Annotated in this window: 51 protein-coding genes (1 of these 51 running past the window's edge); 26 read left to right on the top strand and 25 right to left on the bottom strand. The window is 36.2% G+C overall.

Features of this window, described 5'->3' with window-relative positions:
• The 4 genes from paaA to ACODR7_RS15150 form a co-directional block, all read right to left on the bottom strand.
• On the bottom strand, positions 1-611 hold the 5' portion of the coding sequence (gene paaA / locus ACODR7_RS15165; RefSeq protein ID WP_034695794.1) for a 1,2-phenylacetyl-CoA epoxidase subunit PaaA. Its footprint begins 328 nt before the window's first position; the window shows 611 of its 939 coding nt (coding positions 1-611); its start codon is at positions 609-611; its stop codon lies off the left edge, out of view.
• Positions 612-724: 113 nt separating this feature from the next.
• Complete coding sequence (locus tag ACODR7_RS15160) at positions 725-1810, bottom strand: 2Fe-2S iron-sulfur cluster-binding protein (protein WP_488840286.1); 1086 nt, start codon at positions 1808-1810, stop codon at positions 725-727.
• On the bottom strand, positions 1810-3126 hold the full coding sequence (locus tag ACODR7_RS15155; RefSeq protein WP_488840284.1) for a phenylacetate--CoA ligase family protein: 1317 nt from the start codon (positions 3124-3126) through the stop codon (positions 1810-1812). Before ACODR7_RS15155 ends, ACODR7_RS15160 begins: the two co-directional genes overlap by 1 nt.
• Before the next feature lie 218 nt (positions 3127-3344).
• On the bottom strand, positions 3345-3923 hold the full coding sequence (locus ACODR7_RS15150) for a TetR/AcrR family transcriptional regulator (protein WP_076596881.1): 579 nt from the start codon (positions 3921-3923) through the stop codon (positions 3345-3347).
• A 369-nt stretch (positions 3924-4292) separates the two neighbouring features.
• Between ACODR7_RS15150 and clpB the strand changes: the two genes are divergently transcribed.
• The 9 genes from clpB (at position 4293) to ACODR7_RS15105 (ending at position 14193) form a co-directional block, all read left to right on the top strand.
• Positions 4293-6887, top strand: coding sequence for an ATP-dependent chaperone ClpB (gene clpB / locus ACODR7_RS15145; RefSeq protein WP_488840281.1), 2595 nt, complete (start codon positions 4293-4295; stop codon positions 6885-6887).
• A 138-nt stretch (positions 6888-7025) separates the two neighbouring features.
• Positions 7026-7178, top strand: coding sequence for a hypothetical protein (locus ACODR7_RS15140; RefSeq protein WP_168802051.1), 153 nt, complete (start codon positions 7026-7028; stop codon positions 7176-7178).
• A gap of 200 nt (positions 7179-7378) precedes the next feature.
• Positions 7379-7912, top strand: coding sequence for a hypothetical protein (locus tag ACODR7_RS15135; RefSeq protein ID WP_488840279.1), 534 nt, complete (start codon positions 7379-7381; stop codon positions 7910-7912).
• A 27-nt stretch (positions 7913-7939) separates the two neighbouring features.
• Positions 7940-8584, top strand: a complete 645-nt coding sequence (locus ACODR7_RS15130) for a hypothetical protein (RefSeq protein WP_488840277.1) — start codon at positions 7940-7942, stop codon at positions 8582-8584.
• A gap of 32 nt (positions 8585-8616) precedes the next feature.
• Positions 8617-9348, top strand: a complete 732-nt coding sequence (locus tag ACODR7_RS15125) for a sensor histidine kinase (RefSeq protein ID WP_488840275.1) — start codon at positions 8617-8619, stop codon at positions 9346-9348.
• Positions 9345-9986 (top strand): response regulator transcription factor, encoded by a 642-nt coding sequence (locus ACODR7_RS15120; protein WP_488840273.1) that lies wholly within the window; start codon positions 9345-9347, stop codon positions 9984-9986. Before ACODR7_RS15125 ends, ACODR7_RS15120 begins: the two co-directional genes overlap by 4 nt.
• Positions 9987-10234: 248 nt before the next feature.
• Complete coding sequence (locus tag ACODR7_RS15115) at positions 10235-11239, top strand: zinc metalloprotease (protein ID WP_488840271.1); 1005 nt, start codon at positions 10235-10237, stop codon at positions 11237-11239.
• Between the two features lie 446 nt (positions 11240-11685).
• Positions 11686-12699, top strand: coding sequence for a zinc metalloprotease (locus ACODR7_RS15110; RefSeq protein ID WP_488840269.1), 1014 nt, complete (start codon positions 11686-11688; stop codon positions 12697-12699).
• A gap of 108 nt (positions 12700-12807) precedes the next feature.
• Entirely contained in the window at positions 12808-14193 is a 1386-nt protein-coding gene (locus ACODR7_RS15105; RefSeq protein ID WP_488840267.1) for a phosphatase PAP2 family protein, read from the top strand.
• 36 nt (positions 14194-14229) lie between these two features.
• Here the strand turns inward: ACODR7_RS15105 and ACODR7_RS15100 are convergent, their stop codons facing one another.
• From ACODR7_RS15100 to ACODR7_RS15055, 10 genes are all read right to left on the bottom strand, one after another.
• Complete coding sequence (locus ACODR7_RS15100) at positions 14230-16095, bottom strand: M1 family metallopeptidase (RefSeq protein WP_488840265.1); 1866 nt, start codon at positions 16093-16095, stop codon at positions 14230-14232.
• Between the two features lie 276 nt (positions 16096-16371).
• Entirely contained in the window at positions 16372-17199 is an 828-nt protein-coding gene (locus ACODR7_RS15095; protein WP_488840263.1) for an endonuclease/exonuclease/phosphatase family protein, read from the bottom strand.
• Between the two features lie 66 nt (positions 17200-17265).
• Positions 17266-17469, bottom strand: coding sequence for a hypothetical protein (locus ACODR7_RS15090; protein ID WP_488840261.1), 204 nt, complete (start codon positions 17467-17469; stop codon positions 17266-17268).
• A complete protein-coding gene (locus ACODR7_RS15085; RefSeq protein WP_488840259.1) occupies positions 17466-18728 on the bottom strand; it encodes a S8 family peptidase in 1263 nt (420 codons plus the stop codon). Before ACODR7_RS15085 ends, ACODR7_RS15090 begins: the two co-directional genes overlap by 4 nt.
• An 11-nt stretch (positions 18729-18739) precedes the next feature.
• A complete protein-coding gene (locus ACODR7_RS15080; protein WP_488840257.1) occupies positions 18740-19318 on the bottom strand; it encodes a hypothetical protein in 579 nt (192 codons plus the stop codon).
• Positions 19318-20013 (bottom strand): hypothetical protein, encoded by a 696-nt coding sequence (locus ACODR7_RS15075; RefSeq protein ID WP_488840255.1) that lies wholly within the window; start codon positions 20011-20013, stop codon positions 19318-19320. Before ACODR7_RS15075 ends, ACODR7_RS15080 begins: the two co-directional genes overlap by 1 nt.
• Before the next feature lie 16 nt (positions 20014-20029).
• Entirely contained in the window at positions 20030-20917 is an 888-nt protein-coding gene (locus ACODR7_RS15070; RefSeq protein ID WP_488840253.1) for a DUF2589 domain-containing protein, read from the bottom strand.
• Positions 20918-21278: 361 nt separating this feature from the next.
• Positions 21279-23219, bottom strand: coding sequence for a M1 family metallopeptidase (locus ACODR7_RS15065; protein WP_488840251.1), 1941 nt, complete (start codon positions 23217-23219; stop codon positions 21279-21281).
• A gap of 84 nt (positions 23220-23303) precedes the next feature.
• Positions 23304-24185 (bottom strand): SDR family oxidoreductase, encoded by an 882-nt coding sequence (locus ACODR7_RS15060; protein ID WP_076596899.1) that lies wholly within the window; start codon positions 24183-24185, stop codon positions 23304-23306.
• A gap of 176 nt (positions 24186-24361) precedes the next feature.
• Positions 24362-24772, bottom strand: coding sequence for a DUF1573 domain-containing protein (locus ACODR7_RS15055; protein WP_488840248.1), 411 nt, complete (start codon positions 24770-24772; stop codon positions 24362-24364).
• A gap of 158 nt (positions 24773-24930) precedes the next feature.
• Here ACODR7_RS15055 and ACODR7_RS15050 point away from each other — a divergent pair, with 158 nt between their 5' ends.
• From ACODR7_RS15050 to ACODR7_RS15040, 3 genes are all read left to right on the top strand, one after another.
• Complete coding sequence (locus ACODR7_RS15050) at positions 24931-26184, top strand: sensor histidine kinase (RefSeq protein WP_488840246.1); 1254 nt, start codon at positions 24931-24933, stop codon at positions 26182-26184.
• 12 nt (positions 26185-26196) lie between these two features.
• Positions 26197-26880, top strand: coding sequence for a response regulator transcription factor (locus tag ACODR7_RS15045; protein ID WP_488840244.1), 684 nt, complete (start codon positions 26197-26199; stop codon positions 26878-26880).
• A gap of 76 nt (positions 26881-26956) precedes the next feature.
• Positions 26957-29254: a GH92 family glycosyl hydrolase gene (locus tag ACODR7_RS15040; RefSeq protein WP_488840242.1), complete on the top strand. Its 2298-nt coding sequence runs from the start codon at positions 26957-26959 to the stop codon at positions 29252-29254.
• A gap of 149 nt (positions 29255-29403) precedes the next feature.
• On the opposite strand, the gene ACODR7_RS15035 is transcribed toward ACODR7_RS15040, so the two are convergent.
• Positions 29404-30741 (bottom strand): dihydroorotase, encoded by a 1338-nt coding sequence (locus ACODR7_RS15035; protein ID WP_488840240.1) that lies wholly within the window; start codon positions 30739-30741, stop codon positions 29404-29406.
• A gap of 101 nt (positions 30742-30842) precedes the next feature.
• Here ACODR7_RS15035 and ACODR7_RS15030 point away from each other — a divergent pair, with 101 nt between their 5' ends.
• The 8 genes from ACODR7_RS15030 (at position 30843) to ribA (ending at position 37920) form a co-directional block, all read left to right on the top strand.
• Positions 30843-32297, top strand: coding sequence for a lipopolysaccharide biosynthesis protein (locus tag ACODR7_RS15030; protein WP_488840238.1), 1455 nt, complete (start codon positions 30843-30845; stop codon positions 32295-32297).
• Positions 32298-32450: 153 nt separating this feature from the next.
• On the top strand, positions 32451-33467 hold the full coding sequence (locus ACODR7_RS15025; protein ID WP_076596908.1) for a sugar phosphate nucleotidyltransferase: 1017 nt from the start codon (positions 32451-32453) through the stop codon (positions 33465-33467).
• 105 nt (positions 33468-33572) lie between these two features.
• Positions 33573-34418, top strand: coding sequence for a lipoprotein insertase outer membrane protein LolB1 (gene lolB1, locus ACODR7_RS15020; RefSeq protein WP_488840236.1), 846 nt, complete (start codon positions 33573-33575; stop codon positions 34416-34418).
• Positions 34415-35977 (top strand): murein hydrolase activator EnvC family protein, encoded by a 1563-nt coding sequence (locus ACODR7_RS15015; protein ID WP_488840234.1) that lies wholly within the window; start codon positions 34415-34417, stop codon positions 35975-35977. Before lolB1 ends, ACODR7_RS15015 begins: the two co-directional genes overlap by 4 nt.
• Before the next feature lie 31 nt (positions 35978-36008).
• A complete protein-coding gene (locus ACODR7_RS15010) occupies positions 36009-36221 on the top strand; it encodes a twin-arginine translocase TatA/TatE family subunit (RefSeq protein WP_076596910.1) in 213 nt (70 codons plus the stop codon).
• 15 nt (positions 36222-36236) lie between these two features.
• Positions 36237-36851, top strand: coding sequence for a DUF4254 domain-containing protein (locus ACODR7_RS15005; RefSeq protein WP_488840231.1), 615 nt, complete (start codon positions 36237-36239; stop codon positions 36849-36851).
• Positions 36848-37306: a hypothetical protein gene (locus ACODR7_RS15000; RefSeq protein WP_079240316.1), complete on the top strand. Its 459-nt coding sequence runs from the start codon at positions 36848-36850 to the stop codon at positions 37304-37306. The genes ACODR7_RS15005 and ACODR7_RS15000 overlap by 4 nt, the downstream gene beginning before the upstream one ends.
• A gap of 17 nt (positions 37307-37323) precedes the next feature.
• Positions 37324-37920, top strand: coding sequence for a GTP cyclohydrolase II (gene ribA, locus ACODR7_RS14995; RefSeq protein WP_488840229.1), 597 nt, complete (start codon positions 37324-37326; stop codon positions 37918-37920).
• Positions 37921-38160: 240 nt separating this feature from the next.
• Here the strand turns inward: ribA and ACODR7_RS14990 are convergent, their stop codons facing one another.
• Positions 38161-38709 (bottom strand): hypothetical protein, encoded by a 549-nt coding sequence (locus ACODR7_RS14990; protein WP_488840227.1) that lies wholly within the window; start codon positions 38707-38709, stop codon positions 38161-38163.
• 116 nt (positions 38710-38825) lie between these two features.
• Here ACODR7_RS14990 and ACODR7_RS14985 point away from each other — a divergent pair, with 116 nt between their 5' ends.
• The 5 genes from ACODR7_RS14985 to ACODR7_RS14965 all read left to right on the top strand — a co-directional run bounded on the left by ACODR7_RS14985 (position 38826) and on the right by ACODR7_RS14965 (position 43821).
• Positions 38826-40529 (top strand): glycoside hydrolase family 3 protein, encoded by a 1704-nt coding sequence (locus tag ACODR7_RS14985; protein ID WP_488840225.1) that lies wholly within the window; start codon positions 38826-38828, stop codon positions 40527-40529.
• A 26-nt stretch (positions 40530-40555) separates the two neighbouring features.
• Complete coding sequence (bshA, locus tag ACODR7_RS14980; protein WP_105684577.1) at positions 40556-41704, top strand: N-acetyl-alpha-D-glucosaminyl L-malate synthase BshA; 1149 nt, start codon at positions 40556-40558, stop codon at positions 41702-41704.
• Positions 41705-41731: 27 nt separating this feature from the next.
• Entirely contained in the window at positions 41732-42988 is a 1257-nt protein-coding gene (locus tag ACODR7_RS14975; protein WP_488840222.1) for a DUF2851 family protein, read from the top strand.
• Positions 42989-43082: 94 nt separating this feature from the next.
• Positions 43083-43304, top strand: coding sequence for a PspC family transcriptional regulator (locus ACODR7_RS14970; protein WP_488840350.1), 222 nt, complete (start codon positions 43083-43085; stop codon positions 43302-43304).
• A 4-nt stretch (positions 43305-43308) separates the two neighbouring features.
• Positions 43309-43821, top strand: a complete 513-nt coding sequence (locus tag ACODR7_RS14965; RefSeq protein ID WP_488840220.1) for a GNAT family N-acetyltransferase — start codon at positions 43309-43311, stop codon at positions 43819-43821.
• Positions 43822-43880: 59 nt separating this feature from the next.
• Here ACODR7_RS14965 and ACODR7_RS14960 read toward each other — a convergent pair whose 3' ends face one another.
• The 4 genes from ACODR7_RS14960 to ACODR7_RS14945 all read right to left on the bottom strand — a co-directional run bounded on the left by ACODR7_RS14960 (position 43881) and on the right by ACODR7_RS14945 (position 47078).
• Positions 43881-44615, bottom strand: a complete 735-nt coding sequence (locus ACODR7_RS14960; protein ID WP_488840218.1) for an SIMPL domain-containing protein — start codon at positions 44613-44615, stop codon at positions 43881-43883.
• A gap of 80 nt (positions 44616-44695) precedes the next feature.
• Complete coding sequence (locus ACODR7_RS14955) at positions 44696-45508, bottom strand: carboxypeptidase-like regulatory domain-containing protein (RefSeq protein WP_488840216.1); 813 nt, start codon at positions 45506-45508, stop codon at positions 44696-44698.
• A gap of 15 nt (positions 45509-45523) precedes the next feature.
• The gene (locus ACODR7_RS14950) at positions 45524-46330 is read right to left on the bottom strand and encodes a hypothetical protein (protein ID WP_488840214.1); all 807 of its coding nucleotides are present in this window, start codon (positions 46328-46330) and stop codon (positions 45524-45526) included.
• Position 46331: 1 nt separating this feature from the next.
• Positions 46332-47078 carry a hypothetical protein gene (locus ACODR7_RS14945; protein ID WP_488840212.1) on the bottom strand — a complete coding sequence of 249 codons (747 nt, stop codon included), beginning with the start codon at positions 47076-47078 and terminating at the stop codon, positions 46332-46334.
• Positions 47079-47260: 182 nt separating this feature from the next.
• Between ACODR7_RS14945 and ACODR7_RS14940 the strand changes: the two genes are divergently transcribed.
• On the top strand, positions 47261-50401 hold the full coding sequence (locus ACODR7_RS14940; RefSeq protein WP_488840210.1) for a UvrD-helicase domain-containing protein: 3141 nt from the start codon (positions 47261-47263) through the stop codon (positions 50399-50401).
• A gap of 430 nt (positions 50402-50831) precedes the next feature.
• Here ACODR7_RS14940 and ACODR7_RS14935 read toward each other — a convergent pair whose 3' ends face one another.
• From ACODR7_RS14935 to ACODR7_RS14915, 5 genes are all read right to left on the bottom strand, one after another.
• Positions 50832-51341, bottom strand: a complete 510-nt coding sequence (locus tag ACODR7_RS14935; RefSeq protein WP_202840411.1) for a ferritin — start codon at positions 51339-51341, stop codon at positions 50832-50834.
• Between the two features lie 127 nt (positions 51342-51468).
• Positions 51469-51918 carry a DUF4890 domain-containing protein gene (locus ACODR7_RS14930; RefSeq protein WP_488840208.1) on the bottom strand — a complete coding sequence of 150 codons (450 nt, stop codon included), beginning with the start codon at positions 51916-51918 and terminating at the stop codon, positions 51469-51471.
• Positions 51919-52105: 187 nt separating this feature from the next.
• Positions 52106-53101, bottom strand: a complete 996-nt coding sequence (locus ACODR7_RS14925) for a hypothetical protein (RefSeq protein WP_488840206.1) — start codon at positions 53099-53101, stop codon at positions 52106-52108.
• A 139-nt stretch (positions 53102-53240) separates the two neighbouring features.
• Positions 53241-55892, bottom strand: a complete 2652-nt coding sequence (locus tag ACODR7_RS14920; protein ID WP_488840204.1) for a 4-alpha-glucanotransferase — start codon at positions 55890-55892, stop codon at positions 53241-53243.
• A 124-nt stretch (positions 55893-56016) separates the two neighbouring features.
• Positions 56017-57183 carry a T9SS type A sorting domain-containing protein gene (locus ACODR7_RS14915; protein ID WP_488840202.1) on the bottom strand — a complete coding sequence of 389 codons (1167 nt, stop codon included), beginning with the start codon at positions 57181-57183 and terminating at the stop codon, positions 56017-56019.
• Positions 57184-57671 lie beyond the last annotated feature (488 nt).

Here is a 57671-nt window from a genome sequence, read left to right as displayed (position 1 = left end):
TCATCATTAGGTCCGAACATCATCAGAGCCGGCCACCAGAAACGGTTTAATGAAGCCTGAGCCATTTCTTTCTGTTGTTTTGTTCCACGGCATAATGCCATCAAAATTTCATACCCTTGTCTTTGGTGGAAAGATTCTTCTTTACAGATTTTCACCATCGCTCTTGAGTAAGGACCATAAGAATTCCCCATCAGCATTACCTGGTTCATAATAGCAGCACCGTCTACCAGCCAACCGATAGCACCAATATCTGCCCAGCTTAAGGTAGGATAGTTGAAAATACTTGAATATTTTGCTTTTCCTTCCAGCATATCATCATAAGTAGCATCTCTGTCTGCTCTGATGCTTCCGTCTCCTAACGTTTCAGTTGCAGAGTAAAGATACAGGCCGTGACCAGCTTCATCCTGAACTTTTGCCAGAAGAGCCATTTTTCTTCTCAATGAAGGTGCTCTGGAAATCCAGTTGGCTTCCGGCAGCATTCCTACAATCTCGGAGTGCGCGTGCTGTGAAATCTGACGAACCAATAATTTCCTGTAATCATCAGGCATTACATCTTTGGGTTCTACTTTATTTTCTTCGTGAACGTATTGAACAAATTTTTCTAAGTCCATAATCTTTTAATTTGAGAATTTGAGAATTAGTTAATTTGAAAATTATTTAGAGAAACTGAGAATAAGCTATTACCCATTTTCAAATTTCCAAATTAGCACATTTTCAAATTGAATTAAACATCATAATTTAGCATCACCACATTGGTTGTAGGGTGACACTGGCAGGTAAGAACGAAGCCTCTGGCTACTTCTTCTTCGGTAAGCGCATAGTTTTTCTCCATGAAAACCTCTCCTTCCAGAACCTGTGCCTTACACGTACAGCAAACGCCTCCTTTACATGCGAAAGGAACCGGAAGCTGATCTTTCAATGCTTTATCTAAGATACTCTCTTTTTTAGAATTAAGGTGGAACGAATATTCATCATCATCAATGATTACTGTTACCATGCTTTCAATATTGGCAATCGCCTTGAATTCATCACTCATTTCCTCCGTATTTTCTTCATCCGGAGCAGTGAAATATTCAAATAAAACCTGAATAGCAGGTACTTTTTTATCTTTTTTCAGATAGTCTGCAATTCCTTTAATCATTTCTGAAGGACCACAAATAAAATAAGTAGCTTCTTTTACATCAATATCTGTATATCTTTCAAATAGCTGCTCCAGTTTTTCAGCAGAAATTCTTCCTTCGAAAACAGGATCTTCATGCTTTTCACGGCTTACTAAATAAACAACTTTCAATCTGCCGTTAAAAGATTCTGCCAATTTATCAATTTCAGCTTTCTTCATCACGTGATTCATACTTCTGTTGCTGTAGAACAGATAAGCATTTGAATTCGGTTCCTGATAAAGGCTTTCTTTAATATTGGACAAAACAGGGGAAATTCCGCTTCCTGCAGCCAGCCCCACATAAGTTTTCACGTTTGTAGGGTGATAAGAAGTATTGAAACCACCCATAGGAGGCATTACTTCCAGCAATTCATCCATATGAAGATGTTCGTTGAAATAACCGGATACTTTTCCGCCTTCAAGCAGCTTCACCAATACTTCCAGTGTGTTGCCTTTTTCACTGGGAGCATTACAGATAGAGTAAGAACGTCTTTCTTCATTTCCGTTGATCATCATTCGGAAATTCAGATACTGTCCTTGTTTAAACCTGAACTTGTCTTTCAGTTCTTCAGGAATTTCTACCGCCACATTCACTGCTTCGGAAGTATCTTTCTGAACTTTAACTGTTTTAAGTTTATAAAATGAATTCATTATTTTTTTAGTATTCTATTAATTTTTCCACCTTCGCACTTCGGCAAACTGTCCTGGGCATGAACTTTCACTTTCGTAGTAATTCCTACCCTCTTTTTTATTTCGTTTTCTATATTTTTTCCAAAGTTCCCGACAAAATTAAAATAATCATCGGTATTGGCTTCCATTTTCTGAGACTTTACCAGGTCATCGTCTATTTCAACATCAATATCCAAAGCGATACACATCTGTTCTTTCTCTACAGGTGTAAGATAGTAGTTAGGAACTACTCCCTTTACATAAGAAAAAGCATCTTCTATCTGACTTGGATATACATTCACTCCTCTTACGATCAGCATATCATCTGCTCTTCCTACGATAGGTTTCATCTTCACCATTGTCCTTTTGCCACTTTTATCGTAATAAAGGCTGGTGATATCGTTCGTCCAGTACCTTAAAAGAGGCATTGCTTTTTTGGTTAAAGTGGTAACGACCAATACACCTTCTTCTCCAAAAGGAACCGGCTGTTGGGTAACCGGATCTAAAATCTCAGGATAAAAATGATCTTCCCAGATATAAGCGCCTCCCTTCTCTTCGAAATCCTCCATGGAAACTCCCGGGCCGATAATTTCACTTAAACCATAAATATTGGTTGCATGAACACCTAATCTTTCTTCAATGTGTCCTCTGATAATTTCCGTCCATGGTTCTGAACCCAGCACTGCATACTTTAGACTGATTTCGTCTGCAGAAATTCCTCTTTTTGTAAATTCATCTGCAATGGTTAAAGCATATGAAGGAGAACAGCAGATCACCTCCGGTTTAAAATCTACAATCAGATCTACCTGTCTTGCCGTCATCCCTCCCGAAATAGGAAGAACACTCATTCCCAGCATTTCAGCTCCGTAATGAAGACCTAAACCTCCTGTAAAAATCCCGTAACCATACGCATTATGCAGCTGCATTCCTGGTCTTGCTCCTGCGGCATGTAAAGATCTTGCCACCACTTCACTGAAAAGGTCTACATCTTCTTTCGTATATCCTACCACAGTCGGTTTTCCTGTCGTTCCGCTTGAGCAGTGAATCCGCTGAAGCTCACTTTTAGGAACGGTAAATAATCCGAACGGATAGTTATCCCTTAAATCCTGCTTGTAAGTAATAGGAAGTTTAGTGATATCTTCAATCGACCTTATATCCTGAGGAGATATTTGTAATGCATCAAATTTCTTTTTATAAAATTCCGACTTCTCCCCCAAATAGCTGATCAGGCTGATCAACCGGTCGGATTGAAGCTGTCTCAACTGATCCAGCTCCAGATATTCAACTGAAAAATCCATAAAACTAACTAACATTTGTTAGGTGTAAATTTAAAAAGATTTTGGAAGCTGGCAAAATTTTTATGACTTTTGTCATATTTTGAATGATTCTAAATAAGAAGGATCATTCAAATGATGCTCACTGTCATTCTGAGCGGAACGAAGTGGAGAGAAGAATATTTTAAAAATTCACACTCTATTAAGAGATTCTTCCTTCGCCAGAATGAAAGGCGAAGTGCTTATTTTTTTTGGTTTCCTAATAACCCGAAAAGAATTTTCTCCCTTATTTCGTCGGTAATTTCATCAGTGGAATCGCTGCTTCTTTTGAACCAGAAATAGGAGTTATTTAAAGTATGCAGAATAAATCTTGTGGTAAATGACGGAGATTTTAACTCCCAGTTTTCGGCTTTATAGATTTCGGAAATCAGTTCCTCAACTTCCTGTTGGTAGTTTTTTCTTAATTCTACAAATTCCGGAAGTCTTTCTTCAAGATGTTTCCATTCATTGGAATAGATATGGGTAACATCACGGTTTTTAAGAACAACAGAAAGGTGTTTATCCAATAGCAGGTTCAGCTTTTCCTTCGGTGCAACAGCTGTATTTTTTACTTCCTGAAGTTCATCGAAAAACTCCTGAGCAATGCCAAAGCAAATCCATTCCAGAATTTCTTCCTTTGAACGGATATGGGCGTACAGTGATGCCGCTTTGATATTGAGTTTCGTAGCAAGATCTCTTACTGAGCTTCCCATATATCCTTTCTCTTTGAAAAGTTCTACTGCTACGTTGAGTATTTTTCTTTGTTTTTCTTTTAGTTCCATCTGGTAAAATGCAAAAGTAATTATTCTGAATTAAACTGTTCATTTTTTGCTCAGAAAAAGAAAAAGACGCTTTATTTTCATTGTAATTATTAGGATAATTTACTCTACTATGACTATTTGTTCATGAATTTCAAAGAAATAATTGCAAAACCGGAAAATTTGTCAAGTTAAATTTCCGTTAAAAATACAATATTCGGAAAATTTGTCCTATTTTTTTGTAAATTTAATAATTGAACAGTTTTTGCGATACACTCATCGAATAAATGATTAAATAATTGATGGCATTAAGAAACTGAGCCTTAGAATTTGGTTTCTTGATGTTTTTAAAAAATAAACTTAATACAAACCATTACTAAAAATATAAAAGATATGAACTTAAACCAATATACTGTAAAATCGCAGGAAGCCATCCAGGCAGCACAGCAGGTTGCTATGGAATTGGGCAACCAAAGTATCGAACCTCAACATCTCCTTGAAGGAATCTTCCAGGTGGATGAAAATATATCGCCTTTCTTACTGAAAAAATCTGAAGCAGATGCCAATTTGGTAAGAGAGCGCAACCGTGAAAATTTAGAGAAACTTCCAAAAGTGCAGGGAGGAAACATTTATCTTTCTCAATCTGCCAACAAAGTACTGCTGGACGCCCCCAATATCGCAAAGAAAATGGGTGACGAATATGTAACGATTGAACACTTATGGTTATCTCTGCTGGAAACTTCTTCTGAAGTATCCAAAATGCTGAAAGATATGGGCGTAACCAAAAACCTGCTGGAAGGCGCTATCAAAGAATTAAGAAAAGGAAGCAAAGCCACTTCTGCAAGTTCAGAGGAAACGTATCAATCCTTAAATAAATATGCTAAAAACTTCAACGAGTTGGCGGCAGAAGGTAAACTGGATCCTGTCATAGGGCGTGATGAAGAGATCAGAAGGGTTTTACAGATCCTTTCCAGAAGAACTAAAAATAACCCGATCCTTATCGGAGAACCCGGTGTGGGTAAAACTGCAATTGCTGAGGGAATTGCTCATAGAATTATCAGCGGTGACGTACCGGAAAACCTGATGGATAAAACATTGTTCTCACTGGATATGGGAGCTTTAATCGCCGGAGCCAAATACAAAGGTGAATTTGAAGAGCGTCTGAAATCTGTTGTGAATGAAGTGATCAAATCAGACGGACAGATCATTCTTTTCATTGACGAGATCCACACTTTGGTAGGAGCCGGAGGCGGTGAAGGAGCAATGGATGCAGCTAATATCTTAAAACCAGCTTTGGCAAGAGGAGAATTAAGAGCCATTGGCGCTACTACGCTGAACGAATATCAAAAGTATTTTGAAAAAGATAAAGCGTTGGAAAGACGTTTCCAGAAAGTAATGGTGGAAGAACCGGATACTGAATCTGCAATTTCTATCCTTCGTGGTATTAAAGATAAATATGAGGCTCACCATAAGGTAAGAATTAAAGATGAGGCAATCATTGCTGCTGTGGAAATGTCTCAAAGATATATTTCAGACCGTTTTTTACCGGATAAAGCCATCGATCTTATTGATGAAGCTTCTGCAAAGCTTAGAATGGAAATCAATTCAAAGCCGGAAGAACTGGACGTTCTGGACAGAAAATTAATGCAGCTGGAAATTGAATTAGCCGCCATTTCAAGAGAAGGAAATCAGACCAAGATTGATCACCTTAAAGAAGATATTGCTAAAATTTCTGAACAGAGAAATGAAATCAATGCCAAATGGCTGAAAGAAAAACAGAAAAGTGAAGATCTTACCCAGATCAAAAAAGATATTGAATCTCTGAAACATGAGGCAGAAAGAGCTTCCAGAGCAGGAGATTATGCCAAAGTAGCAGAAATCCAATATGGAAAACTTCGTGAAAAAGAGGAAGAGCTTGCCAAAGTGGAACTTGAAATGCAAAATCATCAGAATGAACTGATCAAAGAAGAAGTTACGGCAGAAAATATCTCCGAGGTGATTGCTAAATGGACAGGTATTCCTGTAACCAAGCTGCTGCAGTCTGAAAGAGATAAGTTATTGAATCTTGAGGCTGAACTGCACCACAGAGTGGTTGGACAGGACGAAGCCATCCAGGCGGTGACAGATGCGATCAGAAGAAACAGAGCCGGTTTGAGCGATGATAAAAAACCTATCGGATCATTCTTATTTCTCGGAACAACAGGGGTTGGTAAAACCGAACTGGCAAAAGCACTGGCAGAATTCCTGTTTGATGATGAAAACAATATGACCAGAATTGATATGAGTGAATATCAGGAACGTCACAGTGTGTCAAGATTGGTAGGAGCGCCTCCGGGATATGTAGGATATGATGAAGGAGGACAGTTGACTGAAGCTGTAAGAAGAAGACCTTATTCCGTAGTGCTTTTAGACGAAATTGAAAAAGCGCATCCGGATGTTTTCAATACATTGCTTCAGGTTTTGGATGACGGACGTCTGACGGATAATAAAGGGCGGGTGGTGAATTTCAAAAATTCTATCATCATCATGACCTCCAATTTAGGTTCACATCTGATTCAAGAGAATTTTGAGAATCTTACGGAGGAAAATCAGGATGAAATTGTGGATAAAACAAAAGACGAGGTCTTTGATCTTTTGAAACAGACTCTGCGTCCGGAATTCCTGAACAGAATTGATGAAATTGTACTCTTCCAGCCTTTAAGAAAGAAAGAAATCGGAAAAATTGTTCAGTATCAGTTGAGAGGATTCAATGAAATGTTATCTAAACGAAACATTATTATGACTTTCACTCAGGATGCCGTAGATTATCTGATGAATAAAGGATATGATCCAGCCTTCGGAGCAAGACCACTGAAGAGAGTAATTCAGCAGGAAGTTTTAAACAAACTGTCTAAAGAAATCCTTGCAGGAAAAGTAAACGATGGAGACCGAATTACTCTGGATTACTTTGTAGAAACAGGTTTGGTTTTCCGACCTACCGAACAGTAAAATAGTTTTTTTTCATATACATTATTTTTGTGAATAAGTGTTGCAGATTTGATCTGCGGCACTTATTTTTTTACTTTTTATCCTAATTAAGTGAAATAAACTTACCTTTACGATACTAATAACTAAAACAGAATCAATATGAAAAAACTTAAAAGAAACGATTTAAGGAAAATTGACGGCGGCCTTATCGCTCCTGTCATTATGTGTGACGAAAATATGAACTGCCCTGCCAATCTGTGCTGCACTTCAGGATACATTTGCAGGGACTGGAGAAAATATCCATGTATTTAAAGAAAAACGGGGAAATATACTTTCTCCGTTTTTTTATAGAATGAATTGAATTTTCTTTATCATAAATTGTTATTTTTCACATACAATCCGTAAAATCCCGGTAAAAATAACAGTGTAATTCCCAATTCGTGAATACATTTTCTCGAATATTTTTTACGAGATTTGCATATTAATTGAGTTTTACCGTAAACTACTAAGCTATGAATACAGAATCAAACAATCCATTACAACCTGGAACCATGTCAAATGGTCTTATCCAGGCTCTGATCGACAATTACCGTCAAAATCACCTCAATGCTATCAATAACGCTTTAGGAATAGATGATGCTCATTCCATCTGGTTTGACCTTCCGAAATTAAAAAACTTTATTGCTAAAATTGAAGAAGAAGCTGCAAAAGTAAATCCTTCTGCTTCTGAGGAAGATCTGGGAATCAGATTTTATTATGCCACTTATCCGAAACAGGAAAACTGGTCTATCATGGACTCTCACCCTGTTCCTGTTGAATATGCCGGAAAACACACCCTGGTAATGATTCCAACATTGAAAAAAGCCGATGAAACAGGGGAACTTATTGATTATGATTTCAATCCTTTTCAGAGTGCTGATGGCAAACCTTTAGCATTAAACGCGCGTTCTGCCAAAGGTATTGGAGAAGATGATGATGACACAGGTCTTGGAGAAAATAATGGAATACTTGTTCCACCAAAAGCTCCATTAGGTGAGTCTTTTTAATTGTAAATGTAATATATTTAGAACTGTATGACAGAATTCCAGGAATTTGCACAAAAAAGTCTGCTTTGGGCTGAAGGACTTGCTGCAGTCATAGCCATTTTCCATTATAACCGTTTAAAAGAACAACATTGGAAACTTTTTGTGTTTTATCTGGTATTTATTTTTCTTGGGGAAGCTTATGGCAAGTGGGGAAGCTTTGTGCATTTTACCAAAGCTCAGTACTATAACTACCTTTTAATGCCAATTCAGTTCGTATTCTTTTACTGGTTATATGCTGCAAAATCTTTAGGAAAGCCAAAATTATTTTGGATAATATCCATTTTATATCTGCTTTCATTTATTCCCAACGAATTATATTTTTCCAAAAGTAAAATTGTATTTGCATTCAACTATACTTTTGGATGTCTTATTTTGATGCTTTTGGTAATAATGGAGTATTACAAACAAATTACTTCACAAGAAATTCTCAATTTCAGTAAAAACAAAATGTTTTATATTAATCTTGGGATTACACTATCATATATAGGAACATTGCCTTTCATGTCATTTTTATCACTTCTGGTAAAATACAAGGAAATTTGGGACATATATTTTAGCTATTTTCTGATCTCAGTTTCAGTAATGTATATTTTATTTGCAAGTTCATTTATATGGGGAAAACAGAGCTCTTAATAGTTATTATTCTATTCAATATACTTTTTGTAATGTTTGTAACGGCAGTTTTGGTCTATATCAGAAGCTACAAACAACGCAAGAAGGAACACGTGAATGAAATTGAAAGAAAAAATGAACTTCATCAGAGAGAGCTCCTTTCTACCCAATTGGAAATTCAGCAGGCCACGATGCAGCAGATCGGAAGAGAACTGCACGACAACATTGGCCAGAAACTTACCCTCGTAAGTCTTTATGTACAGCAGATGCTTTATGAAAATAAGGTATCCGAGGCAAGTGAAAGAATTGATCAGGTTTCGCAGATTATCAATCAATCTCTGCAGGATCTTAGAAGCTTGTCAAAAACGTTAACGGATGACAATATCAACCAGAAGGAAATTGTAACTTTGATACAGGAAGAAGTAGATAATACCAATTCCTTTAAAAAATGTCATGTAAGTTTTGAACACAATTTTAAACAACTGGATTTAGGTTTTGTTCATAAAAATGTCCTTCTCAGAATTACTCAGGAATTTATTCAGAACAGTATAAAACATTCCCGTTGCAAAAATATTTTTATCAGCCTTAATACTTCAGAAGATATTCTTTGGGAACTTGATATTCGTGATGATGGAATCGGTTTCGATACTTCCCAGATCAAATCCAATGGAATAGGTATTACCAATATGAAAAACAGAGCTGAAATCATAGGTGCAGGTTTTCATATGGAAAGCCAGGAAAATAGGGGAACTCATATCAATATTATCTTAAAAAAACAGTCATGAAAAAAACTATTGTCATTGTTGACGACCATATACTTATTGCTAAAGCTCTGGAAGGAATTATTGGTAATTTCAGTGAATTTGAAGTGATCTATGTAAGTGAAAACGGGAAAGATCTTATCCAGAAATTTGAAGAAGGCAACCCGATTCCTGATATTATTCTTTTAGATATCAGCATGCCTATTATGGACGGTTTTGAAACGGCAGCATGGCTTACAAAAAACCATCCTGATATTAAAATTATGGCACTCAGTATGCAGGGAGATGATAACAGCGTAATTAAGATGATCAAGAGCGGAGCAAAAGGCTATCTGCTGAAAAACACCCATCCAAGAGATCTGGAAACCGCACTTACCAGAATTAACAGCGATGGTTTCTTTTACCCGGATTGGGCTTCCAAAATCATATTTTCCAATTTGAACAAAGAGACAGAAACTGAGATTGCAGTAAGAATTTCCGACAGAGAAAAAGAATTTCTGAAATACACAGTAACCGAACTCAGTTATAAGGAAATTGCAGACAGAATGTGCTGCAGCCCAAGAACAGTGGAAAGCTATCGTGACCAGCTTTGTGAAAAACTGGACCTTAAAACCCGCGTAGGGCTAGCTGTTTTTGCGATTAAAAATGGTTTTGCTAATTAAGTTTTATAGTGAAAAAATTCTACTAAAAATAAATTTAAACGAAATATATACATATATAATAATTAAAAACTAAAAACGAATCAGTAGAATTATTAAAAATGATTAAAATTCAATACATTTTAAAAATCAATAGAATTTAATCAAACAAACACACTAATCATTAGCAATAAATCAAATAAATAAAGAAATTACTTGCATATTAATTTTAAATAATATAATTTCACATCCTCAACCTAAATGATTTTGATATGAAAAAACTATTATTTGGAGCTTTTATGCTCAGTGTAATGGCTGCATGTAACAATGACAGCATCACCAATCAAAACGAAAGCACAACTGACGAAGCAGTAACTACCGCAAGCCTGGTTCAAAGGGGCTGTGCTTCTGAGGAAATCAGACAAGAAGCATTAAAAAGAAGCCCTGAACTCCAACAAAGATTTGCAGCATTAGAAACCAATACTGAAAAATTTGCCAATGATGTGAAGTTTGGAAAAGTTTTAGCTGATGGCTCTGTAGAAATCCCGGTTGTAGTGAATGTTATATACAAAACTACAGCAGAAAATGTTTCCGACGCAAGAATCGCTGAACAAATTGCAGTATTAAATGCTGACTATTCCGGTACCAACACTGATGCCAGCAAAATTCCAACTGAATTCCAGACGGTAAGCTCAGGAGATACAAAAGTAAAATTCAGACTGGTAAATACTGTTAGAAAATCTACTTCAAAAACCAGCTGGGCTACTAATGATGATATGAAAAAAGCCTCTAAAGGAGGAATTGATGCTACTAATCCTACCAATTACTTAAACTTATGGGTGGTGGGTAAAATGACTAGCCAGGGACGTACCATTCTTGGGTATGCCACTTTCCCTGAATCTGCAGGTTTATGGAATGACGGTGTTGTAATTGCCGCTCCATATTTTGGAAAGACGGGAGCTTCTTCACCTTTCAACCTGGGAAGAACCGCTACACATGAGGTAGGCCACTACCTAAACCTAAGACATATCTGGGGAGATGCAAATTGTGGAAACGACCAGGTAAGTGACACGCCTACACAAACTACAGCAAATTATGGAAAACCTTCTTACCCGTTATACAATACTTGCAGCGGCGTACAAAGATCTGTAATGTTTATGAATTACATGGATTATGTAGATGATGCTGCTATGTTTATGTTCTCTGCAGGACAAAAAACAAGAATGCAGTCTGTAGTAGCTTCTTCTGGTGCAAGATCCGGATTAAGAGTATATTAAAATTATAATCCTTTTACATATTTGAAATCTGTCTCAATTCTGAGACAGATTTTTTTGTCTCCTACCTTGTTCTCATTTCAGAAATACAAATAATAATGAAAAATATTGAAATCAGATCTGCCATTGGACCTACTGGAATAATCTGCTAAAAAAATAAGTGGCTTCTGACTTGTTTTAAAAAAACATTTCAGTCCGATTTATTATAAAAAATATTCTATAAAAACAGCAAAACGATAAAACTATTTACACTAAAAATACATTTAAATATGAAAATATAAAATAAGTGACTGATTTTAACCAAATTCAATACATCAAACATTTAAATGATTTTAATTCAATTAAAACAATAATAAGTTGCATATTTATTAAGTATTTTAACGAATAGCTTGCATATTAATTTCAAATACTATAATTTCACACCCTCAACCAAATTATATTATAACGATATGAAAAAATTCTTATTTGGAGCCCTGATTCTGGGCCTCATGTCGGCGTGCAACAACGACAACTTAACTCATCAAAACGAGACTTCTCCGGATCAGGAAAATACTGTTCCAAGTGCTCTTAAAAGAAGCTGTCCGTCAGAAGAAATCAGACAAGCAATGCTTCTGAAAAACCCTGCACTTAAGCAAAAAATAGCTGATATTGAATTCAGTACTGAAAAATTTGCAGAAAATCTTAAAGTAGGAAAAGTGTTAGCAGATGGAACTGTTGAAATCCCAGTAGTTTTTAACGTAATTTACAACACTTCTGCTCAGAATGTTTCTGATGCAAGAATTGCAGAACAAATTGCAGTCCTAAATGCCGATTATGGAGCAACCAATTCCGATATCACGAAAATTCCTTCTGCATTTCAGCCAGCCGCAGCAGGTGATGTAAAAATCCGTTTCAAATTAGTAGCAACCAACCGCAAGCAGAGTACAAAGACAGGCTGGAGATCTGACCTGGAACAGATGAAAAAGGCCAGCACAGGAGGAATTGATGCCACTGATGTAACAAAAAACATGAATATCTGGGTTGTCAATTCAATCCTTGATGAAAACAACCAACCTGGAACCTTAGGCTACGCTTATTATCCTGAACATGCTGGGCAATGGTATGATGGTCTTGTCATAGGATATCAGTATATAGGTAAAACAGGTGCTTCTGCTCCGTTCAATTTAGGAAGAACAGTAACACATGAAGTAGGACACTACCTAAACCTTCCGCACCTTTGGGGATCATCTGATGCAGGATGCCAGACAGATTACTCTAATGATACCCCTACATCTCCCGGCCCTAACTACGGAAATCCTACTTATCCTCTGAACAGAGTTTGCGGAGGGGTAAGCCGTTCTCAGATGTTCATGAACTACATGGATTATGTGGATGACAAATCTATGGTTATGTTCTCTGCCAACCAAAAAACAAGAATGCAGGCTGTAGTAGCAGCATCTGGACCAAGAGCAGGGTTAAGGTAATCAGAAAACTCAGTTAAAATATTATAATAATATTAAAATAGTCTATCTCAATTTTTGGGATAGATTTTTTTAATATTTTTACGCGATTTAAATTTCAATACCACCAAGATGAAAAAAATAGCATTAGCATCCGGAATACTATTGCAATTATGCTGTATCAAAGCACAGGATACCATTCAATCCCGAAATCTCAAGGAAGATCTGGCAGCCATCAATTCAGGGTATACTATTCAGGAGAAAACTCCTTTTTTCCAAAAAGAATGGGTAAAAAAATCAGTAGCTCCAGCCATTCTTTTTACTGCAGCCGCAGCAACGTGGGGAGAAAAAGAAAATATTCGAGAGGTAAGAAACCGATATCTTCCCAACTTCAAAGTCAAATATGATGATTATCTGCAATACGCTCCTTCTGTAGCTGTTTACGGATTAAAGCTGGCAGGTGTAAAAGGTCGTAACAATATTGGACGAGCTACTTTATCTTATGGTACAAGTTTAGCCATCATGGCAATTTTAGTTAATTCTATTAAGTATACAGCAAAAGTGGAACGTCCGGATGGATCCAAAAACAATTCTTTTCCATCAGGACATGCTGCTATGGCGTTTACCAATGCAAGCTTTCTCCACAAAGAATATGGTTTGGTAAATCCGGCCTACAGTATTGCCGGATATGGTTCTGCTACTCTTACAGGACTTGGAAGAAATTTAAATAACAGACACTGGGTTCCGGATATCCTTGCCGGTGCCGGTATCGGGATTATATCAACAGAACTGGGGTATTTTTTTATTGACAAAATTTATAAAAACAAGGGTGATAATTTAAGTATGTTATCCAGAATACAGGGTAACGATTACCCATCTTTTCTTGCGCTAAAAATGGGGACTGCTTTAGGGACAACCAACTTCCTGAAAGAATCTGAACTGGATGATAAAAAACAAATAGGTTTTGAGGGCGGACTGGAGGGCGCTTATTTCTTTTCAAAAAAATGGGGTGTGGGTGCCGATATATCCTTCAGCAGCTTCCCTATTAAATCTCAAAGAATAACATTAGATGACGGGCAGGACTTTGGTGATCATGAAATCAAAACACAATCCATGGGATTTCTTTCTGCCGGCATAGGACCTTATTTTTCTCATGAAATATCAGATAAATGGCAGCTTACGGTAAAGGTTACCGGAGGATACGCTGCTACTGCCAGTGGAAAAGTATTTGTAAGAGGAGAGGATATTGATACTCCCAACCACGAGCTTCAGATAGCCAGCTACAAACCAAAACCAGCTTTCCGGTGGAATACAGGCGCTTCTATGACCTACAAGTTCAATCCGGGATTAGGTCTTACTTTCTATACGGATTACAATCAGATTAATTCTACTATCCGCTATTACTTCAGCGATGATATTAAGGAAAGTGCTGAACTGGATCAGGAACTGAATAACCTGATTGCTAAAGAAAAAATCAATTATATTACACTAGGTTTACGATTGACTGCCTATTTTTAAAAACAAGAAAGCCTTCAGAATCTGAAGGCTTTACTTTTATAAGCTTTTACGGTTGTCATCCGGAGTATAATCCATAAAAATATCTCCGTCCAGCTGTACCGATTTTATTTTTTTCTTAATAGGAATTACAAGGTCAGTCAGTTTCTGATCTTTTTCCCAAACTGAAGGTGAAAAATGGAGTTTTTCTGTTGTTCCGTCATCATACGATAATAGAGCATCAAACGGAATGGCAAAGCCTCCTACATTCGCAACATTAATGGTAAGCATGTCATTCATCTGGGATGCACCTGTTACTTTTAAGTCAATATAATTATTGGTATAAAACCAATTCTGAAAAAACCAGTTCAGGTTTTTTCCAGAGCCTGTATTCATAGAATTGAAATAATCCCAGGGCACAGGATGTTTCCCGTTCCAGTTATCCATGTAGTGATGTAATGCTTTTTTGAAGAGTTCATCTCCTAAATAATCTTTCAGCGCCAGATAAGACAATGAAGATTTTACATAAGAGTTGTTTCCATATCCGGCACCGCTTACCTGTGTACTCATGGTAATTACTGGTTGATCCTGTTCTGCAGAAGGATCATTGATCCATCTTTTAACACGGAAATTTTTGTAAAATTCCTTGGCAGCCGCTTCTCCGTTTTCATCAATACCTATAAGATATTCCAGCGTGGTTGCCCAGCCTTCATCCATAAATGCATATCTGGTTTCATTGATTCCCATATAAAAAGGGAAATACGTATGGGCAATTTCATGATCTGCCGTAAGCCTTGCATCATTAAGATCATCAGGAATACTGGTATCATTAATCATCATAGGATATTCCATATCTGCGTATCCCTGGATAGCCGTCATGACGTTGTAAGGATATTCCACGCCCGGCCAGTTTTTTGAGAACCAATCCAGATTGTAGCGCATCCAGTCTACATAATGTTCAAAATCTTTAGCTCCGTTTTTATATCCGGCCTGAACACTGGCTCTTTTTGTTTTTAACTGAACACTGGCCGCATCCCACACATAATGGTTACTCATCGCAAAACAGAAATCTGTAATATGGCTGGCTTTAAATTTCCAGACATTCCACTTATTCTGCCTGGTTACTTTTCCTGATTTCATTTCCTGCTCTGTAGCGATATGCATCAGTTTATCACTTTTCAGAGAAGCTTTATATCTTTTTAAATATTCGGGCTGAAGGACAGCTTCCGGATTCAGAAAATCTCCGGTTGCCCAGACTACATAATTTTTCGGTGCGGTGATGGCAAAACTGTAATCATTGAAATCATTATAAAACTCCTGTCTGTCTGAGTGCTGCAGCATATCCCATCCATTGTAATCATCATACACGGAAATTCTCGGAAAAGAGTATGCCACATAAAATGTTTCAGGATCAATCTGCCCTTCTCTTCCACTCTGAACTGATAATGGATATTCCCACTCTATTTTAACCTCAGCTTTTGATTTGGATTTTAGAGCTGATTTTAATTTTACTTTTTCAACAGTACTCCAATCATCACTGTTGATCTCATATTTTACATTGTTTACCGTAAAAGATTTAATTTTCAGTCCTGACGAAAGGAAATCCTTAGATACAAAACCAGATCTTGGCGACTGCGGCTTGTGAAGGTTATTCACAAATCGAATAGCCAGTTCATTCAGATGATCCGGGCTGTTGTTGGTATAAACAATGGTTTCTTTTCCGGAAACTACTTTTGTAGCAGCATCTACTCTCACCTCTACATTATACACTCCTTTATTCTGCCAGTAGTTTTTTCCTGGCGCTCCGGAGATATCACGTGTTCCTCTTTCATACGCTTTTTTGATATTCCTCGGCATATACAATTCCTGAGCTGACAATTGCAGTAAAGAAACTGCGATCAGCATCCCGGAAAAAATTTTCTTCATAGCGATCTTTTTAAAGACAAGTGTCAAAAATAACGAAAATACACTATCAGAAGACTATTATTTCACGACAATATTTCACGACAATTAACTTTTTAATTAAAATACTCTACAATCTATCATGCTCAGCTGTCTTCTTAATTGTTTTTGCATTTTTAACCGATTGATTTCCAAAGTTGAATTTCAATGAAAATCTTTGTGAAAACAGTGATCCCAAAATAAAAATCCAATCCCTGAGAGGAATTGGATTTGAAGTCGATTTTCCAACCAACTGATTTTTTATAGGGAAAGATTCACAATCACCGGAAAATGGTCTGATGGATACAACAGATTTTCTCTTCTGTCATTAATATGTCTGTGAGATCTGATCTTAAAACCTTGTGTAAAAATATAATCGATTCTGTCTTTCGGGACTTCATTCACATTGAAGCCTGTGAATGTTCCTACCGGGCCATAATGTTTCGTTTCTGAATGATAAAAAGTATCTTTCATATTCTGGGAAAGAATTTTAATCGGTTCGGAATCATCTGTCAGGTTAAAATCTCCGCTCAGCGTTACCGGAAGATTTTTTGGATTCAGCTCTTTGATTTTTTTCAGGATCAGTTCGGAAGATTTTACTCTTGCCACATTTCCTACATGATCAAAATGAAGATTCATTGCCAGAAATTCTTTCTTGGATTTTTTATCTTTAAATACAGCATAGGTACAGATTCTGTTCAATGCGGCATCCCAGCCTTTTGAAGGTTTTTCCGGAGTTTCAGATAACCAGAACGTACCGGATTTTACAATTTGTAGCTTGTTTGTATCATAAAAGATGGCAGAAAACTCTCCTTTTTCTTTTCCGTCATCTCTTCCTACGCCTACATAATTATAGTTCTTCAATCCTGTTTTAATATCTTTCATCTGTTCCGGAAGGGCTTCCTGTACTCCGAAATAATCCGGATGATAATAGGTCAGTAAATCAGCAACATCCTGTTTCCTTTTTGGCCAGGCATTGTCTTTATCCGACTCTACGTTCAGTCTGATATTAAAACTCATCACGGTAAGGTCTTGTGAAAATCCTAATGCAAAAAACATCAGAAACACCATTGAAAATCTGAAATTCATATGTTATTTTATCAGTAAGAGACAAAAATAAAACTTCTCTGCGACAGAAAAGCTTTATTGATGTGATTATATTGTTAAATTATCTTTTTCTTCTTCTATAGATATAAAATACTCCTGAAATTCAGACTCCAAAACCGGCAACTGACTTTCAAGCTTTACCACTCCTATGGTTTTGTAGTGAGCAGCCAGTTTTATGCCTTTATTTTTGAGGAGAACTTCAAGCTTTTTTAAATTTATATCTTTCTTTAAAACTGCGAGGTAAGTGATCATACGTATATCTGTATTAAACCGTTTCCAATATCTCTGTATTTTATGCCTTCAATAGGTCTTGCCTTCTTTTCAATCAGTTCCCAGATCTCTTTTGCTGATTTATCGGGAAACTGTTCCATATACAATGCTGCAAGCCCGGAAACATGCGGTGCTGCCATACTTGTACCACTCATGCTGTAGTACAAATTACTTTTATTTTTTGCATTTTTAGGATAGGAACTGATAATATCTACCCCTGGAGCACAGACATTGATATTTCCTCCTGCAGATGGATTAATTCCTGCGTTTGAGAATCTGGCAATCTTCATTTGGCTATCAATAGCACCAACAGCCATAATAGATTTTGAATTGGCCGGCATGGAAACAGGCTGTGGAATCTGCGGCCTGTTGCTGTCATTGCCTGCAGCTGCTATAATAAGACAGTTATTTTCCAACGCTCTTTCTCCAATGGTTTCAAAAAGAACGGAAGGCTGATCATCAAGTTTCGCCGGAGATGCCAGCGAAAGGGACAGAATTCTGAATTTCTTTGAAATGGCCCAGTCTATCGCATCAATCACACTGCTGGTAGTTCCTCTTCCGTTGTCTGCGAGCACTTTTGCTATTTTCAGATTGCAATCTCTGGCAATTCCGTAGCGCTTTCCTGTATCACGTCTGGTATTTCCTGCAGCCACTCCTGCACAGTGTGTACCATGTCCGTTGGGATCTCTGTTCCAGTCTTCACCATCTATAAAAGATTTTCCTTCAATAACCTCAGCGGAAAAATCCGGATGGGAAGTTTCAAGTCCGGTATCGAGAATGCAGACATCAATCCCTTTTCCGGTGTAGCTGGTATTTTCCAGCCCAATAGCTTTTAATCCCCATTCCATTTCAACGAATAATTTTTGAGGCAAAGGTTTGCTGGTTATGTATTTTTCAAGTTCTGAGATTTTTTCTGCAAGCCCTGCAGACTGTTTTTTAAGTTCGTTAATCAGCTGCAATTCATCAGCAGAGAAAAATTCTCTTTCTTTTTCGTAGTACACAATAGAATTTGATTCATCTTTTACTGCGCTCTTCAATTGATCTTCATCCATATTTTCCACCACCAATACCCCAAGATTTTTATAAAGTACACCATTGTCTTTGTCAATGACGTCATAAGAACGGTTTTCTTTGGAGAGAAATTCTGAAGAAGTAATACTCACTTCCAGTTCTTTCTCTATTTTTTTGAGCGAATTTTTCTGCTGATCCTGAAGCAGAACAATGTATCTTCCGGTTTCCATAATGGTCTTTTTTAAATTAATTTCAGAAATATTTTTTCCAGAATGATGAAGATATCTTCCGGAATGATGGAAAGTCTGAGTTTTTTATTAATTCCGGATATGGCCGCATTCTGTACAACGAGTGAGTTCCAGAAGCTTTCAATTTTTGGTACGGAATTCATTTCTTTCAGTTTTCCGTCATCCAAAATTCCGTTCTGGTATAATGAGACAACAACCCCGGAAATAAGTTCTTCCGCATCATTAAGCTTCTTGTTTTCCTTCGTATATATTTCCATCAGAATATTATAAATACTTTCTATCCCGTTGAATGAAAACCCTCCCAGAAGTTCTCGTCTTCCGGACACTATTTTCTCCATTTTAATAGGATTAAAGCCTCTTTTCACAGTCGCAATCATATTCATAATTTTCAAAACTTCAGATTCATAGCTGGTGTTTCCTTTGGTACGAAAATATTCCAGGACTTCGTTGAGAAATCTATCAAAACGGGTATCAAAGTCAAATGATTTTGACAGATATAAGGACTGAACTTCATTGAACTGTTCCAGAAGCTCCTTAATTTTCTGTACTGTAAAGTGAATAAGTTCCTGCATTACTCAAAAGTTATCTGTTCTATTTCATTACCGTCTTTGTCTTTATAAGACACAATTCTGATTCCTTCTTCCTCCATTTCTACATGGAGGTTGATGAATAACTTGTCTTTATCTTCCGCTGCACTGGTATTGGGATCTATGTAAATATTATTCAGCTTGGCATTCACCAGGGTATATTTATTCAGCAGAACTTTTGAAAAAATTTCTTTCAATTCATCAGTTTCCTCTTCTGTTCCTTCCTGCGGTCTGAAGATCCCTGAATTTAAAAGCTGCATTTTATTTCTGAGATCCAGTTTGAGCACTTCATTGGCTGGGAGCTGCCCGAATTTCTGATCATTTTTTTCCAGTTTACTGAACAGGGTTTTGAATTCTTCAGTCTGAAGCTGTCTCTTGCTGATTTCGGGAATATTAAATTTCTTCTCCCTATTCACCAGACGGATTCTTTCATTTATTTCTGTAACGAACTGATCCTGATTCAGTTTAAAATTATATTTGGAATCTGAATCAATATCCGTGATTTTAATCGGGATATCCATCTTTACACTTGGCAGGGCATATCTCGGAACCTTAAAATATTTAAGGTATTCATGACGGGCATATTCTTTGGCAATAAGAACTGCGTTTTCGTCTGCTTTTTTACGAGCCTGAATTATCTCGTTGTTGAGATAATCCAGGTAATCTGATAGTTTTATCATCTTTCGTAAAATCTAATTATTGTGAAAGAAGTCCAAGCACTTTTTCAAGTCCGGCAGGCATTTCGTCATTGGTTGCACGTACTTTTACGCCAAGAGAATATTCTTTTTCCACTTTGATTCCCGTACTGGAAGTTCTCTTATAGGATACATCCACTTTGAATTTTACAGGTCCCCATCCTCCGGAAACTCCGGCATTGATACCAAATTCATCACTTACGTCTTTGGTGTATGTGGAATTAAGCTTAACATTAAAGTCTACTTCACAGGTTTCAATTCTGAAGCTTGGGACATTCAGCAGCGCAATAAAAGGCACTGAAATTTCCACATCATCAGGAATGGTTTTTGGGTTGGTTGCACTTACCGGCTCATCTTCCTTAAAATCCGGGTTCGGAATATTTTTTTTGTATTTGAATTCTGCCATTCTCAGTTTTTTCGCACTATTCGGGTTGTTGGAATCCGTAAGCTCAAAACCTACTTCGTTGATAAAATTAACAGTGGCAATAGAGGCATTAGACTGTGCTTTTACACAGGCATCCAAAGGTCCGCCAATGATAGTAGCAAAATCAATACTTCCTAATTCTGCAGCAAAATCTGCGCTGGCAGCATCAGAGGTTCTGAAAATCTCTTCATCAGCAGCCATTCTACCGGCAATCAGTTTCATGATCTCAGAAGAGGCACCGGAGAAAGATTTTTCCCATTTTTCATCATAGTTCTTTTTGAATTCATCTACTATAGTTAACAATTCTTTGTTCGTCAATGAACTCAATTCTGAAGTCTCAATTCCTGATACTTTTTCGTACACTGCAGGAGTAAGCACTTTTTCTACTCCTGATAAAAGATCAATTAACTCATTTTTTGTTTTTTTGGCGTGGCTTGCTTCAAGCACTGATTTTAATGTTTCCATGTTGTTTTTGTTTTAAATTAATATTGTACGACAAAATTATATTGCCGACCCCCCAAACATTGCAGGAGAACCCCTTCACTTATACCGGAAAAACACCCTAAAATAAAAAGCCTGAACTTACCGATGGTAAGCTCAGGCTTTTGTGATGTATATTGCGGATGTTTATTTTATATAAACAAAGATGATATGAATTCTTCTTATTCTAAAGTAAGCTAAGAACGCAACAAGTTGCTAATGAAGCTATATGGTTATGCGTTCGCTTAGAAAGAATCAATTTCATTGATTCCATCCTTTGCTCTCTTAAAAATATTACAGTATACAAATGAAAGCTTTGCGTTAAATTTAAATAGATCCAACATTTTTATGACGGTTTACGGCTATTGTTTTCCAGATTGACATCAGGGACAACAGAATTCGGGTCCAGCTTTACCTCATCTATTTCCTTGTTAGAATCTACCTTGAATGTCCATTCAGTATTTCTTTTCCAGACTTCAACAGGAATTTTCACCACCTGTGCAGTTCCATCTTTGAATTTCAACTGTACAGTAGTAGGCATCGGCATTTGTCCAATATTTTCAACGGTAATCTGAACTCCGTTTTTAAAGTCTCCGTTGATGTATTTTACGTTTTTAACAGCCTGATCAATTTTCCATTTATTAAAGAACCATCCTCTCCAGAACCAGTTCAGTTCCTCTCCGGAAACATTTTCCATGGTATGGAAAAAATCCCAGGGAGTAGGATGTTTAAAAGCCCAGCGATCTATATAGGTTCTGAATGCTTTGTCAAACTTTTCAGGACCCAGAATTGCTTCTCTTAAAACCTCTAATCCTGTTCCCGGTTTAAAATAAGCCAAAGCACCAATGCTTCTTTCTTTCATATTGTCCGGTCCTACCATTACAGGTTCCAGACTGTCTGTCAACAGATACATTCCTGATCTTGCCAGATTCGGTTTACGGTAATATTCTCCTTTATTGAAAGCTTCGGTGGAAAGTCCGTTGATGAATGTGTTAAACCCTTCATCCATCCATGCGAAGAGTCTTTCATTAGATCCTACGATCATGGGAAACCAGTTGTGTCCGAACTCATGGTCTGTAACGCCCCAAAGATCTTCTCCTTTGGAGTCCATATGACAGAAAACAATTCCTGGATATTCCATTCCGCCCTCATTTCCTGCTACATTGGTGGCAGCCGGATAGGTGTATTCATACCATTTTTTTGAATAATGCTCTATAGCAGCTTTGGTATATTCTGTAGACCTTCCCCATGCTTTTTCACCCGCACTTTCTGCCGGATAAGCCGAAATAGCCAAAGATTTCTTTCCACTAGGTAAATTTATTTTTGCTGCATCCAAAATAAATCCGGCAGATGATGCCCATGCAAAATCTCTGGTCTGATTAATTTTAAATTTCCAGGTCTTTGTACCGGAAGTTTTATTTTTACCGATTTCAGATTCAGGACGGATCATTACTGTTTTATCACTGTTTCTTGCCTCATTCCATCTGTTAATTTCTTCTTTACTATACACTTCTTTCTCATTCAGAAGTTCTCCGGATGCCACTACATAATGATTGGCAGGAACTGTAATATTGGCTGTGATATTTCCATATTCCAAATAGAATTCCGAAGCTCCAAGGTAGGGTAATGTATTCCATCCTAAAACATCATCGTATACGCACATTCTCGGATACCACTGTGCCATGGTAAATATTTTACCGTTTTTAGTATCCTGTATTCCCATTCTGTCTGATCCATAATCAGGAGAAATAAAGGAATACTCAATTTCTATTTTGGTAACCCCTCCATTGGCTTTCAGCTCTTTGGGAAGATCAATCTGCATTCTCGTATCGGTAATGGTGTATTTTACATCTTTCTTACCATCCAGTTTGACTGATTTAATGGTATATCCGCCGTTCAACTCTTCACCATGAGCTCCATTTCGGCTTCCGGAAAGCGGAACTACTCCATTTCCTCTGGAGTCTTTCGCAAACAGGTTCTGATCAAGCTGCAGCCACAAAAAACCTAATTGATCCGGACTGTTGTTGGTATAGGTAATTTCTGCCGTTCCTGTAATTTCTTTTTTAGCTTCATTCAGGCTGACATTCAAATGATAATCTGCTGAATTCTGCCAGTAAGCATGTCCCGGCTGTCCGCTTGCAGAACGGGTTGCTGTACCTGTCTGCGGATAAAAGAATGGCTTAAATGCTTCTACGTAATCGTATTTCGGAGTTTGCTGTGCATATGCAGATCCTGAGAAGAGGACAACTGCAAGTGTCGAAACAAGCGTTGGAAGTTTAAAATTCATTTGAAAAAGTATTATTTAGTGTATAGGTAAAAAAAACTCCCGGATTTGTTACACATCCGGGAGTTTTTTTACTATAAGTTTAATTTAATTTGATTTTTTGGCTTTTATCATGGCTTCCAAAGCATCCCACATTTCTTTAGGAATTGCTTCAAGCATATTGAATTCGCCGGCACCCTGAAGCCACTCGCCACCATCAATGGTTACCACTTCCCCATTCATATACGCTGAATAATCAGAAACCAGATAAGCAGCAAGGTTGGCAAGCTCCTGATGCTCTCCTACTCTTCTCAACGGAACTTTTTTCTTCATATCAAATTTCTCCTGAAGATCTCCGGGAAGAAGTCTGTCCCAAGCTCCTTTTGTAGGGAAAGGTCCTGGTGCAATGGCATTGAAACGGATTCCGTATTTTGCCCATTCTACAGCTAATGATCTGGTCATCGCCAGAACTCCTGCTTTTGCACAGGCTGATGGCACTACATAGGCAGAGCCTGTCCATGCATAAGTGGTTACAATGTTCAGTACAGTTCCCGGTGTTTTAGAATCTATCCAGTGTTTTCCTACGGAAAGGGTACAGTTTTTTGTTCCTTTTAAAACAATATCGAGAATGGAGTCAAAAGCAGAGTGAGTCAGTTTTTCTGTTGGCGAAATGAAGTTTCCTGCTGCATTATTCAACAAAATATCAATCTTTCCGAATTCTTTCAGCGTTGCCTCTTTCATTGCTTCTACCTCTTCCCAGTTTCTTACATCACACGCTACGCAAAGCACTTTACCTCCGGTTTCATCTTCAAGTTCCTTAGCTGTGGTCTGCAGCTTTTCCAGATTTCTGGAAGTAATCACCACTTTAGCGCCCAGTTCAAGAAAGTATTTAGTCATCGCTTTGCCAAGACCGCTGCCGCCGCCTGTTACAATTGCTACTTTATCTTTTAGTGCACCTTCGCGCAGCATAGGTTGTGTATATAGACTCATAAAATATTTTTTCTTAAAAATACTAAATATTGAAATGCAATCCTTTAAAATGGATTGATAAATAATGCTACAAATAATTATTCTCTCCCTTTTTTTTAAAACTGGTAGACTTTTTTTAAATAAAATAGCCTGACAATTACTTACCAGGCTATTTTTATTTTGAAAAAAATAATGTATTAAGCTGTAACCACTCCTTTGAATGAAAGTGTCTTAGGAGTTTTGCTATCACTTGTAGTAACGTTTACAGTCTTCATAAACGGACCAGATGCTGCTGCATTATAGCTAGCTTCTACAAATCCTTTCTTCCCTGGCTGGATAGGTGTTTTTGTATAATCTGCAGTGGTACATCCGCATGAAGGAGCTACATTCTGAATAATGATTGGTTTTGAGCTTGTATTGGTAAATTCAAATCTGATCAACTTCGGCTTACCCTGAGGAATATTTCCTACATCAATAGATTCTGATTTCCATTTAATAGCATCTGCAACCATTTTCACAATGGATGGAGCATCTGCAGTCAATACATTAGCATAAAAAGGAGAGAATGCCAACACGGCCAAAAGAGCTGTAATTTTTAATTTTTTCATGAGTATACATTTTAATATTTGAAACTGATTATTTTCTTTGATATAGCAAATGTAAAGCAGACAATAATTACAACTTGTTAACCGATGTCTAACATTTGTTAACGAGTTGTTAATAATAAAAGATAAATAGATATTTTTGGATAATATTGTTTCAGGAAATGAAAATAAAAAGACTCAATATTATCATAACGCTGGGATTCATTGCTATTATCGGGATTTTAATAGCACAGCTGATGTGGACGCACCAAGCTTATAATCTTGAAGATAAAAAATTTAACCAGAAGGTCAACATTGCCTTAATGGAGGTTGCAGAAAAACTTTCCGGAGGAAAGACTTCCTACACCGAAAATCCTGTACAGAATATTGCGAATGACTATTATGTGGTTAATATCAACAATGAATTTCACCCCGTAGTTCTTGAATATTATCTGAAAACAGAGTTCACCCGCTTCCAGATCAACACAGATTATGTGTATGCATTATACAATTGCCACAGTGATAAAATGATCTATGGAAAATACATGACCTCTCATCAGGAAAGTCCCGGCAACAAGGTGATCAATTTTCCGAAGCATAAAAATCTGATCTATTACTTTTCCATCCGTTTTCCTGATAAAACCACTTATCTGATCAGTTCATTACGATTCTGGTATCTGCTTACATTTGCTCTTATCATCATCCTTTTGGTGTATGTATATTCTATCTATACAATCATTCAGCAGAAGAAGTTTTCGGAACTGCAGCGTGATTTTATTAATAATATGACTCATGAGTTTAAGACTCCTTTATCTTCGATACTTTTGGCTTCGGAAGCTCTCAATAAGCAGGAACTGGTAAAGGATAATTCCAAACTGCAGACCTATACTTCCATTATCATCAATCAAAGTCACAAGCTTAACAGCCACATTGAGAAAATATTGAATATTGCTAAAAATGATGCGGCAGGACTGTCATTAAAGCCTCAAAAAATCCTGTTACTTCCTTTTATTCAGGAAATTGCTGATAATATTCGGCACAAAAACAAAGACCTCAGCATTGAGATTGATATTGAAAACAGTACTTCAGTAATGGCAGATGAATTTCACTTTACCAATATCATTTACAACCTGCTGGATAATTCCATCAAATATTGTGAAACAAAGCCTGTGATTGAAATTTCAGCTTATAAAGATTCAAAAGGTTTATATTTAAAGTTTAAAGATAACGGAATGGGGATTCCTGCTAAAAATATTCCTCATATTTTTGATAAATTTTACAGGGTACATACCAAAAGAAGTGAAGAAGTAAATGGTTTCGGACTGGGATTATTTTATGTAAAAAAAGTAGTTCAGCAGCATCACTGGAAAATTTCTGTGGAAAATAATGAAGACAAAGGAATTAGTACAACGCTCTTCTTTCCGTTTTCAAATTAATCATGTGTAAGTATGGAGAAATCTAAAATTTTATATGCCGAAGATGACAAAACAATAGCTTTTCTGGTGGAAGACAGTTTGGAAAGTTATTATGACATCAGCTGTTATTCTGACGGTGAATCTGCTCTGGAAGCATTTAACAGTAAGGATTTTGATATCTGCCTGCTGGATATTATGATGCCTGGCATGAACGGATTTGAGGTGGCACAGCGAATCCGCAGTAAAAATGCTGAGGTTCCGATTATTTTTATCTCTGCAAAAGCATTAAAAGAGGACAGAATCAAAGGACTTAAAATTGGAGCTGATGATTATCTGGTAAAGCCATTCAGTATTGAAGAACTGATGCTGAAAATTGAGGTTTTCCTTAAACGTACTAAGAAAACAGATACTACTCCTTTACAATATAAGGTGGGCAAATATAATTTTGATCCTAAAAACTATACCCTTCAAGGGATAGAAAACAGCATTACTCTTACCCAAAGAGAATCAGATCTCCTCTTATATTTTATCCGCCACAAAAACCTGGTGGTCAAAAGACAGGACATTCTAAAGGCAATCTGGGGTGATGATGATTATTTTATGGGACGAAGCCTTGATGTATTTATTTCCCGATTAAGAAAAGTACTGGCTGAAGAGCAAAACGTTTTAATAGAAAACCTACACGGAATAGGTTTCCGATTTTCTGAAAAAGAATAAATAGCCCTTAACTACTTTAAAACACAAAAGCAAATGATGATTTTAATTAATTTTAAACTTTGAAAAATTGTCATTAATGAAAAATCACAAGTCTATTGTTTTTCTTTCTCTAGCATTTTTAAGTGCAAACTTTCATGCTCAAAAATTTGAAAAATTAATACAATATGTCAACCCTCTGATCGGAACCGAAAAAATGGGGCATACATATCCGGGAGCCACTGTTCCTTTTGGTGCTGTACAGTTAAGCCCTGAAACAGATACTATCTCTTATGAACTTAATGGAAAATACAATGGTGAGGTGTATAAATACTGCGCCGGCTACCGTTATGAAGATAAAACCATTGTGGGATTCAGCTCTACCCATTTCAGCGGTACAGGACATTCTGATCTCGGAGATTTTCTGGTGATGCCTACCGTAGGAAAACTTCAATTGAATCCCGGAACAGCAGCTAACCCTGAAAACGGCTACAGAAGCAGATTTTCACACCAGAACGAAACTGCAGAAGCCGGATATTATAAAGTAAAACTGGATGATCACAATATTCTTGCTGAGCTTACAGCAACGCCAAGAGTGGGAATTCACCGCTATACTTTCCCGAAGTCTGACCAGGCTCATATTATTCTGGATCTGATGGCCGGTATTTACAATTATGACGGGAAAAATGTATGGACCTACGTGCGGGTAGAAAACGGAAATACCATCACAGGTTACCGCCAGACCAACGGTTGGGCGAGAACCAGAACGGTTTATTTTGCTATGAAGTTTTCAAAACCTTTTAAATCTTACGGTCAGCAAAACTTTGATGAAAAGCAGGTTTACAAAGGATTCTGGAGAAAATTTGATCAAAATAAGAACTTCCCAGAAATTGCAGGTAAGAACCTGAAAATGTATTTTGATTTTGATACCAATGAAAATGAAGCGATTGAATTAAAATTGGCCATTTCTCCGGTAAGCCAGACCAATGCTCTGGAAAATCTGGAAAAAGAAACCGGGAATATGACTTTTGATCAGGTTAAAGCTATAGCCCAGGACAACTGGAACAAGGAATTAAATAAAATTGTCATCAAAGGTTCTGATACGGAAAAGACGAATTTTTATACCGCCATGTACCATACCTTCATCAACCCCACCACTTATATGGACGTTAATGGAGAATATAAAGGACTGGATCAGAATGTTCATAAAGCAGATGGCTTTACCAATTATACCACCTTCTCTCTGTGGGATACTTACCGTACGCTTCATCCTTTCTTTAATATCATCCAGCCTCAACGAAATGGTGACATGGTAAAATCCATGATGGCACATTATAATCAATTCTCAATGAAAATGCTGCCTGTCTGGCCACATTATGCCAATGACAACTGGTGTATGAGCGGCTATCACAGTGTAAGCGTTGTGGCTGACGCTATTATCAAGGGAAATTATGAAGGTGATCCTGAAGAAGCATTGAAAGCTTGTATAGAAACAGCTAATAAAAGGAATTACGAGGGCATCGGACAATACATTGATCTTGGATATATTCCGGCTGAAAAAAACGGAACATCAGTTTCCAATACATTAGAATATGCCTATGATGACTGGGCTATTGCTCAACTGGCAAAACATTTAAACAAAACAGAAATCTACAATCAGTTTATCAGGCGATCTGAAAACTGGAAAAATAATTTTGACAAAACCATCGGGTTTATGCGTCCGCGTTTGGCAGATGGAAGCTTTAAAAAAGATTTTGATGTACTAAGCACCCATGGGCAAGGCTTTATTGAAGGCAACTCATGGAACTACAATTTCTTTGTTCCACAAAATCCTGATGAACTGATTACCATGATGGGTGGAAAGAAAAAATTTGCATCAAAACTGGACGAGCTGTTCACCATGCATTTACCTGATGAATTCTTTGCAGATACTGAAGATATTACACGGGAAGGAATTATTGGTGGATATGTTCATGGGAACGAACCTGCTCACCATGCTGCTTATTTCTATAACTGGGCAGGGCAGCCATGGAAAGCGCAGGCACAGATCCGCCGTATTCTGGAAATGCAGTATAAAGCAACACCGGACGGACTGGGCGGAAATGATGATGCCGGACAAATGAGTGCATGGTATATTTTGAGTTCATTAGGTTTCTATCCTGTAGCTCCTGGATCAGAGAACTATTCTATCGGAAGCCCGGCGATTGATCACGCTGTACTGAATCTGGAAAACGGAAAAACTTTTGAAATTGAAGCGATCAACCAAAGTCCGGAAAATGTGTATGTTCAGAAAGTTCTTCTGAATGGAAAAGAGATTAAGAATTTCACGTTGAAGCATTCTGAGATTATGAACGGAGGGAAACTTACTTTCTATATGGGAAATAAAGCGAAGAAATAAATAATGAATAAATATATTCTCGCAGATTGTGCGGATTTGGAAGATTCTTAAAACAAGAAAGCGGGCTAAAGCCCGCTCCTATTGATTATTATAGTTTCTGAGAGAGTTTTTGCAATTTTATGATTTCGCTTTTTTGCCTTTTTGCGCTATTAATCTCTAGGTTCAAAAAGTAATCTCTCTCCAAATTTCTCTTCTGCAATTGTACCATTATCATACACCAGATGTCCGTTGACAAATGTATGGGTAACTTTAGAATGGAAATTCATTCCTTCCAGTGGACTCCAGCCACATTTATACAGTAAATTGTCTTTGGAAACCGTCCAGTTTTCATTCAAATCTACTAAAACTAGATCTGCTTTATAGCCTTCTCTTACAAAACCTCTTTTTTCAACTTTAAAAAGAATAGCAGGATTATGAGCCATCTTTTCAACGATTTTCTCAAGGGAGATTTTACCGTTTTTATAGTTTTCAAGCATTACCACCAGTGAATGCTGTACCAAAGGTGCTCCTGAAGGACATTTTGTATACACATTGTTCTTCTCTTCTGCAGTATGTGGAGCATGATCTGTAGCAATCACATCTATTCTGTCATCCAGCAAAGCTTCCCAAAGCGCATCTTTATCTTTTTGAGTTTTTACAGCCGGATTCCATTTGATAAGACCTCCTCTTGTTTCATAATCCTCATTGGTAAAAGTAAGGTGATGAACACATACCTCAGCGGTGATCTTTTTATCTTGTAAAGGAATATCATTTCGGAAAAGTTCCATTTCCTTTGCTGTTGAAAGGTGAAAAACATGAAGTCTCGCTCCTGTTTTTTTCGCAAGTTCAATCGCTTTGGATGAAGATTTATAACATGATTCTTCACTTCTGATCAGATGGTGGAATTTTACAGGAATATCATCCCCATATTCATCCATATATTTCTGAGTATTGGCTCTGATGGTAGCTTCATCTTCACAGTGAACAGCAATCAGCATTTTGGTATTGCTGAAAATGTTTTCCAGAGTTTCAGGATTATCCACCAGCATATTTCCTGTAGATGATCCTAAAAATAACTTGATTCCCGGAACATTTCTAGGGTTTGTTTTCAAAACTTCCTCCAGATTATCATTTGTTCCTCCCATCATAAAACCGTAATTGGCATATGCTTTTTGGGAAGCAATTTCATATTTGTCTGCTAATAGCTCCTGGGTAACAGCGTTTGGAACAGTATTCGGCTGATCTATAAAACTGGTGATCCCTCCCGCAATTGCTGCTCTTGATTCGCTTTCAATATCTCCTTTATGAGTAAGGCCCGGTTCACGGAAATGCACCTGATCATCTATTACTCCAGGAAGAAGATACTTATCTGATCCATCAATGATCTGATCGGCAGCTTCAGAAATGCCGGCAGCTATTTTAGAAATTAAATCATTTTCTATCAGGATATCGCTTTCAAAGATTTTCCCTTCATTGACGATATTTACATTTTTTATAAGAACTTTCATTTCAATTTATTTCTCTGTAAAATTAAGATTTTAAGTTTTAATTCACCCCAAAATCGCAAAACGAATGCTTAAAGTTTTACATTTGCAAAAAAAATTCGACTTTGTATAAGAAACTATTAGGACAGACAGCGGTATATGGGCTTAGCTCCGTATTGGTCCGTATTTTTCCATTTATCATTGCACCCATCGTTACAAAGGCCTTCGGACCAGCTGCTTCGTCACCGTTTGTAGACTGGTATTCCATTGCAGGTGTAATTACGGTATTGCTTACACATGGCATGGAAACTTCTTTCTTCCGATTTGCACAAGAGGATAACATTGACAAAAAAACATTGATTTCAACCTGCTCAATGAGTATCATCAGCATGGGATTAATTTATCTTATTCTAGGCTATGTCTTCAGATTTCAGCTTGCTGAGGCCTTTGAAACTCCTGATCAGGTCAATTATCTAATCATATTCTTATTCATTCTCTCATTAGATGCATTTTCCACTATTCCATCTGCTATATTGAGATTACAAGGCAAGCCATTAAAATATATGTTTTCCAAGGTAGCCGGCTCCCTGGTTTACTTTTTACTGGTTTTATTCTTCATTAGATGGCTTCCTAAACATCCTGAGGGAGTACTTGGGTTAAAATATAATCCTGACTTCGGAGTCGGATATGTTTTCGTTGCCAATCTCATCCAAAGTATAATTACCCTTTTGATTGTAGGAAAGGAATTCTTCAGCTTCAGCATTTCCAAATTTGATTTCGGATTATGGAAAAGAATTATGAACTACTCCTGGCCGGTAATGATTGCGGGATTAGCCGGTATAGTGAATCAGACATTGGACAGGCAGTTCTTGAAATACCTTCTTCCCGGAGAAGAAGCACGTCACCAGATTGGAGTATATGGAGCAGTTTACAAGATTGCTACCTTTATTACTGTGTTCAGACAGGCCTATCAATTGGGTATTGAACCTTACTTTTTTTCAAGTTTCAAGAACAAGGATTCTCACAAGACCTATGCTGTATTGATGGATATTTTTGTGGTATGCAGCTGTATCATTTATATGGCACTCATGGTAAATCTTCAATGGATTTCAGAAAAATACCTGAGAAACCCTCTCTACTATGAAGGGATTGAAATCATTCCTTTTATAATGCTAGGAGCTTTATTCCTGGGAATCTACCTTAACCTTTCCATATGGTATAAGTTATCAGACCAGACAAGAGTTGGTTTATATATTTCTGTTATTGGAGCATCTATCACAATTCTTATCAACTTCTTATTCATTCCTCAATATGGATATTGGGCAAGTGCCATGGCAGCGCTGATTACCTTTATGTCTATGATGATCATTTCCTATATATGGGGACAAAAGCAATATCCTATTCATTATAATACAGGAAAAATACTGATGTATCTGAGCTTCACCATTATCGGCTCATTGATTTCATTCTATTATTTCAGAACCAATTATTTGATAGGCAACCTATTTCTCATATTATTCTTAGCTTTGGTACTTTTTAAGGAAAAGACGATAGTATCCAAAATCATCAAAAGACCTTAAACTTTGGTCTTTATTTTGCTTGTAAACAAACCTATTGTTAATCTAAACAATTATTTAAAAAGATATAAATCATACTTCATCAAAGGTTTTAATTATTATCTTTAACTTAAATATTCAAAACAACTAACAAAACATCTTTTATACATATAATTTATGAAAATTATTGTCCCTATGGCTGGACGTGGTTCCAGATTACGTCCACATACACTGACAGTTCCAAAACCTCTTATTCCTATTGCAGGAAAACCTATCGTACAGAGATTAGTGGAAGACATTGCTAAAGTTGCAGGAGAAAATATTGAAGAGGTAGCTTTTATCATCGGAGATTTTGGACCTGAGATCGAAAGATCCCTTATTCAGATTGCTGAAAAGCTGGGAGCAAAAGGAAGTATATATTATCAGAACGATCCTCTTGGGACCGCTCACGCTATCAAATGTGCAGAACAGTCTATGCAGGGAGATATCGTTATTGCTTTTGCAGATACTCTTTTCCGCGCAGACTTCCAGTTGGACAAAAATTCTGACGGTGTAATCTGGGTAAAAAGTGTTGAAGATCCATCCGCTTTCGGAGTAGTAAAATTAGATAATTATGGTTTCATTACCGACTTTGTTGAAAAGCCAACTACTTACGTTTCAGATCTTGCCATTATCGGTATTTATTATTTCAACAGCGCTGAAAAGCTAATGGAAGAAATTAATTATATCATGGATAATGATATTAAAAACGGAGGCGAATACCAGTTAACAACAGCTCTTGAAAACCTTAGAGCTAAAGGCGCTAAGTTTACCCTTGGAAAAGTAAATGACTGGATGGATTGCGGTAATAAAAATGCTACCGTAGAAACCAACAGCAAAATTCTTGAATACGAAAGAGAGGAAATGACTCATTTTCCTGCTTCTGCTGTGATTGAAAACTCCCTGATCATTCAGCCTTGCTTTATTGGAGAAAATGTAAAAATATCCAATTCAAAAGTAGGACCTGGTGTTTCATTAGGAAACAATACCATCATTGTCAATTCAAATATTGAAAATTCCCTGATCCAGGAAAATACAAGAATCAATCATGGAAATCTATCCAATTCTATGATCGGTAATTCTGCACAATATTTCGGAGTTTCCAGAGAAATTTCTTTAGGTGACTATTCTGTTTTAGATTTTCTATCTAAATAAGAATATAAAATATTTAACTTAAACAACACATCATCAAACCACACAAAACATTTTGTGTGGTTTGGCGTTAATATTGCAACGTATTTTTTAATTAAAGATAAATACATGAAAAACTGGCTCCCATTTCTTTTATTGCTTCTTGCCTTATCATCCTGTAAGACCCGTAATGCTGCCCAAAACAATACTGATCATACACGGGACAGCATTAATACTGCAAAAGACAATGGAAATCCAAAAGATGTAAATGAACCGGTAAGTGATAAACTTACTTTCTATGAACATGTATTAATTCCGCCAAAATTTGAACAAATCAAAATAGACAGCAAAGTAAGAGTAGAAACAGGAAGTTATGTTCCTACACTGGACGCAACCATCTATATTGAAAATGATAAAAAGGTTTGGATGAATCTTAGAGCATTATTCATCAATGCTGCCAGAGGTATTGCCACTCCGGAAGGTATAAAAGGACAGGATAAAATTAATAAAACCTATATAGATTCCGATTTTGACTATCTTAATAATCTGCTGAATGTTAATTTCATTGATTATAAATCATTGGAAAAAATCTTACTGGGAAGAACCTTTGTAAAAATCAACGACAGACAGTTTGATCTCACTCAAAATGCACAGGGTTTTAAAATGGTTTCCAATAAAAATCAGAAAATAGTAACGGATGAAAAAAACAGAGAGTACAAAGTGGCCCTCCAATACGACACCAATTACGATTTGTTAGCCGTCAATTTAAAAGATATTCTGTCATCAGATGAACTGGAAGTTTCATACAGTGACTGGAATGAATACGAAGGAATACGTCTTCCGAAAAATGTTAAAATAATTATAAAAGGCTCAAAATCTAGTCAGATTTTACTGGAAAACACGAAATTTGACTTTTCGAGGATGGAAACACCTTATTCTGTACCATCCAGTTATAAGAAAATTGAGATTAAATGATTAGAAAATTTAGCTTTTTAATAGGTGTTTTGATGTTCGGACTGCACCAGGGACAGCAGACCAAAGAACAGCTGCAGAAGCAGAATGCCGAACTTAAAAAACAAATTGCACAAATAAATACCGATTTAGCTAAAACCAGAAGTGAATCTAAACTTTCCGTAGCCTATCTTTCTAATGTCAACCAAAAATTGGTTTTAAGAGAAAAGGTTTATAATAATACACAGAAAGAAAAAAGATTCATTGAGGATGATATCTACTTACGTCAGCTGGAAATCAACCGTCAGAATAAAGAGCTGGCCGTTTTGAGGAAAAACTATGCTGAAGTTTTGGTGAATGCTTATAAAAACAAAGGAGTACAGAACAAAGTAACTTTTATACTTTCTGCTAAAAATTTAGGAGAAGCTATACGAAGAGTTCAGTATCTGAAACAATACTCAGACTATCAGGATAAAAAAGCAGCGGAAATCACAGATGCTGCCAATCTTATTAAAAAGACCATCGCACAAAAACAAAATTCTGTAAAAGCGAAGGAATCTCTTTTGGTTAACCAACAGAAAGATCTGGCAACCATCAATGCTGAAAGAGCTCAAAAAGAACAATTAGTAGCCGAATTCAAGAAAAATGAATCCAAATTAACAGCTGAACTTAAGCAAAAACAAGTTCAGTCTAAAGCATTGGAAGGACAGATCAGAGCTATTATTGCAGAAGAGATCAGAATTGCCAAAGCAGAAGAAGAAGCCAGAAAAAAGGCGGAAGCAGAAAAAATACGTTTAGCAAAACTGGCTGCTGAAAGAGAAAAAGCAAGAATCGAGGCGGAAGCTAAAGCAAGAGCTGAAGCCCTTGAAAGAGAAAGAAGAATTGCTGAAGCTGAAGCTAAGAGAGCCGCAGACCTTGCAGCAAAAAGAGCGGAAGAAGAAAGAAAACGTAATGAAGAAGCAGCAAAGGCAGAAGCTAACGCAAGAGATGAAGCCAGAAGAGTAGCCGCTAAAAAAGCTTCTGATGAGGCGAATGCAAGAGCTAAAGAAGCTGCCAATAAACTCGTTGCCGCGAGAGCAGCAGAAGCAGCTCTTACAAAAAGAAAAGAAGAAGATAAAAAAGCAGCGGAGACCAAAGCCATGACAAGCTACGGAGTTTCCACCGCTACAGGAAACAGCTTTGCAGACAACAGAGGACGACTTAGTTATCCTGCAGACAGAGCCGGACAAATTACTCACCGTTTCGGAAGACAGCCACATCCGGTTTTTAAAAATATTACAGAAGAAAATAACGGGATCAAAATTTCCGTTCCTTCAGGTACACGTGCAAAATCAGTGTTCCCGGGATCAGTATCTTCAGTTCTCGCCAACAATGACGGAACAAAGACTGTAATCATTAAACACGGAAGTTATTTTACCATTTATTCCAACTTAGGAAACGTAAGTGTTTCCAAAGGACAGCAGGTTTCATCAGGAACTCCGGTAGGTACAATCGCTCAGGATTTTGATGGTGCTTATACACTTGATTTCCAAGTATGGAACGGAAGTACACCAGTTGATCCATTAGGTTGGATTTCATATTAAAAAAAGTGTAACTTTACAAAAATTTTAAGAGATGAATACACTAACAATACTTGCCTTATCTTGGCAGCACATCCTTATCGTAGCAATACTTTTGGTATTACTTTTTGGAGGAAAGAAAATTCCGGAATTAATGAGAGGAGTAGGTTCTGGAATCAAAGAATTTAAAGATGCAGTAAAAGAAGAAGATAAACCAGGTTCTGAAAACAAATCGGCTTCCAACAATAACAATTCTTCCAGCAACTAAAATTCCGTAGAATTAATGAAATTTACTGAGACTGCATGGAAAGTCTTCAATCAAGCTATTGAAGACTATCACGTGTCTGATGACGTTAACACTCTAATTAATAACCCGTTCGAAAAAGATAGTTTGGAACGGATTTTGTATGCAAAGAACTGGATTGATACCGTTCAATGGCATTTGGAAGATATAATTAGAGATGAAAATATTGATCCGGCTGAAGCTCTTCAACTGAAGAGAACAATAGACGCTTCCAATCAGAAAAGAACTGATCTGGTAGAATATATTGACAGCTGGTTTCTTAATAGGTTTGAAAATATAACTCCTAAACCTGAAGCAAAAATAAATACAGAAACTCCCGCTTGGGCAGTAGACAGGCTATCAATTCTTGCATTAAAGGTTTATCATATGTCGTTAGAAGCTCATAGAGAATCCGCTTCTGAAGAACACAGAAACAACTGCCAGGCCAAACTGGATGTTCTGCTTACTCAGAAAGAAGACCTATCAACTTCTATAGATCAGTTGCTTACTGATATTGAAAACGGTAATGTTAAGATGAAAGTGTACAAACAAATGAAAATGTACAATGATGAAAGTCTTAACCCAATCCTTTATCAAAAAGGGCAACAAAAATGAAACGACTATTTTTCTTTGGAGTACTTATCATATTAACATCTTCCTGCGCAACGGAAAAGCTTAATCTTTCTCCGTTGTCAAATAATTTTTATAGTGATGCTAAAGGTTCTGATTCAGACAGAAGCTCAAAGAAGAATTTTAATATCAATATCAAACAGAATGTCAATGCCTCTGAAATTTCAAACATGATCTCTACTTTTCCCAAGTTTAAAAACAACGGATTAAATGATGAGATTACCAGCTTGAAATACAGTCTTCAGAATTATTTATATGCTATTGATGCCAGCAATTCTGCAGGAAAAAGCAGAGCCCTTAAAAGCTTCGAAAAATCATATAAAAAAATTCAAAAGCTAAGGCAAAATCTTGACAGAGACGACGATGAAGTTCTTAACAGATATCTGGTGCGTTTAAAAACCAATATTTCTGTTATTGAAGATACTTTGCCAGGAAGTTAAAACTAATTGAACTATCAATGATTAAAATTCAGGCGGAAGCCAATGTTCCCACAGAGCACGGCACTTTCCGAATGATTGCTTTCTCCGAAAACGAAAACGACTGGATGCCCCATATGGCCATTGTTGCGGAAAATACAGATTTTTCAAAACCGGTCAATGTTCGTTTCCATTCAGAATGTATTACCGGAGAAGTTTTCCATTCAAAAAAATGTGAATGCGGCCAACAATTGGATGCTGCAATGAAATATATCCATGAAAACGGTGGAATTATCATCTACCTTCGCCAGGAAGGAAGGAACATCGGGATCATCAACAAACTGAAGGCATACTCACTACAGGAAAAAGGTCTGGACACTGTACAGGCTAATCTTGAACTGGGACTTCCTGCAGATGACAGAAACTTTGATATAGCCATTGAAATCCTTAATCTACTGGATGTAAAAGATATTAACCTTCTTACCAATAATCCTGAAAAGGTAAAGTATGTGGTAGACAGCAATATTCACCTTAATTCAAGGGTACCGTTACAGATTCCTGCCAATGAAATAAGCAAGGGATACCTGCAAACAAAAAAAGACTTCTTTGGACATCTTCTTGATGACAATGATAACTAAATAAAAGAAAACCTCAGAGCAACTCTGAGGTTTTTTTATTGATCCTTTTTCCAGCTCATACAGACTCAAAATTACCCTCTGAACATTTTGATACAGATAAAAAAATATACTTACATTAAAAGCTTGCCATATTTATATTGTGATAAATATCTTCCCTATTTTTAGCAATAAATCAAAAGCCCCGGAAGATATTCTCCCGGGACTTTTTTAATTATAAAAAACTGAAAAGATATTTCTAAATTATTTAGTCTTGATTTTAGACTCGTCGATATTGTAATATTTAATTACACTTTTATAATCGTTGTAATCTACGGCAGTACCTTTCGCCATTTTTGCTCCACCAGTTCCTGTTCCATTTGCAGGAAGAATAAGAACTCTGAATTTTTTATTCTGATAGTATGACGGATTCGCTGTCAAGCTGAATGTATTTGTAGAATTAATATTAATAGTAGCAGCATATTTACTGAAATCAAAAATATAATCTACAGCATCATTATTTGCATTCCCCACATAAGATGTATACGGAAGAAGTTTCCATACAGGAGAATCTCCATCAGTTCCAATCTGCATATAAATAAGCACCATATCGGATTGTACTAATGGCTTGTTAAAATCATCACTCCATCTGTAAAGATTGTCGGTAATTTTAGTAAAAGTAGGGCTTATATCAAATGATTGGTTTATTGTATCATAATCTGTTCCTTGTACTACAGTATCATCATTGTTATCACAGCTATAAGCAGTAAAACCTACAGCACCCAGGAATAAGAAGAGAAGTATTTTTTTCATTTCTATTAAAGTTTAGTTATTATACATATTGCGTATTCAAATCATATACCAAAAAACTCAAAAACTTTGTTTTCCTCACTTTTTTAATTGTATTTTTGTTCTTATTCAAAAAAGTCATGAAGAAATTATTATATACTTCACTCTTTATTGTCGCATTGATAAACCCTAATGTGAAGGCACAATATCAGCCGAAAAATGTTTCCAAGGAAGATGTAAAAAAAGCTCAGCAATGGGTTGATACCACATATAAAAATCTTTCTCAGGATGAAAAACTAGGACAGCTTTTTATTGTGGCATTATATACCAACAGAGGAGAAGACTATATCAGCCAGGTAAGAAACATTGTTACGAATGATAAAATAGGCGGTCTGATTTTAATGCAGGATGATGCAGCAAGGGAAATTAATCTGGTGAATGAATTTCAACGAACCTCTAAAGTTCCTTTAATGATCGGAATGGATGCAGAATGGGGAATCTATCAGAGAATTGCCAAGGCTCACAAATTTCCATGGGCAATGACATTAGGTGCTATTCAGGATAAAAAACTGCTGTATCAGATGGCTGCAAAAATTGCAGAAGATTGTCACAGAATGGGTATCAACTGGGATTTTGCACCTGTAGTAGATGTAAATACCAATCCTAATAATCCGATTATTGGTAACAGAAGCTTCGGATCTGAAGTAAATAATGTAATCAGCTCTGCCCTATCCTATTCTAACGGTCTTCAGGATAATAATATCTTAGCTGCTATTAAACATTTCCCGGGACATGGAGATACCAGCACAGATTCTCACCTTGATCTTCCTGTAGTTTCTCACAATATTGAAAGACTTAACACCGTGGAACTGGCTCCATTCAAGGCATTAATGAATAAAGGAATTGGCGGGGTAATGGTTGCTCATTTATATGTTCCAGGCTTAGAATCTGGAAAGGGAATCCCAGCTTCAGTTTCTAAAAATATCATTACAGGATTACTGAAAAATAAATTAGGATATAAAGGTTTAATCATCACAGATGCTCTGAACATGGGCGCTGTAGCGAATAAATACCAACCGGGCGAACTGGATGCTATGGCCTTTAAAGCAGGAAATGATATTATGCTTTTCTCTCAAGGTGTTTCTGAAGGTAAAAAACTGATCCAAGAAGCTATTGATAAAGGAGAAATTCCACAATCCAGAGTGGAAGAAAGTGTGAAAAAGATCTTACTAACAAAATATTTTCTTGGCCTTACCCAATACACTCCTAAAAACCCTGAAAACATCAATAAAGATTTAAATAACGATTCTCACACCCAATTGGTACAGAATCTTTATTCCAATGCCCTGACTTTATTAAAGGATGAAAAGAAATTACTTCCCCTTACAGAAAAACAGATTTATTATGTTCCTCTGGAAGAAGCGCCTTATCAAACTTTTGCCAACCGATTAGGAAACAATGCCATCATTAAAAAAGCTGGCGAAATTAATACGATTCCAGCGGGATCTACAGTTATTGTAGGTTTCCACAAAGACAATTCTACGGCTTATAAGCCCTATAAAATATCAGCAGAATCTAAAAAAATACTTTCCGATCTTACCAAAAATCAAAATGTTATTTTGAATGTATTCGGAAGTGCTTATGCATTAAAGGATATTGATATTTCAAAAGTTTCAACAGTTCTTGTTTCTTATGAAAACAATGACGATTCTATGAATGCAACTGCAGATGCTTTAAACGGAAAGACAAAAATATGGGGAAGACTTCCTGTATTGGTTAATGATCAGCTGAAGCCTGGAATAGGTCTAGATCTAAATGTGACAACCTCAACAAACACCAAATAATACAAAACTAAAACAACAATAATCTAATGAAAATAGGCATACTTTGCTATCCCACCTATGGAGGAAGCGGAATTGTAGCAACAGAATTAGGAATGTCCCTTGCCAATAAAGGATATGAGGTACATTTCATCAGTTCTGCACTTCCTGCAAGATTAGACATTACCAACCCGAATATTTTCTTTCACAGGGTCAATGTTCAGACCTATCCTCTTTTTCAGTATCAGCCTTATGATATTGCATTAAGTTCGATGATCTACAGGGTTGTCAATCTTTACAAGCTGGATCTTCTACACGCACATTATGCCATTCCGTATGCATATGCCGCTTTTACGGCAAAACAAATGCTTAAGGAGGACAATAATGATATTCCGTTGGTGACTACTTTGCATGGTACAGATATTACCCTTGTAGGTCAGCACCCAAGTTATAAACACGCAGTAGAATTTTCGATCAATCAGTCTGATGCTATTACTTCAGTTTCTGAAAGTCTGAAAAAAGATACCCTTCAGTTTTTCAACATCAAAAAAGAAATTCAGGTGATTACCAACTTTATTGATAATTCTGAATTTGATGACTGCTCTGAGTGCCAGAGAACACAGTTTGCCAATCCTGATGAAAAGATTCTGATCCACGTATCCAACCTTCGTCCTGTAAAACGTGTAGACGAAGTACTGCAGATCTTTAAAAATGTGGAAAAAAAGGTAAAATCCAAACTGATTATCATTGGTGAAGGTCCTGACATGGAAAAAGTAAATCAGTTTCTGGAGGAAAACCCTGAACTTATTTCCAAAATACGTCTTTTAGGAAAGGTAAATGATCTTTATAAAATCTTACAGCTTTCGGATGTATTTCTTCTGCCTTCAGAGCAGGAAAGTTTTGGTCTTGCGGCTTTGGAAGCCATGGCAGCTTATACGCCGGTCATCAGTTCCAATGCGGGAGGAATTCCTGAGGTGAATATTCAGGGGGAAACCGGATATCTTGCTGAAATCGGAAATGTGGAAGCGATGAGCAACTACACCATCAAGCTGTTAAGTAATGATGAACTTTTAGCCAAAATGAAGCAAAATGCGAAAGATCAGGCAATAAAATTCGATTTGAAAAACATTCTTCCTATCTATGAGAAAATGTATAGAACAACCATAGAAAATTTTAATAAGGAGCTGACGAAAGTATAATATTTCTATTATATTTACGTCACACTTATGACGGAAAAATTACTTCAATATCTTTGGAACTATAAGATTTTCAAATATTTTGACTTCAAGGATATTGAAGGAAATTCCGTTGAGATTATCCATTTCGGAAAATGGAACAAAAATGCAGGCCCTGATTTTCTTGATGCTAAAATCAAAATCAATGGCTTACTTCTCGCAGGAAATATAGAACTGCATGTACGCTCTTCAGACTGGATTTTCCACAATCATTCCCAGGATCCCAATTACCAGAATATCATTCTCCATGTTGTATTCCAGCATGACACAGACATTAATGAACTTACCGGAAAGAAGGTTCCAACGCTAGAACTGCAAAATTATATCGATAAACATATTCTTTGGAAATATGAAAAGCTTATAAATGGTGATGAATTTATTGCCTGTGAAAAAATTTTTGATCCGAAAAAAATCCCGTTGAATTTTTATGAAGAAAGTATCCTGAAAAAGCTGGATGAGAAATCTTCAGAACTTGAACTGAGTTTATATCTATATAAAAATAATTTTGAGGCTGTTCTATTTCACAGTTTTGCGTACTCATTTGGTTTAAAAGTAAATGCTGCTATTTTCAGGCAGATTGCAGAAAGTGTAGATTACAGTATTATAAATAAAATCCGTCAGAATCCTCTTCAGCTTGAAGCCCTGCTATTCGGAATTTCAGGATGGCTGGACGCTCCTAAAGACGGTCAGATGAAAATATGGAAAAGAGAATTCGATTTCGTTAAAGCCAAATTTTCCATTTCCGATGTAAAAATTCATCCTAAATTTTTAAGATTAAGACCTCCCAATTTCCCAACCATCCGATTGTCTCAATTAGCAGATCTTTACCAACATCAGAATTTGTTTTCAAAAATTATGGAAGCGAGAAGTGCAGAACAGCTGTACACAATTTTCAAATCTATAAAAGCCTCTGAATATTGGGATTTTCATTTTAATTTCGGAAGTATTTCCAAAGTACAACCCAAAACATTGAGTAAAGATTTTGCAGATCTTCTCATTTTAAACACGGTAATCCCTTTACAATATGCTTATTACAGATATCATCAGGAAGAAATTGCAGACGACATTATTGAGCTTTACAAAACTGTTGCCGGAGAGAAAAACACCATTATTACAAGCTGGAAAAAACTTGGATTAAAGGTCAGCAATGCAATGGAAAGTCAAAGTCTAATTTATCATTATAAAACCTATTGCGAGCCGAAGAACTGCTTAGCCTGCGCTATCGGATTTAAACTTTTAAAAGGATAACCTTATCCGGACACTTTTGTCAATCAAAAATCTTTGTCAAAAAAATTCCTTAACTTTGAGTATTAGATTCAAACTTTTAAATAACAATCTGAAAATGCTGAGTAATATCCGTCATAAAATGGAAAGAGAATGGTTTGGTGTTCTGACCAGAATGGGGGCCAAGCTGGGAATTCCTGTTTCTAAATTGAGAATTTTCTTCATCTATTCCACTTTTGCAACAGCTGGTTTTTTCTTTCTGATCTACCTGGGATTGGCATTCATCCTTTGGATTAAAGATATTTTCATCACCAGAAGACCTAGCGTCTTTGATTTATAAAATTATGGAATTTTTACCGATTATTTCCGCAGAAGATCATAGAGTTCAGGAAATCTATACTTCTTATACTTCGACTTTTCCTGTAGACGAACAAAGAGATAAAGATCAGTTTGAAAGTTTATTTTCAAATCCTTATGTAGAATTCATGTCTGTTATCCATGAGTCGGAAGCTATCGGCTACCTCATTCTCTGGAAGCTGAGTTCTTTTGTTTTCGTAGAACATTTTGAAGTGTTTGAAGCATTCAGAAGTAAAAAACTGGGTTCTCATATTATGAATCATTTATCTGAAAATTATCCAAGTATTATCCTGGAAATTGAACCTGCAGAATTGAGTGAGGATGCATCAAGACGGTATTCTTTTTATCAAAGAAATAATTTCAGCCTGATTGACACCACCCATGTACAACCTAGTTATGGTGAAGGAAAAAAATCTTTAAACTTATGGCTGCTTGCCAACTACACTCCTGAAAATATAGAGGAAGCTAAAAAAGAAATTCATAAAATTATTTATGCTTAAAATATAAAACGCCGGAAAGCTATTCCGGCGTTTTTCTTTTTCTTTTACTGATATTTATATTAATTTACTTCATACTCCAGTTTGATGGTAATACTGGCTTCTTTTTCTTTGGATGAAGTATTAAAAGTTCCGCCATAGGAATAATCTTCATTGGAGTTGGGTGCTGTAATCTGAATCACACCCATGGTTGCCTTTTTCAGATCTCCCAGACTACTTCCTGAGTTTTCCGCAATTTTCTCAGCACGTTCCTTTGCATCCTTCGTTGCGCTGGCGATCATTTCCTGTTTCACTGTAGCCAGTTTGGTGTAGAAATAGGCAGGTGAAGAAGAAGTGAATTCAATTCCGCGGTTGATAATTTCGGTAATATTTCTGGATAAGTTTTCAATTTTCCCTACCTCTTTACTTTCAATAGAAACTTTTTGGGTAAGATTGTAACCGGAAAATTCACCCTGAACATAATTTCCGTTTGAATCATTATAGCTTCTGAACTGTTTCTGAATATCTACCGAAGAAAACACGATCTCTTTCTGTTGTATTCCTTTTGAAAGCAGATAGTCATTGATTACTTTTCTATCCATTGCCAGTTCATCATAGGCCGATTTCAGGTCTACATTATTTTTGGAAAAACTTCCGGACCAGGTGATCAGATCGGATGTAAACTGTTTGGTTCCTAACCCTGTTACAGAAATGGTATTTTCTGATTTATTTCTGTTTTTAATAGCATTTCCTAAAAACCCGAGGCCAATGACAAAACCTAATGCTGCAATAGCTACTGCAAAAATGTTTTTATTCATAAAATTTGTGAATTTGGATTGTTACCATAAGAGTGTATCAATTTTTATTCCAATATTTTAAGAATTTATTAACATTTAAATTACTTTTGATTTTGTTGTAATCGCTCTATAAAAAGAGGTGCTGTTTCTTCCAGTCTCAGCATGACTCCGGAAAGATTTCTTGCTTTTACATAGGTTCTTACCTGAGGTTTTGCAAGAAATGAAAACTGAATAAATTCTGAAATTCTGTCACCAGGAATTCCGGCTTTGATAAAATATTCATCGTCTATTCTGTCCCGAACCCAGGCGATATGTTCCTGAAGATCATCATATCTGTATTGTCTTTTCTGCCGTCTGGCTTTCCCGCTAATCAGATCATATACGCCCTGAACATTGAGGTTTCCTAAAAGTATGGGTAAAAGAACACTTTTCACTTCTGCCGGCTTTTCTCTCATTTTTCCCACGGGCTGTGGAAGGCCAACAGCATCTCTTACCTGCTCTCCTTTATCTACTTTGGCCACAATCCGGGAATCTGTTTCCAGATCTCCGGTGAGTTTTTTTACAATTTTTACTTCACCCACATCTCTGGGAATCTGGCGAAGTGTAATAAACAGAGGTAAGTTATTACCATTGATAAGAACTCTTCTGGAGACTCTGTTGAAATCTTCTTTTACAAATCTTAATTCATCATTAGGATTGGCATCAATAGAAAATATGCCTTCAGAATCAGAATATACTTTCTTATCAGTAGACATATTAATCACGATCACTTTACTCAAATTTTCGCCATTGTCATCCACTATTCGCCCCGTTACTTTCTGTTGACCTATAACAAAAGTACTGCAAAGAAGCAGCAGGAAAAGAAAAATTTTTCTTTGCTTTAATGTTTCAATATTTTCAGTGATATAAGCCAACTTTTAATGTATATATTATTCTTGAGTTCCTTCTAGTTTATGTGTTTTACTATATTCCCCGAAGGCAACTTTTAGTTCATATTCAACGACAGTGATACTAAAATCTTTTCGGTATCTTTTCGCCAATGAACGCGTTTTATCAGCATACAGAAGAAATGCATCAATCTGTTCTTCATCCATTCCGTATTTTTTCAGGAAATTCAGGTTCACTTCATTTCTGACTCTTTTGAGGAAATCCTGAGTTTCATTGTAATTCGCTTTGGTAACCTTGGGCTGTGCCAGTTTCTTTACGGCATTAAATACGCCAAACAAACTGACCTGCCCAGCATTGAAATCATGACCGGTAAAGGTTTTAGATACGGTATTACCAGGTAAAGGCTGATTTAACGGACTTCTCATATAGTCTTCCATATCTGATTTTAGAGCCTGAAGTTTTCTGGATTCATTATAGTGCTGATTATCTTTTGCCAGATTTCCGGTAGGCTTGTACTTAATTTTAACCTCTGGAATTTGAATTTCCATTTTCTTCAGCATAATATTGAACGGAGCATTGATCTCTTCTCTGGTCAATTTTTTATCAACACGGTAATATCCTTCTTTTACAAATCTGATCTCATCATTTTCTTTGGCTTCGATTTCAAATCGCCCGGACATATCACTTAGTACACTTCTATTTTCTGAAATATTAACAACAAGCACAGGTACTAAATCCAGATCATCGCCTGTGATTACATTTCCCGATATTTTTTGTTGTGCCCAGAATTCTGAAGCGACACAAAAAAGCACCAATAATAAAACTCTTTTGATACATCTTATTTCCATATTATCTTTGAGTTTGTGGAGCATGATAGGATGAAATTCTTGTCAGGACAAAACGCTGAAACCTGTTCAGATCCGCCTCACTGCAGAATCCGTATTTCAGGATTTTTTTCCTTTCGAAGCCACCTGCAAAAACATAATATATAAAATGGTCTATCAGAGGTTTCTCTATTTTAAGATGGGTAAAATAATCATCACCAAGGCTAGCTCTGATATATTTCATTAAATCTACATCATCCCATTTATTTTTAACTTTTCCTATAAAAAATCCCTCCCCTTTCGGCTGTACAAATTCTCCGGGTTTTGCTGCCAATATTCTGGGATCTGATTTTTGAGCAATATACTGATCCATTTCTTTGATCAGTTTTTCAACCTTTTTCGGTTTATTGTAAAGTTTAGAATCTATTTTAAGGTTTCCGGTAAGCCCTTGTTTTACTTCTACTTCAGGAATCTGAATAGTCTGGCGTACAAGACTTATATTCATGGGAGATTGTGTATTTTCCTGAGAAACTATTTTTGTAAGACGCTCATAACCCGCTTTTATAAAACGTAATTCATCTCCCTGCCTTCCGGAAATCATAAAATGGCCATCCCGGTTTGATACTACTATCTCATCGGTTCTTATATTTACTACATTCACATCCTGCATTTCAGTACCGCTTTCGGAAGTGATCTTACCAAATATATAATTTTGGGCATGGGTGTGGATAAAAAGAATAAAGGATAAGAAAAAGAATAGTTTAAGTTTCACAGGCTATTTTTTATAAAGCAAAGCTAAAATTATTTTTAATGTATCCCATAAGTTTAACCACAGTTAACGCGTTTTAATATTTCTTTTTAATTTTTGCCTTCTAAACTGTTAAATCAGTGGATTAAATTGTTAAAATTTCTTTTAAATTTTAGCTAACTTGCAGTCTCAATTCTCTTTCAACAATGCAAAATTCTTACACAGTCATCAATGCTTCTGCCGGATCCGGGAAAACCTATGCCCTGGTACAAAGGCTTCTGATGATCTGTCTCCGCTATCCTAATCAACAGCAGTCGATCAGGAATATTCTGGCGCTTACTTTCACCAATAAGGCAGCGAATGAGATGAAGGAAAGAATTTTATCATGGCTGGGAAATTTTTCAGCTAAAGATTATGCTGAGAATACAGATCTGAAAAATATCCAGAAAGCATTTGAAGAACAGGGGTTGAAAATTACAATCGACGATCTTCACCAACGTTCTAAAAAACTACTGGACTACGTTCTCCACAATTATTCCACACTGAATATCGGAACGATTGACCGTTTTAACTCAAGACTGGTAAGAAGCTTTTCCTATGAATTGGGACTGGCGAAAAATTTTAATCTTGAAATTGAAGCTGAGCCGTTTCTGATAGAAGCCGTTGATAAAATGCTGGATCAGATTGGTGAAAATGAGACGATCTCGAATTCTTTCATGGATTATGTAGACTACAGTCTTGAAAACAATGAAAGGATCAATCTAAATAAAAACCTTTATGATTCTGCGAAGGAATTTGTAAAGGATATTCACTACGAGCATCTGAAAAGCAATAAAAGTTTTGACGATGCCAATTATGAGAATATAAAGAATACGCTTCGTAAAGAGATTGTTCTTAATAAAAAGCAATCTGCAGAGCTGGCTGCAAGTTCTATTGAATTATTCAAATCAAGAAATATTGATATTGAAGATTTTGCTCAGGGTAAAAACGGAATCGGAGGCTTCTTTACTAAGGTTATAGACTTTTATCAACAGAAAAGAGCCGGTTTTCCTTTTCCGACGACTCAGGAAGAATCTGTTATCAATAATTACAGGAAGGGAGCTTCTTCAAAGTCGAAACATAAAGAATCTGAGATTTTTGAAATTCTGGATCAGCTTCTGGACAACCGAATGAAACTGATTCTTCTGTATATTGAGACTCAAAAGAAAGAGAAAGTTTTATCTGCTCTTCTTCCTTTAAAGGTCAATAAAGATATTCAGGATGAGCTTCAAAAAATTGAAGAAGAGAACGATCTTGTTCTTCTTTCCAAGTTTAATATTCTGATCAATGAAAATCTTAAAAATGAACCTTCGGCTTTTATTTATGAAAAAGTAGGTTCACAGTTTCAGCATTATTTCTTTGATGAGTTTCAGGATACGTCAGAACTGCAGTGGCAGAATTTTGTTCCGCTGAGAGATCACAGTGTTTCTACAGAATACACATCATTTACATTGGTAGGCGATCCCAAACAGAGTATTTACAGATTCCGTGGCGGCGAAAGTAAACTGATGCTGGATATCATTAACAAAAAAGAATTTTCACCCAAGGAAGCTGATCTTCTGGTATTAAAAGATAACTGGAGAAGTGCAAGAAACATTGTACAGTTCAACAATGAGTTGTACCGTTTTCATTCTGAAGGGCTACTTGAAGAGCATAAAAATATTTTCGGGGCAGATGCTGAGCAAAATCCAAAATCCAAAATGGATGGACGTGTAAAGGTAAATCTGATCGAAAATCTTACGAATGAAGAATTTTACACTGATACTTCCGAAAGAATGCAGAAAGATATCCAGGAATGCCTGGATAATGGTTTCAAGTTTTCTGACATCACTATTCTTTGCCGTGGAAATTTTGATATTTTCAGTTATTCTCAAAAACTGGGTAACTTAAAGGTTGAGTATAAGGGAGAAGAAACCAATATTAAAACGATCTCTGATAAAGGGCTTACGCTGGAACTTTCCAATACGTTAAAGGCTGTTATTGAATTTCTTCGCTGGGAGCTTAATCCAAAGAATAAACATTGTATGATCATGATGATGTATCATTTGAATACATTGGGAAAAATTCATATGCCGGATTTTACTTTAGGAATGAAAGAAATTCTGGATATTGAAGGCCACGAAGAAATTCTGCAGTTTATTCAGCAAAAATATTCGCTGCAGCTTAAACAGGACAACTTCCCGAGATTCAATCTTTATAATTTTATAGAATATTACATCAATGAATTTTCTGTTGAAAATAAAGAAACAGACTTTTTACTGAACTTCCTGGAAATGCTTTTCAACTTTACACAGAATGCAGGTGCCAGTACTAAAGAGTTTCTGAAATATTGGGACGAAGAGGCTTCTTCTTATACCATTCAGGCTTCGGAAAATATTGATGCTGTCCAGATCATGACCATCCACAAGTCTAAAGGATTGGAATTCCCGATTGTTTTTATTCCTATGATGAACAAAAACCGGGACAGTGAATTTACCAACTGGTTTGATACCAATGAGAATGAAGCTTTAAAATCGGTCAACATCAATCAGTTCAGTAAAAACCTGGAAGCTTATGATGATGAGATTCTGTTTTTCAATACTAAAAATTCTTATAAAAACCTTATTGACAGATTATGTCTTCAGTATGTTGCGACGACAAGACCTGTTGAACAATTGTTTTTTTATCTTCAAAAAGCCAATAAGACTTCTAATAATCTGGAGCTTTTGGAATTCCTTCAAACAAAAAATCCCGAACAGGCTGATGAGTTTGATGTGTATGCAGTAAATCCTGAGATGCTGAAGAAATATTCAAAAGAGAAAAGTTCCTCTTTTAAAACCCAGAATATTGAGAATCTTAAAAATGTTAATGAAAAAAGTACTTCTATCAAGATTGCAACACCTTCAAAAAACTATCAGGTACGAAATGAAAAGGTAAGAATCGGGCTTTTTGTGCATGAACTTTTATCGAAGATCAATACCGAAAAAGATATAGCAAAAGTATTGGAGGGGTATGCTTTGGAGGGGCAGATTACACTGGAGGAAAAAAATGAGATACAGGTTACGCTGCAGGAAATTGTCAGGACTTATGCAGAATTCTTTGATGAAAAATGGGAAGTAATCAATGAAAAAGACATTATGATCTCTGAAAAAGGAGAAAGCCATATATTCAGACCTGACCGTATTTTGAAGGGTGAAGAAGGGTATATCATTGTTGATTTCAAAACCGGTGAACAAAAAGCGAAGGATGAGGCACAGGTAGAAGGCTATAAAAATATTCTTGAACGTCTGGGCAAAAAAGTACTCAAAACCCAGATTATCTATCTATAATTTAAACATTTCCAAAAGGTTACTATCATGTTCTTGTAAAAAACCTTTCAAAATATAAAAGGTTTTATTATTGTTATTCAGTACGAATAAAATTATAGTCTTTGATTATATTTTGATTTCAACTAACCAACCATGAGAATATATTTAAACTCCTTTTTACTAAGTCTGATCATAATGTTGTCTTCTACAGTGGTCATTTACAATATTATTGATTGTCTGAATCCGCCTGTTACATCAGATGGTCATCATTATATGCCTAATGAAAACATTGCAAACTCATTGTTTTTAAGTTTTTGTATTGGGAGCAGTAGTTTTTATTTCTGCTGTGAGAATCCAAAGGCAACCGTATAGGAAATAGCTATATTATCATGACAAAAAAAACCGCTATTCCTGAGGATAACGGTTTTATATTGTGTAGATTTTTTCAATCTTAAGCGGTTGTATCAGGAGTAAATACTCTCTGAGACAATTCCTGATCAAATAGGTACAATGCTGATGGGTTATCACATACCATTTTGATTTTTGTTACGTATTGAGAAGCACTCGCTTCTTCTTCTACCTGTTCGTTGATAAACCACTGCAGGAATGATGTTGTTGCAAAATCTCCCTCTTCGTTTGCATTTTTTACAATATTGAAAATACTTTTAGTTACGACTTTCTCATGTGCTAATGCTTTCTCAAAAATATCCGTTGCGTTTTCGAACTCATGTGGAGGTTTTGGAATTTCTCCGATGATAATCTCTCCTCCTACATCATTCAAATAATCAAACATTTTATCTGCATGCATCAATTCCTCTTTGCTCTGTACTCTGAAATAGTTGGCAATTCCATCCAGGTCTTTTCCAGAAAACCATGCAGACATTGAAAGATAATATTGAGCGGCGTATTGTTCGTGGGCGATTTGTTCGTTAATTAATTTTGCAATTTTTTCGCTAACCATAAGTATTAAATTTATATTCAAAAATAGGGAATAAAAGCCCGAAATCAAAAGTTTTAAAGAAAATTAATAGAAAAAGGATGGAAAGCCATCCATCCTTAACACATTAAAAAACTAAAATTACAAACTGTTATTTTACTTCAGCAGTTCCAGTATTCATCGGCTTTTTCATCATTTTTCTTTCTTTCATTTTCATTTTCATTTTCTCTGCTTTATCTTTTCTGTCAGCCTGCCATTTATCATACTGATCAGGAGTAAGGATTTTTTTCATGTCAGTATCCATTTGTGCTCTTTTGGCCTGCATTTCCTGCATCTTAGCTTGTCTGTCTACTTTATTTTTGTCGAACTCCGCCTTCATTTCGGCTTTTCTTTTGTCCTGAAGAGCCTTTATCTGTGCTACCTGAGAAGGGTTAAGATTAAGGTCTTTTTGCATCTGGTCCAAACGTTCCTGTTGTTTCTGTTCCATTTTCTGCTTCATTTCAACAGCTCTTGCCTGTCTGTCTTGTGGTGTTGTAGTCTGTTGTGCCATTGCAAAACCTCCCATTCCGATAAATGCTATTGCTAAAACTAATTTTTTCATCTTTTTAAAATTTAATTAATTGTTATTTTGATATTATACCTTTTTGATTATGAATCAAATTACAAGTTAAATTACTATATTCACAAATAATGTTAAATTTTAATAAAAACTAATTAATAAAACAACAAAAAAAAGGGCAGATTATAAAAACCTGCCCTTCACACCACTTAAATATAATATATGAAAATTAATTCCTTACTAAACTGCCTCTAAAACCTCCACCGCTATTACCACGGTTTTCTTGTCTTGGTGCAGAATTTTCAGACTTCTGTCTGAAACCTCCATTATTTCCTCTGAATCCGCCATTATCTTCTCGTTTGGGAGCTTCTCTTCTTACGTCACTATTTCCTCTGAAACCGCCTCCATTATTATTTCTGAAGCCTCCGTTATCGGTATTTCCTCTGTTTCCTCCATTATCAGAATTACCTCTGAAACCGCCTCCATTGCTATTTCTGAAACCACCGTTATTATCATTTCTGAAACCGGAATTATTGTTATTTCCGTTATTTCCGCGGAACCCTCTCGAATTTCCATTGCTTCCCGTGTTTTTGAAACCATTATCCGGTCTGCTGTCTCTTCTGATAATATCAAAAGTAGGATTATCCATTCTGCGGAATCTTGATCTGTCTACCCTGTAAATATTGATATTGATATTTCTATATCTCGGCATTACCGTATATCTAGGTACATAATAGGTTCTTCTGTAATTCTGGAAATAGACTATTGGACTGGAGCCTCTGTAATAATTATTCTGGAAAACCACAAATACTCTTGGTCCTAAGATTCTTTCCAGTGCATAAAATCTGTCATAATACCATCTGTCCGGATTATATCTGTAGAAATTATTCCATGCTGTAAAGCTTGCATACAGGTTATTCAATCTCATAATCTGATCTACCTGCCATCTGCTTAATCTGTTTTGTATGAAAAACCCGTTCCAGTCGATATTAATAATACTTCCTCTGTAGTCATTATAATAGCTTTGGTAATAATTACTTGGATAATAGTCCTGAGGATAATTGTAATAATAATCGTCAGGGAAATAATTTCTATCATCTTCATCACTATAATAGCCTCCTTCATTCTGATAATAACCATCATCATCCCAACCATTATTCGGATACTGCTGAGCAGCCGTCAAAACGCCTAGCCCAAAAGCTAATCCCAAAAATATTTTTTTCATCTCTATAGTTGTTAATTGGTTAATATATAGCAGAATATCTTAATTCTATCCTTTTGATACAAATAAAAAAAAGAAGTTAAATCATAAGATTAAACTTCTTTTAAAATATTCTTAACCAACTGATAATCAATTGTTAATTTTATACTCTTCCACTATCTTTTATCCAATGAGCAATTTTTTGGTTGAAAGATTTTCTTTCTTTCAGATCTTCAAGCTTTATATGCATTCTGTAGCGCCAATAATGTGGAAAAACTGCGGGGTTGTTAATTCTTTCATTATCGATTTTCTTATTGGTAAGCTCTGCATCTGTCGCCAGAAACTCCTGAATCGGGAAAATAGCAAGCATCGCCTCATTATACAGATGCTGTTTCAGGATAATCTCTGCAAGATGAGGATTAAGATCTTCCGGAGCTTTTCCGTATTGTATCAACTGTTGATTGTAATATTTCTGTGTCAATACAGGATCTTCTTTCCACCATTGTCTTAATGTTGAACTGTCGTGGGAAGAAGCTGTCACTACATTCATATAGCTTGCATTCTTAGGATTATAAAACGGAATATTTTCAGAAGGCATTCTCTGTACTTTAAGTGCAATAATAGCCAATTCATTCATCACAACGGGCACACACGCAGGAACCATTCCCAGATCTTCACCACAGATCAGCATTTTGGTAGCATTCAGGATAACCGGAAGTTTCTCCATCGCCTTTTCAAACCACAAGCCATCCTGTCTTCCGAAGAAGTAGTCGTGGTAAAGGTCATATATACTTTTCTGTTCCGATTCCGGAAGGTATCGATAAGATTCTGTATTGTAAACATTAAATCTGGGATGGTAAACTGTCTTCCCATTTCTTTCTTCCGGCAAAAACAAAACATTGGCACAAAGGGAAATCAGTTTCTCTTCAATAGATCCATATGATTTTTTCTTAAAGAAGTCAACAAGTTTTCTCTGGGTATCAAATTCTTCTTTGAAAGTATATGTACCATCTTCATTACGGTTCATCAGTTCAAGAGCTTTTGCACTTTCTTCTCCAAAATAATCCCATAAGATCTTATTGTTGATAAAAGGCTTACAATACCTGTCAAAATTAAACGGAATCTGCCAGGCTTTAAATTCATCCAAAACAATAGGAACAGCCGGGTAAAAGTACCCTAAAATTCCTTGTACAGCAGAAACCGGCATTCTCCATATTCTGAAAAATCCTAAAATATGATCGATTCTCATAGCATCAAAGTATTGTTCCAGTGCTTTGAACCTGTTTTTCCACCATTTATAATCGTCTGCTTTCATGGCTTCCCAATTATAAGTCGGGAACTCCCAGTTCTGTCCCAATTCAGTAAACTGGTCAGGTGGTGCACCAGCCTGAAAATCCATTCCGAATAATTCCGGTTCTGTCCAGGCTTCTACAGAATATCTGTAAATACCAATGGGAAGATCTCCCTTCAACGAAATTCCCAGGTTATGGGTATAATCAACAGCATCTTTCAGCTGTACATGTAACTGATACTGTACCCAGGCATGAAGCATTGAGATATCATAGTCTTTATTCTTCGTTGTAAAAAACTGTGAGATCTTTCCGGCAATATATTTCTTATGGGTCTTCCAGTCGTTGAAGTTAGGTGTTTTGTATTTATCTCTCAAAACACAGAACGCGGAATAAGGAACAAGCCAGTATTCATTATCCTTGATGAATTTCTTGAAATTTCTGTCTTTATAAATTTTATCTTTTTCCTTGTTGAAAACGGCTGTAAGATATTTCCACTTGCCTTCAATCATCTTTTCATAATCGATCAGATCCAAAGAATTTAATTTCTCTTTTTCAGACAGATAGTCATCAACTAATTCTTTCGGTAAAGAATAATCAAGGTTTTCTAAAGAGATATACTGTGGATGCAGCGCATAAACAGATACTGCTGCATATGGATAAGAATCTGTCCATGAATAATTAGCCGTTGTATCATTGATGGGAAGAATCTGAATAATTCCCAAATTGGTTTCTTTGGTCCAATCTGCCAGTTTTTTAATATCTGTAAATTCTCCTACTCCAAATCCGCTTTCGCTTCTCAAAGAGAATACAGGAATTGCGACACCGGCATCATGGTACATCTGATATCCCTTAAACCTGAAATAATGATTGGAAACCACCTGTAAAACGTCAGATAATTGATTAGCTACCGTAAATCTGTTTTCCCCGGTTTCTACATCTATAACTCTATTTTCTTTCGTATCGTAAATACAATATTTAAATTGGATAAATTCATTCTCCGGGATTTCAACAGAAGTTTCCCACATTCCAAAATCCGTCTGATTCAGATGAACAACTTTGTCATAGTTCCAGTTTCCTAAGGATGCTGTATTTCCAAAAAGAACAATCCTCCAATCCGGATTATAAATTGGAGCTTCAATTCTGAAAAGGTGGGTATGTTTTTTTAAAACCGTAACTTTTTCAGGAATAAAATCGTGCAGCTTATTGTAAAGGATTTTGTTATTTAAATAATTTTCAGGAAAGTTTTTGTTATTCCATTCATCAAAAATGATAAACTCCTTGTAATTATGTGGAAAACTCAAATGATGTCCTACAAATTCTTCTCTTACTACATTTCCTTTTTCATTCACTACGCGATAATGATAGGAAATAAATTTTGAAAAATAATCTACCTCGCATTTCCATAAACCATTCTCCGCATAAAACATAGTATGGACATGTAAGGTATTCTCCTCTTCACCAAATACCAGTTGTAAATTTTCTCCAGCATTTACAATATATCCTACATTAAAGTATAGTTTCATCTATATTTTTTTATAAAAGTACATTTTAATATCGAAAAATAAAACTTATTGAATATCAAATAATCATTAAAAGACCTTTTCAAAATGTTTGAAAAGGTCTTTATATCTTGAATTATAATTTTAATTATTTTGTTATAAGAATCTTCTTATTGAATATTGCTTTTCCTGATTCATCAGCAATATTTACAATATACGCTCCGGTTACCAATCCTTTAAGGTATACTTTTTCGTCCGCTGAGTCATCTTTCACAGATAAATTCTGAGTCATCACATTTTTACCTGCCATATCAAAGATATTCAATTTAATGATGCCTTTTATATTCTTATTAACATGAACGTTGATATAATGTTCGTCAACTCTTGTTGGATAGATATCAAGATTAGAAGCAAGAGTATTGAGTGCTGCGGATTTATCATTAGCAAAATATCTACTTGCCAAATCGTAAATATGAAGTCCCTGTTCTCCCGGAAGCTGTTTAGCCTGCAAAGTTGTCAGATCTACCTCATATAAAGCACCTCCTTTGGCACTTGCTATTATCACTTTCCCCTGGGCATTTACTGCTGAACCATTTACTGAATAGTTATCAGGAATGCCAGCAATTTTACCGATAAATTGCGCTTTCAAATCTTTTGTCAGAACTTTGAAAACATTTCCTGAAGCCGAAAAAACATAGAAATTATTCTCAGCATCAGCAATCATATCACCTCCAAAACCAGTCTCCATAGCCGTAAAAGAGTTTCTTCCGTTAGAAGGATCATCTTTAATAATTCCAAGATCATTTACGGTGTATTCTCCGGCTTTTTTGCTGATTTCCAAAAACTGTGTTCCCGCATTATTTACAGCATAAATATTACCGTTATATCCGGTTGTCATTCTGGTAATATGAGAATTAATATCACAGCTTGAAATTTTTGCCACATTATTCTCAACCAATCTAATCTCCTTAGTCTGAGGATTTAAAATATAAACATTTGATGAAAACATAGGCATATACACCAGATTATTATTCGAAGAGTCGTAAGCAAGTGCCGCCATGGTGATTGATTGAGAGTTATTATAAGAACTTCTATCTTCAGCTACAATGCCTTTTCTGGCCTGTGAAAACACCTTAACTGATGAATCAGCTGTGAAAATTTTCTCCCCGGAAATTCCGTTAGCAGCATCAATTGTTCGGAAATCATTAAAAGTAATACTTTGAGTATCTTTTCCTGTAATCGCAAAGAAATCCTGTTGTGCATGTGTATTCACACCTAATAACAGCAAAAATAAAGGGAATAAATGTTTTTTCATACTATTTAATTTAGATTCGTAATGTATTTGATCTTACTAAGTTACACAATTTTGAATTACTAAAAAATAAAAAATCTCTGGTAATTGAATAAAACAGATCATAAATTAAAAGATATAGCCATAAAGACCTTTGACTACTCGTCTATTTGTGTTGATTTGCATCTACAGACATCAAAAAATCTCAGGAGCTGTTTCCCGCTATCCATTCATACTCCTCGCGCCTGTGCTTTCCCACACTCAAACCCATTCACCCTCCAACCCAAGCTGTGGGGTAACCATTTCTATCGGGGCTAGGATGATAAATGAATCATCAATGATAAGTTATTAATGATATGACAAAGTTAGGTACAAGTTCCGTGGTTATCTTTTCTAATGGCGTCTTTCTTTTTCATTTGCACCGTTTCTTTCTACTGTGTCATTCCGCAGGAATCCGGCCAACTTTATTAGAGTCTTAAGAGATCAAAGGTTAAAAAAGCAAAAGTAATACT

The sequence above is a fragment of the Chryseobacterium sp. FG46 genome, assembly GCF_057809135.1.
Note: the sequence above shows the minus strand (reverse complement) of the source record. Positions and strands in the feature narration are given on the sequence as shown.

Bases quoted from the DNA above. Each gene is read 5' to 3' on its own strand.
- ACODR7_RS15160 (WP_488840286.1), bottom strand. From the start codon at position 1,810: ATGAATTCATTTTATAAACTTAAAACAGTTAAAGTTCAGAAAGATACT.
- ACODR7_RS15155 (WP_488840284.1), bottom strand. From the start codon at position 3,126: ATGGATTTTTCAGTTGAATATCTGGAGCTGGATCAGTTGAGACAGCTT.
- ACODR7_RS15150 (WP_076596881.1), bottom strand. From the start codon at position 3,923: ATGGAACTAAAAGAAAAACAAAGAAAAATACTCAACGTAGCAGTAGAA.
- clpB (WP_488840281.1), top strand. From the start codon at position 4,293: ATGAACTTAAACCAATATACTGTAAAATCGCAGGAAGCCATCCAGGCA.
- ACODR7_RS15140 (WP_168802051.1), top strand. From the start codon at position 7,026: ATGAAAAAACTTAAAAGAAACGATTTAAGGAAAATTGACGGCGGCCTT.
- ACODR7_RS15135 (WP_488840279.1), top strand. From the start codon at position 7,379: ATGAATACAGAATCAAACAATCCATTACAACCTGGAACCATGTCAAAT.
- ACODR7_RS15130 (WP_488840277.1), top strand. From the start codon at position 7,940: ATGACAGAATTCCAGGAATTTGCACAAAAAAGTCTGCTTTGGGCTGAA.
- ACODR7_RS15125 (WP_488840275.1), top strand. From the start codon at position 8,617: ATGTTTGTAACGGCAGTTTTGGTCTATATCAGAAGCTACAAACAACGC.
- ACODR7_RS15120 (WP_488840273.1), top strand. From the start codon at position 9,345: ATGAAAAAAACTATTGTCATTGTTGACGACCATATACTTATTGCTAAA.
- ACODR7_RS15115 (WP_488840271.1), top strand. From the start codon at position 10,235: ATGAAAAAACTATTATTTGGAGCTTTTATGCTCAGTGTAATGGCTGCA.
- ACODR7_RS15110 (WP_488840269.1), top strand. From the start codon at position 11,686: ATGAAAAAATTCTTATTTGGAGCCCTGATTCTGGGCCTCATGTCGGCG.
- ACODR7_RS15105 (WP_488840267.1), top strand. From the start codon at position 12,808: ATGAAAAAAATAGCATTAGCATCCGGAATACTATTGCAATTATGCTGT.
- ACODR7_RS15100 (WP_488840265.1), bottom strand. From the start codon at position 16,095: ATGAAGAAAATTTTTTCCGGGATGCTGATCGCAGTTTCTTTACTGCAA.
- ACODR7_RS15095 (WP_488840263.1), bottom strand. From the start codon at position 17,199: ATGAATTTCAGATTTTCAATGGTGTTTCTGATGTTTTTTGCATTAGGA.
- ACODR7_RS15090 (WP_488840261.1), bottom strand. From the start codon at position 17,469: ATGATCACTTACCTCGCAGTTTTAAAGAAAGATATAAATTTAAAAAAG.
- ACODR7_RS15085 (WP_488840259.1), bottom strand. From the start codon at position 18,728: ATGGAAACCGGAAGATACATTGTTCTGCTTCAGGATCAGCAGAAAAAT.
- ACODR7_RS15080 (WP_488840257.1), bottom strand. From the start codon at position 19,318: ATGCAGGAACTTATTCACTTTACAGTACAGAAAATTAAGGAGCTTCTG.
- ACODR7_RS15075 (WP_488840255.1), bottom strand. From the start codon at position 20,013: ATGATAAAACTATCAGATTACCTGGATTATCTCAACAACGAGATAATT.
- ACODR7_RS15070 (WP_488840253.1), bottom strand. From the start codon at position 20,917: ATGGAAACATTAAAATCAGTGCTTGAAGCAAGCCACGCCAAAAAAACA.
- ACODR7_RS15065 (WP_488840251.1), bottom strand. From the start codon at position 23,219: ATGAATTTTAAACTTCCAACGCTTGTTTCGACACTTGCAGTTGTCCTC.
- ACODR7_RS15060 (WP_076596899.1), bottom strand. From the start codon at position 24,185: ATGAGTCTATATACACAACCTATGCTGCGCGAAGGTGCACTAAAAGAT.
- ACODR7_RS15055 (WP_488840248.1), bottom strand. From the start codon at position 24,772: ATGAAAAAATTAAAAATTACAGCTCTTTTGGCCGTGTTGGCATTCTCT.
- ACODR7_RS15050 (WP_488840246.1), top strand. From the start codon at position 24,931: ATGAAAATAAAAAGACTCAATATTATCATAACGCTGGGATTCATTGCT.
- ACODR7_RS15045 (WP_488840244.1), top strand. From the start codon at position 26,197: ATGGAGAAATCTAAAATTTTATATGCCGAAGATGACAAAACAATAGCT.
- ACODR7_RS15040 (WP_488840242.1), top strand. From the start codon at position 26,957: ATGAAAAATCACAAGTCTATTGTTTTTCTTTCTCTAGCATTTTTAAGT.
- ACODR7_RS15035 (WP_488840240.1), bottom strand. From the start codon at position 30,741: ATGAAAGTTCTTATAAAAAATGTAAATATCGTCAATGAAGGGAAAATC.
- ACODR7_RS15025 (WP_076596908.1), top strand. From the start codon at position 32,451: ATGAAAATTATTGTCCCTATGGCTGGACGTGGTTCCAGATTACGTCCA.
- lolB1 (WP_488840236.1), top strand. From the start codon at position 33,573: ATGAAAAACTGGCTCCCATTTCTTTTATTGCTTCTTGCCTTATCATCC.
- ACODR7_RS15015 (WP_488840234.1), top strand. From the start codon at position 34,415: ATGATTAGAAAATTTAGCTTTTTAATAGGTGTTTTGATGTTCGGACTG.
- ACODR7_RS15010 (WP_076596910.1), top strand. From the start codon at position 36,009: ATGAATACACTAACAATACTTGCCTTATCTTGGCAGCACATCCTTATC.
- ACODR7_RS15005 (WP_488840231.1), top strand. From the start codon at position 36,237: ATGAAATTTACTGAGACTGCATGGAAAGTCTTCAATCAAGCTATTGAA.
- ACODR7_RS15000 (WP_079240316.1), top strand. From the start codon at position 36,848: ATGAAACGACTATTTTTCTTTGGAGTACTTATCATATTAACATCTTCC.
- ribA (WP_488840229.1), top strand. From the start codon at position 37,324: ATGATTAAAATTCAGGCGGAAGCCAATGTTCCCACAGAGCACGGCACT.
- ACODR7_RS14990 (WP_488840227.1), bottom strand. From the start codon at position 38,709: ATGAAAAAAATACTTCTCTTCTTATTCCTGGGTGCTGTAGGTTTTACT.
- ACODR7_RS14985 (WP_488840225.1), top strand. From the start codon at position 38,826: ATGAAGAAATTATTATATACTTCACTCTTTATTGTCGCATTGATAAAC.
- bshA (WP_105684577.1), top strand. From the start codon at position 40,556: ATGAAAATAGGCATACTTTGCTATCCCACCTATGGAGGAAGCGGAATT.
- ACODR7_RS14975 (WP_488840222.1), top strand. From the start codon at position 41,732: ATGACGGAAAAATTACTTCAATATCTTTGGAACTATAAGATTTTCAAA.
- ACODR7_RS14970 (WP_488840350.1), top strand. From the start codon at position 43,083: ATGCTGAGTAATATCCGTCATAAAATGGAAAGAGAATGGTTTGGTGTT.
- ACODR7_RS14965 (WP_488840220.1), top strand. From the start codon at position 43,309: ATGGAATTTTTACCGATTATTTCCGCAGAAGATCATAGAGTTCAGGAA.
- ACODR7_RS14960 (WP_488840218.1), bottom strand. From the start codon at position 44,615: ATGAATAAAAACATTTTTGCAGTAGCTATTGCAGCATTAGGTTTTGTC.
- ACODR7_RS14950 (WP_488840214.1), bottom strand. From the start codon at position 46,330: ATGGAAATAAGATGTATCAAAAGAGTTTTATTATTGGTGCTTTTTTGT.
- ACODR7_RS14940 (WP_488840210.1), top strand. From the start codon at position 47,261: ATGCAAAATTCTTACACAGTCATCAATGCTTCTGCCGGATCCGGGAAA.
- ACODR7_RS14935 (WP_202840411.1), bottom strand. From the start codon at position 51,341: ATGGTTAGCGAAAAAATTGCAAAATTAATTAACGAACAAATCGCCCAC.
- ACODR7_RS14930 (WP_488840208.1), bottom strand. From the start codon at position 51,918: ATGAAAAAATTAGTTTTAGCAATAGCATTTATCGGAATGGGAGGTTTT.
- ACODR7_RS14925 (WP_488840206.1), bottom strand. From the start codon at position 53,101: ATGAAAAAAATATTTTTGGGATTAGCTTTTGGGCTAGGCGTTTTGACG.
- ACODR7_RS14920 (WP_488840204.1), bottom strand. From the start codon at position 55,892: ATGAAACTATACTTTAATGTAGGATATATTGTAAATGCTGGAGAAAAT.
- ACODR7_RS14915 (WP_488840202.1), bottom strand. From the start codon at position 57,183: ATGAAAAAACATTTATTCCCTTTATTTTTGCTGTTATTAGGTGTGAAT.